Source organism: Rhodococcus sp. WB1 (assembly GCF_001700945.1).
Classification (GTDB): domain Bacteria; phylum Actinomycetota; class Actinomycetes; order Mycobacteriales; family Mycobacteriaceae; genus Rhodococcus; species Rhodococcus aetherivorans.
This window is the reverse complement of the sequence record NZ_CP015529.1, coordinates 3097306-3154239: the sequence shown is the minus strand read 5'-3', so window position 1 is coordinate 3154239 and position 56934 is coordinate 3097306. Positions and strand designations below refer to the sequence as shown.

The window sequence follows — 56934 nt, the reverse complement described above, 5'->3', positions numbered from 1 at the left end:
GGTGCGGGTCAGGCCGAGGAAGATCCGGACCAGCACGGCCAGCAGCGCGGCGATGACCGCGACGCTGACCGCGAGCAGTTCGAGCTGCACGACGAGGATCCACGCGGCGTTGAGCAGCATCGACGCGGCGATCCACCGGCCGAGCGTCCGCTGGCGAGGGTCGGCGTGGTGCGCGGGCAGGGCCTGCCACACCGCGAGCGCCAGCAGGCCCAGGTAGATCACCGACCAGATCGAGAACGCCGGACCGCCCGGCGCCACCGCCGTCGCGTCGGCGGACAGCGCCCCACCCGCCACCTCGGAGATCGGTGTGCCCACCACGGCCCCGGATCCCAGGAAGGAGACGGCGACCGCGGTGATCGCCGACACGGCGACGCCTGCGACGCGGAGCCGGTCGGCGGAGGTGGCCTGGGGTCGCGTCGAGCTCGCCGGGGAAGTCGTCATCCCCGGAAGATGCCCGGCGTCGCCGTGTCCGAAACGTCCCGTCCGTTCGGGCTCGGCTGTTAACTTGAGCGCCTGGCACCGACGACGGAAGGAGCGCGATGAGGGGTACGGGGTGGCGGCTGCGGGCGCTCGCGTGCATCGGCGCCGTGGCGGCCGGGCTGGTCGTGCCCGCGACGGCCGGCGCGCAGCCCGCGCCCGGCGAGGTGGTCGCGGTCGAGTCACTGCCCGGTGCGCTGTCGGTGCCGGGTGCGGCCACGGCCGAGCGGCTGACCTTCCGCACCCAGTGGCGGTCCGGTGCGGAGACCACCGCGTCGGGTGTCCTGTACCTGCCGCCCGGCCAGGCCCCCGCGGGCGGCTGGCCGGTCGTGTCGTGGGCGCACGGCACCGTCGGCATCGGCGACGACTGCGCCCCGTCGCGCAACCCGCGCAGCGACCGCGACCGGGCGTACCTCGGGCACTGGTTGTCCCAGGGCTACGCCGTGGTCGCCTCCGACTATCCCGGCCTGGGCGGCGACGGCCTGCACACGTATCTCGACGGGCCGAGCGCCGCGAACAGCGTCGTCGACGTCGTCCGGGCCGCCCGCGCCGCCGAGCCCTCGCTGTCGAACCGGTGGATCGTGATCGGCCAGTCGCAGGGCGGTCACGCCGCCCTGCACACCGCGCGCCTGGCCACGACGCGGGCGCCGGAACTCGACTTCCGCGGCATGATCGCCACCGGCGCGCCGTCGAACCTCGAGACGGTGTTCCCGTTCGGCGGTCCCGGCTTTCCGGATCTGGGCCTGGACGGCACCACCGTGTTCCTGTCCTACGTCCTGGCCGGCCTGCGGGTCGCGCGGCCCGACCTGGACGTGAACAGCTACCTCACCCCGGTCGGGCGGGACGTCGTCGACGACGCCGAACGGCTCTGCTACGCCGACCTCGGCGACCGCGTCCGCGGCATCGGCGTGGGGGAGATCCTCGCCCGCCCGCTCGGCGACGACCGCATGCGTGCCGCGCTCGCCGACTACATGGGGGTGCCCACCCGCGGCTACGATCGGCCGCTGTTCCTCGGTCAGGGGCTGCGGGATCAGGTCGTGCCGGCGCCGCTGTCGTTCAAGCTCGTCGCCGACCTGTGGTCCGGGGGCACGAACGTCGACTACCGCACCTACCCCAACGGGCATTCCGAGACCATGTTCGACGCCCTGCCGGCCACCACGCCGTTCGCGGCGACATTGGTCGGCAGGTAGAGCAGAGGGGTTGCGCCGTGAGCAGGTGGGGAGTGCGCCGGTCGCTGTGGGCGGCCTGCGCGTCGGTGGCCGTGATGTGCCCGGCCGTCGCGGTCGCCGAACCCGTGCCCGGCGCGGTGATGTCGGTGGAACCGTTGCCGGCCGAACTCTCCGTGCCCGGTGCCGTGGTCGCCGAGCGGCTCACCTACCGGACCCAGTGGCGGTCCGGCGTCGCCGCCGTCGGCACGGGGGTGCTGTTCCTGCCGCCGGGTGAGGCACCCGACGGAGGCTGGCCGGTCGTGTCGTGGGCGCACGGCACCGTCGGCATCGGCGACGACTGTGCGCCGTCGCGCAACCGGCGCATCGAACGGGAGCGGCGGTATCTCGCGCACTGGCTGTCGCAGGGCTACGCGGTGGTGGCCGCCGACTATCCCGGCCTCGGTACCGAGGGCCTGCACACGTATCTCGACGGGCCCACCGCCGCGAACAGCATCGTCGACGTCGTCCGCGCCGCCCGGGCCGCCGAGCCGTCGCTGTCGCAGCGGTGGGTGGTCGTCGGCCAGTCGCAGGGCGGGCACGCGGCGCTGCACACCGCGCGCCGGGCCACGGCGCGCGCGCCGGAGCTCGACTTCCGCGGCGCGGTCGCCACCGGTGCGCCGTCCAACCTCGAGCTGCTGTTCCCGTTCGGGGTGCCCGGCTTCCCCGACCTCGACCTCGACGGGCTCGTCTCGTTCAGCGCCTACATCATGGCCGGGCTGCGGGCGGCACGCCCCGACCTCGACGTGAACAGCTACCTCACGCCCGTCGGACGCGATCTCGTCGACGCCGCCGAGTACCTCTGCTATGGGGATCTCGAGGACCGCGCCGCCGACGTGGATGTGGGGCAGTTGCTGTCCCGGCCGCTGGGCGACGACCGGATGCGGGCCGCGCTCGCCGACTACCTCGGTGTCCCGACCCGCGGTTACGACCGGCCGCTGTTCGTCGGCCAGGGATTGCGGGACCGGATGGTTCCCGCGCCGCTGTCGTTCAAGCTCGTCGCCGACCTGTGGGCCGGTGGCGCCGACGTCGACTACCGCACCTATCCGGACGACCACTTCGCCACCCTCTTCGCCGCGCTCCCGGACACGACACCGTTCGTGGCCGCCCGATTCGTCCGGTAACGCGGGACGGCCGGCGACCGACGTGCGAGGTGGCGCATGCCGACGATCGGCACGCCCCTCGGACGAGCGGAGGACTTCATGGGCCGGAACAGACGGTGGCGACGGGCGCTGGGCGCGATCGGCGCGGTGCTGGCGGGCGTGCTCGCCCCGTCCGTCGCGGCCGCCGACCCCGCGCCGGGCGCGATCGTGTCGGTCGAGCCGCTGCCGGCCGAGATGTCGGTGCCGGGTGCCGCGGTCGCCGAGCGGCTCACCTACCGCACCGAGTGGCGCTCCGGCGCTCCGGCCGTCGGCACCGGCGTGCTGTTCCTCCCGCCGGGGCCGGCCCCGGCGGGCGGCTGGCCGGTGGTGTCCTACGCGCACGGCACCGTCGGCATCGCCGACGGCTGCGCCCCGTCGCGGCACCCGTGGTCCGATCTCGAGCGTCCGTACCTCGAGCATTGGCTCGCCCAGGGCTACGCCGTCGTCGCGGCCGACTATCCGGGCCTGGGCACCGAGGGCGTCCACCCGTATCTCGACGGGCAGAGCGCCGCCAACAGCGTCGTCGACATCGTGCGCGCGGGCCGTGCCGCCGAGCCGTCGCTGTCGCAGCGCTGGGTCGTCGTCGGCCAGTCCCAGGGCGGGCACGCGGCGCTGCACACCGCGCACCGGGCCTCGTCGCGGGCCCCGGAGCTCGACTTCCGCGGCACCGTCACCACCGGGGCGCCGTCCAACCTCGAGCAGCTGTTTCCCATGGGCGGACCCGGATTCCCGGATCCGGGCTTCGAGGGTCTGGTGGCCTTCAGTTCCTACATCTTCGCCGGGCTCCGCGCCGCCCAGCCCGACCTGGACGTGAACAGCTACCTGACCCCGACCGGGCGGAAGTTCGTCGACGCGGCCGAACAGCTCTGCTACAACGAGCTGAACGCGCTCGCCGACGGGGTGCGGGTGGGTGAGCTGGCGGCGCTGCCGCTGTCCGCGGGCCGGTTCCCCGCCGTGTTCGCCGACTACCTCGGCGTCCCGACGAGCGGGTACGACCGGCCGGTGTTCCTCGCCCAGGGCATCCACGACACGATGGTTCCGGCGCCGCTGTCGGCCAAACTCGCAGCCGACCTGCGGGCGGGGGGCGCCGACGCCGACTACCGGGTGTACGTGGCCGGGCACAACACGACCATGACCCGGTCCCTGCCCGACACCACCCCGTTCGTGGCGCGGCTGTTCGGGTCGTAGCCGGCCCGCTCCCGGGTCCCGCCGGGCGGGCCCGGTCGTCCGGGATGTGGGTTCTGCGGGTCCGCCCGATACGCTGGACCTATGGCGGAGTTCATTTACACGATGAAGAAGGTGCGCAAGGCGCACGGTGACAAGGTCATTCTCGACGACGTCACCATGAGCTTCTACCCGGGTGCCAAGATCGGTGTGGTCGGACCGAACGGCGCGGGCAAGTCGTCCATCCTCAAGATCATGGCCGGGTTGGACCAGCCCAGCAACGGCGAGGCCTTCCTCGACCCGGAAGCCTCCGTCGGCATCCTGCTGCAGGAACCGCCGCTCAACGAGGAGAAGACCGTCCGCGGCAACGTGGAGGAGGGTCTCGGCGAGATCAAGGTCAAGCTCGACCGGTTCAACGAGATCGCCGAGCTGATGGCGACCGACTACTCCGACGAGCTGATGGAGGAGATGGGCAAGCTCCAGGAGGAACTCGACCACGCCAACGCCTGGGACATCGACTCGCAGCTCGAGCAGGCCATGGATGCCCTGCGCTGCCCGCCGCCGGACGAGCCGGTCACCCACCTCTCCGGCGGTGAGCGCCGCCGCGTCGCCCTGTGCAAGCTGCTGCTGAGCAAGCCCGACCTGTTGCTGCTCGACGAGCCCACCAACCACCTCGACGCCGAGTCGGTGCTGTGGCTCGAGCAGTTCCTCGCGAGCTACCCGGGCGCCGTCCTCGCCGTCACCCACGACCGGTACTTCCTCGATCACGTCGCGCAGTGGATCTGCGAGGTCGACCGCGGCAAGCTGCACCCGTACGAGGGCAACTACTCCACCTACCTGGAGAAGAAGGCCGAGCGCCTCGAGGTGCAGGGCAAGAAGGACCAGAAGCTGCAGAAGCGCCTCCGGGAGGAGCTCGAGTGGGTCCGGTCCGGCGCCAAGGCGCGCCAGACCAAGAGCAAGGCCCGTCTGGCCCGCTACGAGGAGATGGCCGCCGAGGCCGAGAAGTTCCGCAAGCTGGACTTCGAGGAGATCCAGATCCCGACACCGCCGCGCCTGGGCGACGTCGTGGTCGAGGTCGACCACCTCGACAAGGGATTCGAAGGCCGCGTGCTGATCAAGGACCTGTCGTTCACGCTGCCGCGCAACGGCATCGTCGGCGTGATCGGTCCCAACGGTGTCGGCAAGACCACCCTGTTCAAGACCATCGTCGGCCTCGAGAAGCCCGACTCGGGCACCGTGAAGGTCGGCGACACCGTCAGGCTGAGCTACGTCGACCAGTCCCGCGCGAACATCGACCCCAACAAGACGGTGTGGGAAGTGGTTTCGGACGGACTCGACTACATCGAGGTCGGCCAGAACGAGATGCCCTCGCGCGCGTATGTCAGCGCCTTCGGGTTCAAGGGCCCGGACCAGCAGAAGAAGGCCGAGGTGCTCTCCGGTGGTGAGCGCAACCGTCTGAACCTGGCACTGACCCTCAAGGAGGGCGGCAACCTGATCCTGCTCGACGAGCCGACCAACGACCTCGACGTCGAAACCCTGAGCTCGCTCGAGAACGCGCTGCAGAAGTTCCCCGGCTGCGCCGTCGTGATCTCCCACGACCGCTGGTTCCTCGACCGCACCTGCACCCACATCCTCGCGTGGGAAGGCAACGTCGAGGAGGGCAAGTGGTTCTGGTTCGAGGGCAACTTCGAATCGTACGAGGCCAACAAGGTCGAGCGGCTCGGGGCGGAGGCGGCGCGTCCGCACCGCGTCACCCACCGGAAGCTCACCCGTGACTGAGCCGGGGCAGAAGACCTTCACCTGCACGCTGGAGGTCCGCTGGGCCGACTCCGACCGTCTCGGGCACGTGAACAACACGAAGTTCGTGGAGTACATGCAGGAAGCCCGGATCAAGTTCCTGCAGAGCGGCCCGTTCGCGCGCGGCGCCGTGGTGGTGCGGAAGATGGACGTGGAGTTCCTGCGTCCGCTCAAGGACGACTCCGGCCCGATCACCGTCGCCATCTCGGTCCTGCACGTGGGCAACAGCTCGTACACCCTGCGGCACATGATCACCGACGTGCAGGGCAATCCGTGCGGCTCCGGGGACGCGGTGCTCGTCGGGTTCGACCCGCGCACGGAGACCTCCCGGCCGCTGTCCGCCGAGGAGCGGGCGGTTCTCGAGGAGTACGTCGCCGCGCCGGTCGCCTGACCACCCGGCGCGGGATTCCCCCCTCACACCCGGCGCCGCGGATAGGCTCGAACCAGAGCCTGTCCGCGGCGCTGCCGGTTTCCGGCGGCGAATGAGGGAGTGAGCACCATGGCCGAGTCCGCCACACCCCAGGGGGTTTCGTCGAACCGGCGCGGTGAGCTTTCGGCGGCCGCGCTCGAGGACGTCTATCGCCGCTACGCGGACACCCTCGACGCCCCCGATCCGGCCCTGTTCGCCCACCTGGACCTCGGCCGCGAGCGGAGTGCCGACGCCGTCCTGACCCGCGTCTACCGGCCCGGCGATCGGTGGGGCGTCGGCGCCGCCCTGCAGATCGTCACCGACGACATGCCGCTGCTCGTCGAATCCGTCATCGCGCTGCTGACCCGGCTCGGCGTCGCCATCCGCGAACTCGTCCATCCCGTCGTGTCCGTCCGGCGCGACGAGGACGGACGCCTGCTCGAGATGGTGGCCGACACCACGCCCCCGCACGGCTTCGTCGCGGAGTCGTGGATTCACGTCCAGCTGCACCCGGCCACCTCCGAGGCCACCCTCGACACCGTCGGCACCGAGATCGGCGGTGTGCTCGCCGACGTGCGGCAGGTCGGGGCCGACACCGCCGCGATGCTCGCCCGCGAACGCGATCTCGCCGTCGAACTCGACGCGCTCGCCGAGAACCCGCCGCCGCGGCACGCCGCGGAGGAGTTGCGGGAGACGGCGGCGCTGCTGCGCTGGCTCGCGCGTGGCAACTACACCGTCCTCGGTTACCGGCGCTACGACATCGTCGCCGACGCCTCCGGGACGCGGCACGCCCGCGCCGTGCCCGGCAGTGGTCTCGGGGTGCTGCGTTCCGACCTCGCCGCCGACGACGTGATCGACATGTCGGCGACCGTCGAGGCCACCGACCGGCCGCTGCTGGTGCTCACCCAGGCGTCCCTGCCTGCCACGGTGCACCGCTCGGTGTACCCGTACTTCGTGGGCGTTGCCGTCCTCGGCCCGGACGGTCGCGTCGTCGGCGAGCACCGGTTCCTCGGTGTGCTGGCCGTGACCGCGCTGCACGAGAACGTGCTCGACATTCCCGTGCTGGCGCGCCGGGTCCGGGAGGTGGTGGCCCGCGCCGGCGTGGAACTGTCGTCCTTCACCGGACAGGCGATGCTCGAGGTGCTGCAGGCGCTGCCCCGGGTGGAACTGTTCTCCGCCGACACCGACACCCTCTACGAGACCGTCACCGCGGTGGTCGCGATGCGCCGGCAACTGCGGTTGTTCCTGCGGGTCGACCCCTACGGCCGCTTCGTCTCGTGCCTGATCTACCTGCCCCGCGACCGCTACAACACACGGGTCCGGGTCGCGATGCAGCAGATCCTGATGCGCGAGTACGGCGGGGGTTCCATCCACTACACCGCCCGGGTCACGGAGGGCGACCTGGCGCTGCTGCACGTGACCATCCGGACCCCGCCGGGACAGGCCCTGCCGCGGATCGACACCTCCGAGGAGAATCGCCTGCGCATCCAGGCCCTGCTCACCGAGGCCAGCCGCAGCTGGGACGACCACCTCGCCGACCTGGCCGCCACCGACCACACCGTCGATCCCGTGCTGGTGCAGCGCTACGCGGAGGCGCTCCCCGACGGTTACAAGGAGGACTTCGACGCCGTCCGGGCGCTGGCCGACATCGCCCGCCTCGAGGCACTGCGCGACGGCAGCATCGACCTGCTGCTGTACCGGCCCCCCGGCGCCGACCCGCGCCGGTGGCGCTTCACGCTCTACATCGGCAGCGAGGGCATCACCCTCAGCCAGGTGCTGCCGGTGCTGCAGAGCCTCGGCGTCGAGGTGCTCGACGAGCGCCCGTACCAGATCATCCGCGCCGACCGGATGAGCTGCTGGATCTACGATTTCGGCCTGGTCCTGCCCGTCGACCTCGAACCCGACCCGAGGGTGACCACCCGTGTCACCGCGGCGTTCGCCGCCGTGTGGCACGGGCTCTCGGAGCCGGACCGATTCAACGAACTGGTCCTGCGGGCCGGGCTGGGCTGGCGGCAGGCCATGATGCTGCGCGCCTACGCGAAGTACCTGCGGCAGGCCGGCTTCCCCTACAGTCAGTACCACATCGAAGGTGTGCTGCTCGCCGACCCGGACACCACCGCGCTGCTCGCCGAACTGTTCGAGGCGATGTTCGACCCCGACGAGGCGTCCGCCGACCGCGAGCAGGACGCCGCCGCCGAACTGGTCGGCCGGATCGACGCCGTCGTCAGCCTCGACGCCGATCGGATCCTGCGCGGTCTCTTCGGCCTCATCCGGGCGACGTTGCGCACCAACTACTTCGTGTCCGGCGACGACGGGGCCGTCGCGCTCTCGCGCGCCGACGCCGCGCCCTCCCGGGTCCTGTCGTTCAAGCTCGACCCGACCCGCATCAACGAACTGCCCCAGCCGCGACCGAAGTTCGAGGTGTTCGTCTACGCACCCGACGTCGAGGGTGTGCACATGCGCTTCGGCTCCGTTGCCCGCGGCGGCCTGCGCTGGTCGGACCGGCGCGAGGACTTCCGCACCGAGATCCTCGGGCTCGCCAAGGCCCAGGCCGTGAAGAACGCCGTCATCGTCCCCGTCGGTGCCAAGGGGGGCTTCGTGGTCAAGCGCCCCGTCGCGCCGACCGGGGACGCGGCCGCCGACCGGCAGGCGGTGCGCGCGCAGGGGGAGGCCTGCTACCGGCGGTTCATCGCGGGCCTGCTCGACGTCACCGACAACCTCGACCGCGCCCGCGGCGTGGCCGTGCCGCCACCGCGGGTGGTCCGCCGCGACGGGGACGACACGTACCTCGTGGTCGCCGCGGACAAGGGCACCGCCACCTTCTCCGACCTCGCCAACGAGGTCGCCCGCGAGTACGGGTTCTGGCTCGGCGACGCCTTCGCCTCCGGCGGATCGGCCGGCTACGACCACAAGGCGATGGGCATCACCGCGCGCGGCGCGTGGGAGAGCGTCAAGCGACACTTCCGCGAACTGGGCGTCGACACGCAGAGCGAGGACTTCACGGTCGCCGGCGTCGGCGACATGAGCGGCGACGTGTTCGGCAACGGCATGCTGCTGAGCACCCACATCCGGTTGGTGGCCGCGTTCGACCACCGGCACATCTTCCTCGACCCCCACCCGGAGCCCGCCGCCTCGTACGCCGAGCGGCGCCGCCTGTACGACCTGCCCCGCTCGTCGTGGGCCGACTACGACGCGGACCTGATCAGCACCGGCGGCGGGGTGTGGGAGCGCTCGCTCAAGTCCGTCCCGCTCAGCCCCCAGGCCCGTAGCGTGCTCGGACTCGACGATGACGTCACCGAGCTCTCGCCCCCCGAACTGATCCGCGCCATCCTCCGGGCGCCGGTGGACCTGCTGTGGAACGGGGGGATCGGCACCTACATCAAGGCCGCCACCGAAACCGACGCAGACGTCGGCGACAAGGGCAACGACGCGGTCCGCGTCGACGGCGCCACCGTCCGCGCCCGGGTGGTCGGGGAGGGCGGCAACCTCGGCGTCACCCAGCGCGGCCGCATCGAGTACGCCCGGGCCGGCGGCAAGATCAACACCGACGCGATCGACAACTCCGCCGGTGTCGACTGTTCCGACCACGAGGTCAACATCAAGATCCTGCTCGACTCGATGGTCACCGCCGGCGCCCTCACGTCCACCGACCGCAACCCGCTGCTCGAATCCATGACCGAGGAGGTCGGGCGAATCGTTCTGAAGGACAACATGTCCCAGAACAATCTGCTCGGCTACTCCCGCACCGGCGCGCCCACGATGCTCGGGGTGCACCAGCGGCTGATCGCCGACCTCGTCGCCGAACGCGGTCTCGACCGTTCCCTCGAGGCACTGCCCGGCGACGCCGAGATCGAGCGGCGCCGCCTCGAAGGGGAGGGACTCACCTCCCCGGAGCTGTCCACCCTGCTCGCCCACGTCAAGCTCGCACTCGCCGACGACCTGCTCGACACCGACCTGCCCGACAGCGACACCTTCGCCGGCCGGCTGCCCGGGTACTTCCCGCGGCAACTGCGCGAACCCTTCCGCACCGGCATCAAGTCCCACCCGCTGCGCCGGCAGATCGTCGCGACGATCCTCGCCAACGAGACCGTCGACAACGGCGGGATCACCTACGTCTACCGGCTCTCGGAGGAGGCCGGCGCGTCGAGCACCGACGCCATCCGCGCCTACGCTGCCGTCACCGAGATCTTCGGCCTGCCCGGCCTGTGGGCGCGCATCCGCGCGGCCGACACGACCGCGGCCGTCGCCGACGACCTGCTGCTCGAATCGCACCGCGTCCTCGACCGGGCGTCGCGGTGGCTGCTGTCGAACCGGCCGCAACCCCTGGCCGTCGGTGCCGAGATCAGCCGGTACCGCGCGATGTTCGCGCGGCTCGCGCCGCGCGTGGAGGAGTGGATGCAGGGCCACCACGTACAGGACCTGAAGGAACGCGCCGAGCCGCTGCTCGCGCGTGGCGCCCCGGAGGAGCTGACGTGGGACGTGTTCCGCCTCCTCGACCAGTTCCCGCTGCTGGACGTCATCGACATCGCCGACATCGCCGAACGCGACGAGGCCGAGGTCGCCGAGCTGTACTACGCGATGGACGCGCACATGGGGATCGACTGGCTGCTGTCCGCGGTCACGGCCCTCGAGCGCGGCGACCGGTGGCACTCGCTGGCCCGGCTCGCCCTACGCGACGAACTGTACGGTTCGCTGCGCACGCTCACCCTCGACGTGCTCGGCACCGCCGAACCCGGCGAGAGCACCCGCGAGATGATCGAGGACTGGGAGCTGACCAACGGCTCGCGGCTCGGGCGGGCGAGGTCGGCGCTCGAGGAGATCTTCCTGTCTGGAAATCTGGACCTCGCGACGCTGTCCGTGGCGGCGCGTCAGGTCAGGAGCATGGTGCGCGCCGGCGCACCCGACAGGAGGTAGGCAGTTGAAGCACGCCGGGGTGGAGCACCGTGGAGCCGCGGGGCCCGCGCAGTGAGGGACGCGACCGAGCAGTTCGGCTTCCACACCGCGGTGGAGGTGCGCTGGTCCGACATGGACGCGTTCCAGCACATCAACCACGCGCGCATGGTCACCCTCCTCGAGGAGGCCCGCATCCCGTGGCTGTTCGCCGACGGCCGGCCCACCGTGAACCTGCGGGAGGGTGCCGTCATCGCAGACCTGCACGTGCGGTACCGCGGCCAGTTGCGGCACGAGGACAGCCCGCTGGACGTGCTGATGTGGGTCGAGCAGGTGCGGGCGGTCGACTTCACCATCGGCTACGAGGTCCGGCCCGGCGGCGCGCCCGCCGACGCCACGCCCTCGGTGGTCGCCTCCACCCAGATCGCGGCGTTCGACATCGGCACCCAGCGGCTGCGCCGGCTCACCGGCCCCGAACGCGAGTACCTGCAGCGGTGGCGTCGTGGCTGATTCCCTCAGTGCGGCCGGGACGTCACCCGAACGGTGGCTGCAGGTCCCGGACCCCGCCGACCGCTCCGACCTCGTCGCGTTCCTGACCCGCGCGGTCCGGCTCGACGAGGCCGCTGTCGTGCGGCTGCGGCAACGCCCCGACGGGCTGCTCTCGGCGTGGGTGAACACCGGGTTCGACGCCCTCGCCGCCCGGGTGCTGCGCGGCACGATCGCCCCGGCGGACACGACCGTCGCCGCGGACGGGCTGCGCGCGGCCCTCGTCGCCGCCGGCGGCGACGGGATGGACCCGGGGTGGGCGATGGACTCGGCGTGGCGCGGGGCCCTGCCTCCGGATGCCGGGTACGTCCACCTCGACGACGTCCCCGCCCGCGTCCTCGTGGACCTCGCGCAGCGCGGCGTCACGCTCAGTCGCGAGCAGGGGCAGGGACCGCCGTCGTCGCTGCTGGCGCAGGAGGTGCTCGAGGTCGCCGGTGGGGGAGAGCGGGCCGGGGTGCCGATGCGGCTGGTGTTCGCACTCAACGCCATGGGCTTCGTGCCCACGGGCGGTGCCCCCGCGACAGCGGAGATCGACCTCGACCGGATCGACCCGGCCGAAGTGGTGCGCGTGCGGGCGTCGGCGACATGGCTGCGGCTCGACGCCCGCTACGGATCCGTGTACCTCCGCCGCGGCGGAGGTCTCGGCCTCAGCGTGCGCTGACACCGCCGCCGAGATTCCGGCCCAGCAGCGTCAGCGCCGCGACCACGACCACCGTCCCCGCGAGGGCCACCGGGCCGAGCCGCTCGCCGAGCACCAGCACACCGAGCACGGCCGCCACCACCGGTTCCGCGAGCGTGAGGGTGGTCACCGCCGCGGGCGACAGCGTGCGCAGGCCGAGCGCGAACAGCAGGTAGGCGAGCACCGTGGGGACGAGGGCGAGATAGACGACGGTCGTCGCGCCGGCCGCGCTGTCGAGACCGCCCGGCCACTGTGCCAGCAGGATCGCCGCCATGGGCACCGCCGCCAGCCCGAACATCGCGCCCATCGACGCGGCCGGGGTGGCGCCGCGGCCGAGCAGCGCGGCACCCGCGACGGTGTACGTCGCGTAGCCCAGGCCGGCCGCAAGCGCGGGCAGGGCCCCGGCCGCGACGGAACCGGCGCCCGCGGAGGTGCCGCCGCCCGATCCGGCGACGATGAGGACGAGCCCGACGACCGCGATCGCCGTCGACACCGCCCACACGCGGCCGGGGCGGCGCCGGGACACCAGCCACTGCAGCAGCCCGGTGAACGCCGGTCCGGATCCGAGCGCGATCATCGTGCCCGCCGCGACGCCCGCGGTCTGCACCGCGGTGAAGAACCCCAGTTGATACATCACCACGCCGCCGGCGCCGAGCAGCGTCGGCAGCCGGCGGCCCGCCGGGAACAGCGGGCCACGGGCCCGCGCGAACAGCGCGAGCACCGTCCCGGCCAGCACGATGCGGCCCGCCCCGACCGCGACGGCGTCCAACGGGACACCGAGCGCACGCGAACCGAGGGCCTGCGCGGTGCCCGTCGTCCCGAACAGGGCGGACGCCGCCAGCACCAGGGCGACCGCGCTCGCCGGCGAGCGGTGTGCGGTCAGATCAGCCACGCCGCGCCGTTGCCGGGCAGCTGCCCGTCCACCAGCGGCGCGCTGGACAGGATCACCGTGCCCGGCGGCATCTCCACCGGGTGCTCGGTGGTGTTGAGGGCGCAGATCAGCCCACCGGAGCGGCGGAACGCCAGGCACCCGGGCGGACTGCCGTACCAGTCCACGTCGGCGCCGTCGAACTCCGGCCGCCGACGTCGCGCCTCGAGCGCCGCCCGGTACAACGACAGGGTGGACGAGACGTCCTCGAGCTGCGCCTCGACGGTCAGCCCGGCCCACGTGTCCGGCTGCGGCAGCCACGTCTGCGATGCGCTGGTGAAGCCGAACGGCGGCTGCGTGCCCTCCCACGGCATCGGGACCCGGCACCCGTCCCGGCCGCGGTCGGTGTGCCCGGACCGCTCCCACACCGGATCCTGCAGCGCGTCCTCGGGCAGGTCGTCGACGTTGGGCAGGCCGAGTTCGGCACCGTTGTAGAGGAAGGCCGCACCGGGCAGCGCCAGCTCGACGAGGATCATCGCCCGCGCGCGGTCGCGCCCGAGCGGACCGCCGCCGTAGCGCGTCACCTCACGCTCGATGTCGTGATTGGACAGTGTCCACGTCGCGACCCCGCCGCTCGGCGCGACCGCGGCGAGCGACACGTCGATCGCCTCCCGGATCTCGGCGGCATCCCACCGCGCGAGCGCAAGATGGAAGTTGAACGCCAGGTGCAGTTCGTCGGGGCGCAGGTACTCCGAGAACAGCACGTGGTCGTGCACCCAGATCTCACCGACGGCCACCGTGTCCGGATACTCGTCGAGCACCGAGCGGATCCGGCGGTGGATGTCGTGGACCTCGGCGTTGTTGAACCGCGGGTCGTCGTCGAAGTGCCGCAGCAGCCGGTTCTGCTCCCAGTGGTCGAAGTCGGGTAGCCCGCCGGGCTTGGCCATGCCGTGGGCGACGTCGATGCGGAAGCCGTCGACGCCGCGGTCCAGCCAGAACCGCAGGGTCTTCTCCAGGTCCTCGAACACCTCGTCGTTGCGCCAGTTCAGGTCCGGCTGCTCCGGTGCGAACAGGTGCAGGTACCACTGTCCGGGGGTGCCGTCGGGTTCGGTCACGCGGGTCCACGCGGGGCCGCCGAACACGCTCGGCCAGTTGTTGGGCGGCAGGTCGCCGTTCGGCCCGCGGCCGTCGCGGAAGTGGTACCGGGCCCGCTCGGGGCTGTCGGGTGCGGCGACCAGCGCCTCCCGGAACCAGAGATGTTCGGAACTCGTGTGGTTGGGGACCAGGTCCATCATGACGCGGATCCGGCGGGCGTGGGCGGCCTCGACGAGGGCGTCCAGAGCGGCGAGGTCGCCGAACAGGGGATCGACGTCGCGGGGGTCGGACACGTCGTAGCCGTGGTCGGCCATCGGTGAGCGCATCACCGGGTTCAGCCAGATCGCGTCGACCCCCAGCAGCTCCAGGTATCCGAGCTTGTCGCGGATCCCGTCGAGGTCGCCGACGCCGTCTGCGTTCGAGTCGGCGAACGAGCGGGGGTACACCTGGTAGAAGACGGCGTCCGCCCACCAGCGTTGTGCAGGGGTGCCGGGGGGAGTGCTCACAGCCACCCATAGTGCCAAACCGACAGGTGGGCCACGACTCGAACGTGGCCGGCCCTCAGATCGGCGAGTTCATCATCGAGTCCGCCGCCATCTCCATGTACGCGATCAGCTGGCTGCGGTGCTCGTCGTCGAGCGTCTGCGAGTCGATCGACGCGATCGCCGTGTGCATGCAGCGCAGCCAGGCGTCGCGTTCGAGCGGGCCGATCCGGAACGGGTGGTGACGCATCCGCAGCCGCGGGTGCCCGCGCTCGTCCGAGTAGGTGCGCGGTCCGCCCCAGTACTGCTCGAGGAACATCCGCATGCGCCGTTCCGCCGGGCCGAGGTCCTCCTCCGGGTACAGCGGGCGGACGATCTCGTCCTCGGCCACTTCCTCGTAGAAGCGCGCCGTGAGCTTGCGGAATGTCTCGGCGCCGCCGACCGCGTCGTAGAAGGTCTGCTCGTCACTCATCAGTTCTGCTCACCGTCCCTCTCGCTCGTCCATTGTGCCGGTTCCGGGAGTGCGCGCCCCAATCGGACGTCTCCGGCACGGGATGTTCACCTCCGGGACCCGGAAAGTCGTCAGAATCGGCGTGCGACGTGCGTAGATCCGTGGTCCACTTGTGAGCAGTCTTCCGGAGGTCGTATGAAGCACCGACGCATCGCACATCGACAACTCCCGCCCGCCGACGCCCACAACGGGGCGCCGGGGGCCAACTCCCTGTGTGTCGTACGCGACGACGCTGTCCCGGACTGGGTCAAACGCCGCGTACTTCTGCTCAACGCCACCTACGAACCGCTCACCGCGCTGCCCGCCCGTCGCGCGGTCGTGCTCATGGCCGGCGGCAAGGCCGACACCGTGCACGAGGATCCGCTCGGCCCGCTGGTGCGATCCGCGGAATGGGCGGTGCAGATTCCGTGGGTGATCCGGCTCCGGAGCTTCGTGCACGTGCCGTACCACGCGCGGGTGCCGATGACCCGCGCCGCGCTCATGCACCGCGACCGGAACCGGTGCGCCTACTGTGGCGCCAAGGCCGAGACCATCGACCACGTGGTCCCGCGCAGCCGCGGCGGTGAACACTCGTGGGAGAACTGCGTGGCGTGCTGCGCGTCGTGCAATCACCGCAAGGCCGACAAGTTGCTCAGCGAACTCGGCTGGACGCTGCGCGCCGCGCTCGTGCCCCCGAAGGGCCGGCACTGGCGGCTGCTGGCGACGCTGCCGGAGCTGCATCCGACCTGGTTGCCGTACCTGGGCGAGGGCGCGGCCTGATCCCCGTCGCCGCAAGTCGGGGCAAGCGCGCCGGGATCGCACATGCTGGGCTACCGTTTGCGATGTGAGCATTCTCGAGACAACCCTCATATTCGTTGCCATCCCGGTGGCGATCATCGTGATACTCGGGGTCTTCTCCGTCTTCACGAAGCCGGTTCCGGGCACGCGGCCCGCCGAGTACAAGCTCGGGGACAAGTGGGACCACGATCCGATGCTGTGGAGCGCGGTCGACGAGGTCACCACGCACGGCCACCACGGTGGGCATCATGAACTCGTCGCCGGCGCGCCGGTCGACCCGATCGGAGGTAGGGCAAGTGGCAAGTGGTGACGTGATGCACAGCCGGACGGCTGTGGCTCCCGCGGAACTGCCGTACGGTGCGGCGCTGACGGCGAGTGGCCGGATCTCCCGGACCCGCCCCCTCGATGGCCTGTTCGAGGGCCCGCCGTTCCGCGACCGCGACATGATCGCTCTCGACGATGCGCTCACCGAGGCCACCCGGGCGACGAAGGTGCGCTTCAACGTCTACGTCGCGGACGCCACCGACCCGGCGGCAACCACCGACGCGGTGTTCCCGACCACGCCGGAGGCGCCGAACTCGGTGCTCATCGCCGTGTACCCGAACCAGCGCTCCATCGAGATCCGCAGCGGACGCGGCGTCGCGGACCGCGTCGACAACCGGGTCACGCAGCTCGGCGTGACCGCCGCGATCTCGTCGTTCGGGCAGGGCGACCTGATCGACGGCATCGTCAGCGCGATCCGCGTCATGGCAAACGCGATCACCGCGCCGTAGTTCCCCTCGCCTCTGTGGCCGAATGTCACATCACGTCGATCGGATCGACACGATGTGACATTCGGCCACACGCGTGTTGCGGCTAGGACGCGTCGAACGCCCGCGCCTTCAGCGACCGGACGATCCCCGCGCGTCCCTCGCTGATCAGCCGGCGCAGCGCGGGCGGATGCTCACCGGCGAGGAACTCGTCGGCCGCGGCGACGGACGCCTCGCTGATCGACCACGACGGGTACAGGCCCACGACGACGGTCTGCGCGACCTCGCTGGAGCGGCGCTCCCACACGCCCGGAGCGTCGGCGAAGTACCGCGCGACGAAGGGCTCGAGCAGCTCCGACTGGCCGACCGGAGCGAAGCCGCCGATGATCGCGCGGGCGGTGATGTTCGGGATAGAGTCGTCGCCCACCACCGTGTCCCACACCTGTTCCTTGACGGCCTCCTGCGGGCGCGCCGCCCGCGCGGTGGCCGCCTGTCGTGCACCGGCGGCCGTCGGATCCCGCTCGGCCTCGGCGTCGATGAACGGCGACTCCACGCCCTCCGCGTCGATCTCCCCGGCCGCGGCCAGCGCCTGCACGATCCGCCACCGCAGATCCGTGTCGACGACCAGTCCGGCCAGCCCCACGCTGGAAGGCTCGGCGCCGAGCAGTTCCCCGAGCACCTCGGTGTGCCACGGCGCGAGCCGGGCCGTGGTCAACGCGTTGACGAACGCGAGCTGATGGTCCGAGCCCGGCTGCGCCTCGCGGGCCAGTTCCAGCAGCCGGTTCGCGTAGTCGTTCCAGCCTCGCTCGGCCGCCCAGCCGGGATCGGCGTAGCTGCCGAGGGCGGTGTGCGCCTGCATCAGCAGCCGCTGTACCACGCCGACCTCCGTCTCGGTCGCGACGCCGCGCTGGACCAGCGCCACGAAGTCGCGGGCCTTCAGCTCGGCCTGCCGGGTCATCTCCCATGCGGCAGACCATGCCAGGGTGCGCGGCAGCGGCTCGGCGATGTCGCCGATCCGGTCCATCAGCACCTCGAGCGACTGGGGATCGAGCCGCACGGAGCAGTACGTGAGGTCGTCGTCGTTGACGAGCACCAGCTTGCCGCGGCCGACGCCGACGAGCTCCGGCACCTCGGTGCGCTCGGTGGCGTCGAGGTCGATCTCGACGCGATGTGTGCGGAGCAGCTTGCCCGAACCGTCGTCGTCGTACACCCCGATCGCGAGCCGGTGCACCCGGCGTTCCCCGGCGCCGGGGTCGGCGCCCTCCTGGATCACCGCGAAGCGGGTGAACCGCTCGTCGTCGTCGACGTCGAAATCGGGGCGCAGGATGTTCAGCCCGGTGGTCTTGAGCCACTGCGCGCCCCACCCCGACAGGTCCCGGCCCGACGACTTCTCGAGGGCCGCCAGCAGGTCGTCGAACGTGGCATTGGCGAACGCGTGCTCACGGAAGTAGTCCCGCAGCCCCGCGAGGAACGGTTCCTCGCCGACGTAGGCGACGAGCTGCTTGAGCACGGACGCGCCCTTGGCGTAGGTGATGCCGTCGAAGTTGACCTCCACCGCCGCGAGGTCGGGGATGTCCGCGGCGATCGGGTGGGTCGAGGGGAGCTGATCCTGGCGGTAGGCCCACGACTTCTCGACGTTCGCGAACGTGGTCCACGCGTTCGTGTACTCGGTGGCACGCGACTGGCACAGCACCGAGGCGAAGGTCGCGAACGACTCGTTGAGCCACAGGTCGTCCCACCAGCGCATGGTCACCAGGTCGCCGAACCACATGTGTGCCATCTCGTGCAGCACCGTCTCGGCGCGACGCTCGTACGAGTAGCGGGTGACCTTGGAGCGGAACACGTAGTCCTCGAGGAAGGTCACCGCGCCGGCGTTCTCCATCGCGCCGGCGTTGAACTCGGGAACGAACAGCTGGTCGTACTTCCCGAACGCGTAGGGCATGCCGAAGTTCTCGTGGTAGAACCCGAAGCCCTGCTTGGTCTCGGTGAACAACCGCTCGGCGTCCATGAACTCGGCCAGGGAGGCACGGCAGTAGATGCCGAGCGGGATGGTGCCGTGCGCGTCGCTGTAGGTGTCGGTCCACTCGGTATACGGTCCGGCGATCAGCGCCACGAGGTAGGTGCTCATCCGGGGCGTGGTGCGGAAGACGTGCCGTCCGGGGTCGGCGGCGACGGTGTTCACCGTCGCGGCATTGGAGATCACCTTCCAGTCGGCGGGCGCGCTCACCGAGATGTCGAACGTGGCTTTCAGGTCCGGCTGGTCGAAGCACGCGAACATCCGCTTGGCGTCGGCCGTCTCGAACTGCGAGTACAGGTAGACCGCGCCGTCGGTGGGATCGACGAAGCGGTGCAGGCCCTCGCCGGTGTTGGTGTAGAGGCAGTCCGCCTCGACGGTCAGTTCGTTGCGCGCGGCCAATCCGCTCAGCGCGATCCCGCTCTCCTCGGTGTATCCGGAGACGTCGACGGGCTTGCCGTTGAGGGTGGCCGAGTGCACGGTCTGCGCGATCAGGTCGACGAAGGTCGACGCGCCCTCCGTGGCGTCGAACGTGACGGTGGTGGTCGAACGGAACGTGGTGGTTCCCGGAGCGCCCGCGCCGTCGGTCAGGTCGAGTTCGATGCGGTAGTTGTCGACGGTCAGGACCGCGGACCGCTCGGCCGCCTGCTCGCGGGTCAGATTCGGTGGTGCCACGGAAAACTCCTTCTCACGACGGGATGCGACTCGCCTGCCATCCCATCATGTGAGGGACCGGTTCACCCGGCGACCTCCGCGAGTGGCACCTCCGGATCGGAGAGCCGGTGGGGGTCGACGGATTCGCCGGAGGAGATCAGCGCGCGGATGTCGTCACCCGCGTCCCAGATGTTGACGTTCATCCCGGCGCAGACCCGCCCGGCCGCGTCGAGCCAGAACGCGAGGAACTGCCGGGAGTCGACGTCGCCGCGCGTGATCACCCGCGCGTCGCCGGGTGCGTGCCCGACGTACTCCATGCCGAGGTCGTACTGGTCGGTGAAGAAGTACGGCAGACGGTCGTAGGAGGCGGGCCGGCCCAGCATGGTGGCGGCCGCGACGTCGGGCTGGTGGAGCGCGTTGGCCCAGTGCTCGACCCGGATCCGGGTCCGGAGCAGCGGATGCTCGGCGGCGGCGATGTCACCGACCGCGACGATGTCCGGATCGCTGGTGGCCAGGGACGCATCGACCAGCACTCCGCCGTCCTCCGTCGCCAGTCCGGCGTCGCGGGCCAGTTCGACGTTGGGCGCTGCGCCCACCGCGAGGAGGACCGCGTCGGCCCGGATCTCGGTGCCGTCGCCGAGACGAAGCCCGCTCGCGCGGTTCTCGGCGGTGAGGATCTCCGACACCGTCGTCGAGGTGCGCAGGTCCACGCCGTGATTGCGGTGCAGCTTCGCGAAGACGGCTCCCATCTGCTCACCGAGCGTGGCGGACAGGGGCTGGGGGGCTGCCTCGACGACGGTGACGTCCGCGCCGTGCCCGCGCGCGCCGGCGGCGATCTCGAGACCGATCCAGCCGGCACCGACGATCGCCAGGTGCGCCGCCGGCCCCGCCTCGCGGCGGACGGCGGCAAGCAGCGCGTCGGACTGCTCGACGGTGCGCAACATGTGCACGCCCGCGGCGTCGACGCCCGGCAGCGGGATGCGCCGCGAGCGCGAACCGGTCGCGAGGGCGAGCTTGTCGTAGCGCACGGTGGAACCGTCGGGCAGCGTGACCGTGTGGGCGGCCGGATCGAGCGCGGTGACGGTGACGCCGAGTTCGACCTCGACCCGGTGGTCGCGGTACCAGTCACCGTGCTGCACGGTGAACTCCGCAAGCTGCTTCTTGCCGGCGAAGTAGTCCTTCGACAGCGGTGGTCGCTCGTAGGGAAGGTGTTCCTCCTCGCACAGGAGGAGGATCCGGCCGGGGAAGTCGCGGGCGCGCAACTGCTCGGCCGTCTTGGCCCCGGCGAGCCCGCCGCCGACGATGACGAAGAGTTTCTCGTTGGACATCGCGCATCCCCGTTCCGTGCGGCACCGGTTCCTCGACGGTACGTCGGCGACGGCGCGGGAACCGGCGGTTCGGGAAGAATTGGGCGACGGCCGACGTTGAATCGGACCGTAGTCCGATTTTCTGCAGCGAGGAGACCCCGTGAGCGACCCGACTTCGAAGGACACCGCCGACTTCTGGTTCGACCCGTTGTGCCCGTGGTGCTGGATCACCTCGCGCTGGATTCTGGAGGTGGCGCAGGTCCGCGACATCGAGGCGAAGTTCCACGTCATGAGCCTGGCCGTGCTCAACGAGGGCAAGGACGACCTGCCCGAGGTGTACCGCGAACTGATGACGCGGGCGTGGGGTCCGGTGCGGGTGGCGATCGCCGCGGCGCAGAAGTACGGCGACGAGATTCTCGAGCCGCTGTACACGGCGATGGGCACCCAGATCCACAACGAGGGCAACAAGGACTTCCCGGCGGTGATCGCCAAGTCCCTCGCGGACCTGGGCCTCGATCCGCACCTGGCGCAGGCCGCCGACACCGACGCCTACGACGAGGCGCTGCGCGCCAGCCACGCCGCCGGCATGGATGCGGTCGGCCCGGACGTCGGCACGCCGACCATCCACGTCAACGGCGTGGCGTTCTTCGGTCCGGTGCTTTCACGGATCCCGCGCGGCGAGGACGCCGGCCGGATCTGGGACGGGGTGGTGGCCATGGCGTCCTATCCCCACTTCTTCGAACTCAAGCGCACGCGCACCGAGGACCCGAGCTTCGAGTAGGCGCCTGCGGCGCCGGTGCGTCCTTTGGGCGGTTGCTGCCGCCCAAAGGACGCACCGGCAGCAGCGCTGCCTACTATCTGACGCATGCGCGTTTACCTGGGTGCCGACCACGCCGGCTTCGAACGTAAGAACCAGATCATCGAACATCTCACTGCCAACGGCCACGAGGCCGTCGACTGCGGCGCGTACGAGTACGACGCCCTCGACGACTACCCGGCATTCTGCATCGAGGCCGCTCGCCGCGTCGTCGCGGACGAGGGCAGTCTCGGCATCGTCCTCGGCGGCAGCGGCAACGGTGAGCAGATCGCCGCGAACAAGGTGCCGGGCGCCCGCTGTGCCCTCGCCTGGAGCGTGGAGACCGCCAAGCTGGCCCGTGAGCACAACAACGCGCAGCTCATCGGCATCGGTGGTCGCATGCACAGCCTGGAGGAGGCCCTCGCCATCGTCGATGCGTTCGTCGCCACCCCGTGGTCGGGGGAGGAACGGCATCAGCGGCGCATCGACATCCTGAGCGAGTACGAGAAGACCGGCGTGGCCCCGGAAGTTCCCGGCGCGCCGGCCTGACGAACGGAGCCTGATCCACCGTGCCGGAGGGACCAGCCCTGCACCGGCTCGCCCGGCTGCACCAGCGACGTTTCGCGGGTGCCTCGGTGCGGGTGTCGAGCCCGCAGGGCCGCTTCGCCGACGACGCGGCGCTCGTCGACGGCCGGGTGCTGCTCCGCGCCGAGGCGCTGGGCAAGCACCTGTGGCACCACTACGACAACGGCCTGACGGTGCACGTGCACCTGGGTCTGTACGGCTCGTTCACCGAGGCGCCGGTTCCGCTGACGGATCCGGTCGGTCAGGTACGGATGCGCATGGTCGGCGCCGAGTTCGGCACCGACCTGCGCGGTCCGACCGCGTGCGAGGTCCTCACCCCGGGCGAGGTGCAGGCGATCGCCGCGCGGATCGGTCCCGACCCGCTGCGGCGGGACGCCGAACCCGAACGGGCGTGGACGCGAATCACCAAGTCCCGCAGCGCCATCGGCTCGTTGCTCATGGACCAGTCCGTGATCTCGGGGGTGGGCAACATCTACCGCGCGGAGGTCCTGTTCCGGCACGGCATCCATCCGCAGCGCCCCGGCCGTGATCTCACCAGAGCCGAGTTCGACGCCGTCTGGGACGATCTCGTCGTTCTGATGCGGACGGGGGTGCGACGCGGCGCGATCCACGTCGTGCGGCGCGAACATGACCACGGCGCACCGGCTTACGCCAAGGGCCGTCCCCGGACCTACGTCTACCGGCGTGCGGGTGAGCCGTGCCGGTTGTGCACCACGCCGGTGCTGCACTCGGTCATGCAGGGCCGCAACCTGTTCTGGTGCCCCGCCTGCCAGGTGGGCTAGAAGTCGAACCCGCCGAAGTCCCCGCCGGCCCCGAAATCGCTCCCGCCGTAGTCACCACCGCCGTAGTCACCACCGCCGTAATCGCCGCCGGCGTCGCCGTAGTCCCCGCCGTCCTGGCCGGCCTCGAGACCCTGGTCGTATCCGGAGTCGAAGCCCTGCTCGAAGGCCTGCGCGTCGTACGGCACCCCGGCCATGCCGGAGAACATAGCCGAGAACAGCAGCATCGATCCGACGCCCCACGCCCCGGCGACGAGGGCGGGCTTCCACCACGGCTCCGAGTACCAGCCCGCCGGCACGGGCCGGCCCGCGACGCGCCCGCCCGGGAAGTAGTTCGGGGTGCGCGACGAGGGGGCCGGTGAGGCTGCCACCGTGCGTCCCTCGAAGTCGATCTCGCGGTTCTCGGTCACGCGGCCGGCCGTCTGCTGGCCCTCGAGCGTGGGGATATCGGGACCGGGGTCCATGCCCATCGCGAGGCGGGCCGCCCGGATGTAGTACAGCCCCTCGAGAGCGGTCTGCTTGGCCAGCCGTGCCTGCACCGGTGTGCGGGCCTGCTCGATCTGTGACCCGGCGGCGTTGTAGCGCTCGGACGCATCGGCGAGGGCCTGCTTGGAGGCGGTGTCGGTGCCGGTGAGGTTGTAGATCTGGCCGCCGAGCCGCTCGATGGCCTGCCGGGCGTCGGCCTTCGCGTCGTCGAGTTCGTGGGCGCCACGCCCCGACTTCTTCCGCTGCGCCGCGGACACCAGGAACACGACGGCGACGAGGACGGCGACGATCAGCAGGAGTTCCACGGCGGTCCCTTCCGGCGGACTGGACGGTCACCGTCCAGCCTACCGGCGGGTCAGGCTTCGAGGACGGCGTGGAATCCGTCGCGCATGCAGTCGTCGAACACCTCGAGGTCGGGGATCGCCCCCGTGTCGAGGGTGAACCCGACGCAGCACGTGTGCAGATACGACATCAGGGTGACGTTGAACGCCGAGCCGAGGGTGGGGCCGAAGGCGTAGTACCGTTCCACCTTCGCGCCGGCGACGTACAGCGCCACCGGGGAACCCGGCACGTTGGAGGCGAGGAAGTCGACGTGCTTGAGCATCTCGCCGACGACGGCCGGGGGGAGCAGATTGAGGGGGGTGGCGAGGGTCTGCGCCATCGGCACCGCCGGCTCGTGGCGCCAGCCTTCGACGATCCTGTTCACCTCCTGCATGAGCGTGAGGGGGTCGTCGGAGCGCACGGGAAGCGGGAAACGCGCGAGGTTGATCCGGTTGCCGCCGAGGGTGTCCTGATCGGTGCGGATGCTCAGCGGCATCGTGACCCGCAGCTCGTCGACGTCGGATCCGTGGCGGTGGTGGTATTCGGCCAGGCCGACGAGGACGGCGGTCAGGAAGGCGCTGTTGAGGGTGGCGCCGCCGCGGTGGGCGGCGTCGCGCAGCCGGTCGAGCGGGACGTCGATCACGTGGAGCCGGCGGCTGAGGGTGCGTTCCGTCATGACCGGGGATTCGAGCCGCAGGATCGGGCGCAGGTAGCGGGCGACGGACGCCGCAACCCCCGCGGCGTTGCGGGCGGAACCGATCGGGTTGGTGACCACCGCCCGGGTGGTCGGCCAGATCGAGGCCAGCCCGCGGCCCGCGAGTCCGCGGAGCTGGGACCAGTCCCAGCCGATCGCCTCGGCGGCCAGGTCGAGGCTGTCCGGTGATTCCGGGGCGGGCGGTTCCGGGGCCGGATCGCGGGGCGTGCCGTCGCGGTCGAAGTCGACCAGCCGCGCGGTGATCTGCATACCGCCGATTCCGTCGGTGAGGGCGTGGTGCACTTTGATCAGCAGCGCGGCCTGGCCGCCGGCGAGTCCGTCGACCACCGTCATCTCCCACAGCGGCCGGTCCTTGTCGAACGCGGCCATGGCCGTGGTCCGGGCGAACTCGAGGACGTCGTCGAAGTTCGCCGGCCCGGGAAGGGAGACCCGGCGCATGTGCCAGGACAGGTCGAAGTTCGCATCCGCGACCCATCGCGGCGGCGCGAGACCGAACGGCACCTCGACCACGCGATGCCGGAAGCTGGGCACCTCCCGGGTGCCGCGGTCCATCATCTCGCACAGACGGTCCCAGTCGGGTGAGGCGTCGAGCAGGACGACGGCCACGATCGTCGACCGGAGCGCGGGATCCTTCTCCATGCTCCAGGTGAGGTAGTCCGTCTGCTGCATGTGGCGGTCGGATGCGTTGCTCATCTCGGTAACTTCTCACACGGGCCGCCGCGACAGTCGGGTTTCGCTCCGGCCGCACCTCGAACCGGGACGGCATCACGGCCCGGTGCGGGAATCCGGAGCGGATACTCCGAACTCTAGGCGCCGGGCCGTGATGCCGATAGTGACTTTCGTCCGGGTTGTGAGTCCGTCAGGCGGCCGAGGTGGCGGCTTCCGTCCGTCGTCCGAGCCGCTGCAGGGGGCAGCGGTCGCTGCGGCTGCAGGTGTAGGTGGTGCCGGCGGCGAGGAGGGTGAGTGCCGCCGCGGTGATGCCGACGAGGGGGTGGATCTCCTGGGCGAGGATGACCGAGGACATGATCAGGACGAACCAGCCGAAGCCCTTGCGCAGCGCGTCCGGGTCGACCATGGCGGTCAGGCGGCCCCCGATGAGGCTGCCGACGACGGCGGCGCCGGTGACCATTGCCGCCAGGCGCCAGTCGATCTGCACCGTGGACAGGTAGCCGCCGAGGCCGGCGAACGACTTCATGGCGATCACGATCAGCGAGGTGCCGACGGCGATGGGCATGGGCAGGCCGCCGAGCAGGGCCAGGGCCGGCACGACCAGGAAGCCGCCCCCGGCGCCGACGAGGCCGGTGACCAGGCCGACGACCACGCCGTCGAGCAGGATCTTGCCGACCGGCATGGAGTGGGTGCCGTCCGGGCCCGTGGTCTTGTTCTTGCGGCCGCGGAGCATGGCGATGGCGGTGGCGATCATCATCGCGGCGAAGGCGAGCAGCAGGATGCTGCCGGGGATGAAACGCGAGAGCAGGCCGCCGGCGTAGGCACCGGCCATGCCGGCCAGGCCGAACAGGATGCCGGTGCGCCACTGGACGCGGCCTGCCCGCGCGTGGGAGATCGCGCCGACCGCGCTGGTGACGCCGACGACGAGCAGCGAGGTGGCGATGGCTTCCTTGGCATCCATGCCCGCGACGTACGCCAGCAGCGGGACGGTGAGGATCGAACCTCCGCCGCCGAGCAATCCGAGGGTGACGCCGACGAGGACCGCCAGCGCAACGGTCAGCGCGATCATGATCAGTTCCTTTCGGCCGTAGCGGTCTTCGAGTCGACCAGCTGGGCGACGATGGTCTGCGGATCACACGAGGCGCCGCGGTTGTAGGGCAGCTTGGAGAGCACCATGCCCATCGCGCAGGTGTTGGAGAGCGCGGCGAAGCTCAGGCCGCCGCCGACGCCGGCGGCGAGCCACTTGAGCTTGGGTACCGCGATGCTGCCGAGGACGGAGGTCAGCACGATGGAGCCGGCGACGAGGCGGACCTGGCGTTCGAGGTCCCAGCGCTCGGTGCCGCGGTTGACGGTGAAGCCCTTGGCTTCCCAGCCCATCATGCCGCCCTCGAGGATGTGCACGTTGAACAGCCCGGCGGTGCGGAGAGTCTCCTCGGCCTGGGTGGCGCGCTGGCCCGACCGGCACACGAGGACGACGTTCTCGTCGAGGTGGGCGAGGAACTCGTCGCGGTGCTCGCGCAGCAGGTCCAGGGGGACGTTGTAGGCGCCGGGAATGTGCACGGACTCGAACTCGCCGGGCGTGCGGACGTCCACGACGCGGACGTTCTTGCCGGAGTCGAGGAGCTCGCGCAGGGCGGTGGGATCGAGGGTGGCGGGACTCGGCTCGGTCATGGGGGCCTTTCGGATCGGTGGTCGTGATCGCGGGGTGTGCGATCGGGCTTCGTGCATAAACCCCGGGGGGTATGTCCGCAGCAATGATAAGCATACGGGAGGGGGTATGTGCAAGGCGTGCCGGCGGGGTCGTGGCGGCGGTGCGACGTGCTTCGCCGGTATACCCCAGGGGGTACTTGACATACCCAGGGGGGTATATGTCAGGATGGGTCAACGCAGAACGCCACCGGTCTTGGTGACCGAGGAGAGGGAGATCCGAATGATTCTCGAGCAGTACTACATCGAGTGCCTGTCGCACGCGTCGTACCTGATCGGTGACGAGGGCACCGGCCGGGCGGTGGTGGTCGATCCGCGCCGCGATGTCACCGAGTACCTCGACGACGCCGCGCGGCACGGGCTGCGCATCGAGGGTGTGATCAACACGCATTTCCACGCGGATTTCGTCTCCGGGCATCTGGAGCTGCTCGAGGCGACCGGGGCGTGGATCGGGTTCGGGGAGGCCGCCGAGGCGGACTACCCGATCCGGCGGCTGCGCGACGGCGAGCACCTGTCCCTCGGGGAGGTGGACCTCGAGATCCTGGCCACCCCGGGGCACACCTGGGAGTCGATCTCGGTGCTGGTGCGCGAGCATCCGGGGGCGACCCCGGCCGCGGTGCTGACCGGGGACTCGTTGTTCATCGGTGATGTGGGCCGCCCGGACCTGGTGAATCTGGGGGATTCGTCGACCGAGGATCTGGCGCGGGCGATGTACCACACGGTGCACGAGAAGCTGCTGACCCTGCCCGATGCGGTCACGGTGCTGCCCGCGCACGGTGCCGGCTCGTCGTGCGGGAAGAACCTGTCGACGGAGCTGACCTCGACGATCGGGGAGCAGCGGGTGAGCAATCCGTCGGTGCAGCCGATGAGCGAGGAGGCGTTCGTGGCGTTGGTCACCGAGGGGCAGCCGGCCGCGCCGGCCTACTTCTCGGTCGATGCCGGGTTGAACAAGAGCGTGCATCCGCTGCTCGATCGGGGGCGCACCATCCCGGAGCTGAGCCCGGCGCGGGTGCGGGCGGAGCTGGCCGCCGGGACCCGGGTGCTCGATGCGCGCGGTGTGGACGACTTCGCGGCGGGGCATCTGCGCGGGTCGGTCAACGTCGGGTTCGACGGCCGGTTCGCCGAGACCGGCGGGATGGTCGCCGAGGTGGGGGAGAAGATCGTGTTGATCACCTATCCGGGGGAGGAGCAGGACGCGGCGGTGCGGCTGGCCCGGATCGGGTCGGACAACGCGGCCGGTTACCTCACCGTCGATCACGACGGGGTGTTCCCGGCGGAGCTGGCGGATCTGGTGCAGACCGCGCCGCGGACCACCGTCGCGCAGCTCGACGAGTTGCTCGCCGCCGATGCGGTGACGCTGGTCGACATCCGCAATCCCGGTGAACGCGAGTTCGGGGTGATTCCGGGGGCGGTGCCGATCCCGTTGGCGCAGCTGCGGACCCGGCTCGGGCAGGTGCCGACCGGCAAGCCGATCGTGGTGCACTGCGCCGGTGGGTGGCGTTCGAGTGTGGCCGCGTCGCTGCTGCGGGCGCAGGGCTTCGACAACGTCTCGGACCTGCTCGGCGGTTACAACGCCTGGGCCGAGGCCCACGTCCCCGCCTGATCCCGCACCCGAGGAAAACGAAAGGAACCCCCGATGGCAACGACGAATCTCACCCTCGCGGACTTCGAGTCCACGATCACCGACAACGACATCGTCCTGGTCGACTTCTGGGCCTCGTGGTGCGGTCCGTGCCGGGCGTTCGCCCCCGTGTTCGACAAGTCCTCGGCCGCGCACCCGGACGTCGTGCACGCCAAGGTCGACACCGAGGCCGAGCAGCAGCTCGCCGCCATGGCCGACATCCGCTCGATCCCCACGATCATGGCGTTCCGCGAGGGCGTGCTGGTCTACGCCCAGCCCGGCGCCCTGCCGGCGGCCGCCCTCGAAGACCTCATCGGGCAGATCAAGGCCCTGAACATGGCCGAGGTCCACGCCCAGGTCGCCGAACACAAGGCCGCCGCCGGCGCCTGACCCGCCACCCCCGTTACCCGTCCCGAGGAGGACCCCTATGTGTTACCCCGTCACCTGCCCGAACTGCGGAAAGACCGGCTGGGGCGGCTGCGGCCAGCACGTCGACGCCGTCATGCGCTCCGTGCCCGCACCCGACCGCTGCGCGTGCGGCCAGGACACCGCCGCGGGGGCGCAGGCACGCACCCTCGGCGCGCTCTTCCGCCGCTGACCGCACCTCGAGGAGACTGCGCCTCCACCGCACTCTCCGCCGCGGCAACACCCCGCCCTGCTCGAGCAGGGCGGGGTGTTCGCGTAGCAGGCCGAGGGCCAATTACCCTTCCGCGGTCGGCCGACCGGTGAAAAACTCGTAAACGCCCACTCGAGAAGGGACGGCCACGGTGAACAGAGCGATGGGGCCGGTGGACACCATCTGGCTCAACATGGACCGACCCGAGAACCTCATGATCATCGACTCGCTGATGTTCTTCGAGGGCCCCGTCGACTGGTCGCGCGTGGTGTCCCTCGTGCAGCGACGATTCGTCGACACCTACCCGTCGTTCCGGCAGCGGCCGGTGCAACCGCGCACGCATGTCGGGTCGCCGCATTGGGAGGACGACCCGGAGTTCGACCTCGACGACCACCTGATCCGGACGACCCTGCCCCGCAGCGACGACGCGACGCTGCAGCGGTACATCGAACGGCGGATGCCGGTGCCGTTCGATCGTCGCCGCCCGCTGTGGGAGATGCACCTCATCGACGGATACCGGCACGGAGCCGTGATCTACACCCGGCTCCACCACTGCATCGGTGACGGCATCGCCCTCAACCAGGTGATGCTCTCGATGACGGGGGAGACCCCGGACAGCGACCTCGACGACGCCCCGACCGCCGTGCCCGAGCACCATGCCGGTCTCCTCGAGGGGGCCGCCAAGTTCGCGGGGGCCGCGGTGTCGAACACCGCCAGTGCGGCGTCCGGCGCTGCGCACATGCTGCTCGACCTGCCCAAGCTGCTCGATCCGCATGTCCTCGGCGACGCCTTCACCCAGGCCGAACGCACCGGCGAGATCGCGAACAAGCTCGTGCTCGGCCCCAAACCGCACACTCCGCTCAGTGGCGAACCAGGAACGGCCAAACGGGCGGTGTGGTGTGAGCCCTTTCCGCTCGACGACATCAAGCACATCGGTCACCGGACCGGCACCACCGTCAACGACGTGCTCATGGGAGCCGTCGCCGGGGCGCTCGCGACGTACATCCGCGAGCACGGCGGCAAGCCGCAGGACGTGCCCACGATGGTGCCGGTCAACGTTCGCCCCCTCGACAAGCCCCTGCCGAAGGAACTCGGGAATCAGTTCGCTCTGGTGCTCTTCAAGTACCCGTCGGCACTGGAGACCCCGCTCGAACGCATCGTCGAGACCCACCGGCGGATGGAGGTCATCAAGCACTCTCCCGAGGTGACGCTCACGTTCGGCCTGATCAAGGCGATCGGACGGACCGGTCCGGAGCTGGAACGGTTCTTCGTGGACTTCTTCTCCGGCAAGGCGATCGGGGTGACCACCAATGTTCCCGGTCCCACGAGCGACCGGTACATGGCGGGGGCGAAGATCCGCGGTGTGCTCGCCTGGGTGCCGGGCGCCGGCGATCAGACCCTCGGCGTCTCGATCTTCAGCTACAGCGGCAAGGTCCGGGTGGGGTTCAAGGCGGACGCGGACCGGGTGCCCGATCCCGAGAATCTCGTCCGCGCCTTCACCGAGGAGATCGACGGGCTGCTCCGCCTCTCGCACGCCGTGTGACGGCGACGTGAATCCGCCGATTCGGTGTCCGTTCCGGGTGAGGATGTCTACGGTCGGCTCATGAGCGAGCACGGGCACTACCAGGAAGTCCTGAACGCACTGAATCCGCAGCACCGGGCGCTGCGCGCGGCGATTCCCGAGGTGTATCAGGGTTTCAATGCCCTCAGCAAGGCCGCCTTCGCCCCCGGGGCCCTGGATACCAGGACCAAGGAACTGATCGCGCTCGCGATCGGCGTCGTCGACGAATGCGACGGCTGCATCGCCTCCCATGCGCGCAGCGCCGTCCGGGCCGGGGCGAGCAGGCAGGAGGCGGCCGAGGCGATCGGGGTCGCATTTCTGATGCAGGGCGGCCCGGCGACGATCTACGGGTCGCGGGCCTACACCGCGTTCTGCGAATTCGCCGACGCCGAGGAACAGCGGGACCGGTGACGGTCCGGTGGAGGGGATGACGGGAATCGAACCCGCGTAGCCAGTTTGGAAGACTGGGGCTCTACCATTGAGCTACATCCCCATGCATGCGATCGACCCGGGATCGCCGGGCCTGCCGCGTGCAGGAACAGACTGTACCGAACCTCGCTTTGGATTTCATAATCGGGGGGCCGTAGGATTCTCCCTCGGGTCCCCGGAAGGTTCCGGGTGCCGGTGTTGACGGGATGTGGCGCAGCTTGGTAGCGCATCCGCTTTGGGAGCGGAGGGTCGCAGGTTCAAATCCTGTCATCCCGACCAGGAAGAACCGGGTGGACGACCGAGCACCCGGTGACAGCTTGATCGAACGACCAACGAGCACGACAGAAGGAGCATGTCCGTGAAGAGCACCGTCGAGCAGCTCAGCCCGACGCGAGTCCGTATCAACGTTGAGGTGCCCTTCGAGGAGCTCCAGCCTGATTTCGACCGCGCGTTCAAGGCCCTCGCCAGCCAGATTCGCCTTCCCGGCTTCCGGCCCGGCAAGGCCCCGCGCAAGCTGCTCGAGGCCCGCGTCGGACGTGGCGCCGTGCTCGAGCAGGTCGTCAACGACGCCATCCCGGCCCGCTACAGCGAGGCCGTGACCGCCAACGAGGTCAAGGTCATCGGCCAGCCCGAGGTCGACATCACCAAGCTCGAGGACAACGTCGAGCTCGTCTTCACCGCCGAGGTCGACGTCCGGCCGGAGATCACCCTCCCCGACTTCTCCGCCATCGCGGTCACCGTCGATCCCGTCGAGGTCACCGACGAGGCGGTCGAGGAGCAGCTGCTGTCGCTGCGTCAGCGCTTCGGCACCCTCACCGGTGTCGAGCGGCCGGTGCAGGACGGCGACTTCGTGTCCATCGACCTGTCCGCCACCGTCGGCGGCGAGGAGGTCCCCGAGGCCTCCACCACCGGTCTGTCCCACGAGGTCGGTTCGGGCCAGCTCATCGACGGCCTCGACGAGGCGCTCGTCGGCCTGTCCGCGGGCGAGTCGAAGGAGTTCACCACCACGCTCGTCGCCGGTGAGCATGCCGGCGAGGAGGCCGTGGTCACCGTCACGGTGAACAGCGTCAAGGAGCGCGAGCTGCCCGCCGAGGACGACGAATTCGCGCAGCTCGCGAGCGAGTTCGACACCCTCGAGGAGCTCAAGGCCGACCTGCGCGAGCGGGTCTCCCGCGTCAAGAAGGTCGAGCAGGCCGGTCAGATCCGCGACAAGGTTCTCGACGCCCTGCTCGAGGCCGTGGAGGTGCCGCTGCCCGAGGCCGTCGTCCAGGCCGAGATCGACGGCGCCCTGCACGATGCCATCCACGCGCTCGACCACGACGAGACCAAGCTCAACCAGCTCCTCGAGGAGCAGGGCTCGAGCCGCGAGGAATTCGACAACGACACCCGCGAGTCGGCCGAGCGCGCCGTGAAGGTGCAGCTGCTGCTCGACGCGATCGCCGAGGCCGAGGGCACCACCGTCGAGCAGGAGGAGCTCACCGAGCGCATCTTCTTCCAGGCGCAGCGCTACGGCATCCCGCCGGAGCAGTTCATCCAGCAGATCGGCCAGGCGAACCAGCTCGGCGCCGTCTACGCGGACGTCCGGCGCGGCAAGGCCCTCGGCAACGTCGTGGACCGGGCCACGGTCACCGACACCAGTGGCGCCACGATCGACACCTCCGAGCTGTTCGGCACGAAGAGCGACGCCGAGTCCGAGGACGCCGAGGCTCCGGCCGGCGAGGGCGACTCCGAGTAGTAGAGCGAGACCCGTTGCCGCGCCGCGCGATTGCATGTGCGACGTCGCAACGGTTCTGCGCAGGGAACGCAGAGCGGAAATTTCCGCTTTGAGCGAAGTGGGGCGGCACCGGGCATCCGGTGCCGCCCCACTTCGTTACTGTCAGTGTCAGCAATCCACGATTGACGAGAAGGCAGGTACCGTGACTCCTCAGAATCCGGCGACATCCATCGGTCCCACGATGACCTCGGCCACCGCTGGGCTCAACCTCAGCGACTCGGTCTACGAGCGGCTGCTGCGCGAGCGGATCATCTTCCTCGGTACCCAGGTCGACGACGACATCGCGAACAAGCTCTGCGCGCAGATCCTGCTGCTGTCCGCGGAGGACCCGACGCGCGACATCTCCCTCTACATCAACTCCCCGGGTGGATCCGTCACCGCCGGTATGGCGATCTACGACACCATGAAGTTCGTCGAGTGCGACGTGGCGACCTTCGCGATGGGCCTGGCCGCCTCCATGGGGCAGTTCCTGCTCTCGGCCGGCACGCGGGGCAAGCGGTACGCCCTGCCGCACGCGCGGATCATGATGCACCAGCCGTCCGCCGGTATCGGCGGCACGGCCAGCGACATCGCGATCATGGCGGAACAGTTCGCGCACACCAAGCGGGAGATGGCGGAACTGATCGCCGAGCACACCGGCCAGACCGTCGAGCAGATCACGAAGGACTCGGACCGCGACCGCTGGTTCACCGCCAAGGAAGCACTCGAGTACGGCTTCGTCGACCATGTCGTCTCGCGGGCGCAGCAGGCCGGCGGCACCGGCAACTAGTTCCGAGCCCTCCGATCCGCTCTACGCCCCACGAATTCCTGGAGAAGCGATGACCAACCTGTTCGATCCGCGCCAGCTCGGCGGCCAAGCTCCGGCTTCCCCCGCGAGCCGCTACATCCTGCCCTCGTTCATCGAGCACTCGAGCTACGGGGTCAAGGAGTCCAACCCGTACAACAAGCTGTTCGAGGAACGCATCATCTTCCTCGGCGTGCAAGTGGACGACGCCTCGGCCAACGACGTCATGGCGCAGCTGCTGGTGCTCGAGTCGCTGGACCCGGACCGCGACATCACGATGTACATCAACTCGCCCGGCGGCTCGTTCACGTCGCTGATGGCGATCTACGACACCATGCAGTACGTGCGTGCCGACATCACGACCGTGTGCCTCGGCCAGGCCGCCTCGGCCGCGGCGGTGCTGCTCGCCGCCGGTACCCCCGGCAAGCGGCTCGCCCTGCCCAATGCGCGCGTGCTCATCCACCAGCCCGCCACCGGCGGCATCCAGGGCCAGGTGTCCGACCTCGAGATCCAGGCCGCGGAGATCGAGCGCATGCGCCGCCTGATGGAGACGACCCTGGCCAAGCACACCGGCAAGGACCCCGAGCAGATCCGCAAGGACACCGACCGCGACAAGATCCTCACCGCCGCGGAGGCCGTCGACTACGGTCTGATCGACAACGTGCTCGAGTACCGCAAGCTCTCGGCTCAGAAGTAACCGCCTCGGCCCGGCCCGGAGCGCGCCTCGCGCGCCTTCGCGGCCGGGCCGGTGTGCTCGAGCGGCATTACCGCCGCCCCGCACAAAATATGGCCCGAATCGCCCGGAACCGGTCGACCGCCGTCGCAGTCTCCGGGTACGGTCGTTCCAAGGGCCCGCTCCCCGGACCGGCGCTGTCGGCGGTCGCGGGATCGGTTGCACGCTTACGAGGAAGTAGGGACCTGACAGATGGCACGTATCGGTGACGGGGGCGACCTGTTGAAATGCTCTTTCTGCGGAAAGAGCCAGAAGCAGGTCAAGAAGCTCATTGCGGGCCCAGGGGTCTACATCTGCGACGAGTGCATCGACCTGTGCAACGAGATCATCGAGGAAGAACTGGCCGAGTCCAACGAGGTCAAGCTCGACGAGTTGCCCAAGCCGGCCGAGATCCGCGAGTTCCTCGACAACTACGTCATCGGGCAGGACTCCGCGAAGCGGACCCTGGCGGTGGCGGTCTACAACCACTACAAGCGGATCCAGGCGGGGGAGAAGGCCCGCGACACCCGGGGTGAGTCGGTCGAGCTGGCCAAGTCGAACATCCTGCTGCTCGGGCCCACCGGCTGCGGGAAGACGTACCTGGCGCAGACGCTGGCGAAGATGCTGAACGTGCCGTTCGCGATCGCCGACGCCACCGCCCTGACCGAGGCCGGGTACGTCGGTGAGGACGTCGAGAACATCCTCCTCAAGCTCATCCAGGCGGCCGACTACGACGTCAAGCGCGCCGAGACCGGGATCATCTACATCGACGAGGTCGACAAGATCGCCCGCAAGAGCGAGAACCCGTCGATCACCCGCGACGTGTCCGGTGAGGGCGTCCAGCAGGCGCTGCTGAAGATCCTCGAGGGCACCCAGGCGTCGGTGCCGCCGCAGGGCGGACGCAAGCATCCGCACCAGGAATTCATCCAGATCGACACCACCAACGTGCTGTTCATCGTCGCCGGTGCGTTCGCCGGGCTCGAGAGGATCGTCTCGGACCGGGTCGGCAAGCGCGGAATCGGCTTCGGCGCCGAGGTGAAGTCCAAGGCCGAGATCGACACCACCGACCACTTCGCCGAGGTCATGCCCGAGGATCTGATCAAGTTCGGTCTCATTCCCGAGTTCATCGGCCGCCTGCCGGTCGTCGCCTCGGTGACGAACCTGGACAAGGATTCGCTGGTGCAGATCCTGTCGGAGCCGAAGAACGCGCTCGTCAAGCAGTACGTCCGGCTCTTCGAGATGGACGGGGTGGAGCTCGAGTTCACCCAGGACGGGCTGGAAGCTGTCGCCGATCAGGCGATCCTGCGTGGTACCGGTGCCCGCGGCCTGCGCGCCATCATGGAAGAGGTCCTGCTGCCGGTGATGTACGACATCCCGAGCCGCGACGACGTCGCCAAGGTGGTCGTCACCGCCGAAACCGTCAACGACAACGTGCTGCCGACTATCGTGCCGCGCAAACCCGAACGGGAGCGTCGCGACAAGACCGCCTGATCCGACCGCGTGAAAGGCCCCGGCATCCGTGCCGGGGCCTTCGCCGTAGGTGGGGTGCTTCCGCCGGAGCCTGCGACGCCGCGGTGGCCGCGACGCCACAGTGCCCGCGACGCCGCGGTGGCCGCGACGCCACAGTGCCCGCGACGCCACAGTGGCCGAATGTCACATCACGTCACTCGAAGCGACGTGATGTGACATTCGGCCACGTAAGCGGAGGTCAGATGCGGTTGCCGAGTTCGCGCAGCGGGGTGCGGAAGGTTTCCTTCGCCGACAGGGCGGACACGGCGCACACCAGGCAGGCGCCGGACGTCAGGAGGGCGACGGGCAGCCAGTTCGTCGGATCGCCGCCCATGAGCGCGGTGCCGATGGCGGGGGCGAAGCCGGCGATGGCGAAGCCGAGCTGGGTGCCGATCGCCATGCCGGAGTAGCGGACCTTGGTGTTGAACATCTCGGCGTAGAACGCCGGCCAGATCGCGTTGGGCGCGGCGTAGAGCAGGCCCATCAGGGCGATGCCGGCGGCGAAGATCAGCGCGACGTTGCCCGTGGAGATGGCCTGGAAGTACACGAAGATGAACACCGCCGAGCCGAGGACGCCGGTGACGAAGACGGGCTTACGGCCGACGCGATCCGACAAGGCGGCGAGGGCGGGCTGGCTGAACAAGGCGACGGCGTTGGCGGCGATCGCGACCCCCAGCATCGTCGACTTGGCGATGCCCACCTCGGCGCTGGTCGCGAACGCCAGGCCGAACACGGAGAAGATGGTGCTCACCACGGCGACGAAGGCGCAGAAGATCACCCGGGTCAGGTTGGCCGGATGGGTGCGCAGCAGGTCGGCGACCGGCAGCTTGGCGACCTCGTGGGACTTCTTGGTCTCCGCGAACTCCTCGGGCTCCTCGAGCTTGAGCCGCATGACGTACGCGGCGGCCAGCACGAACAGGCTGCCCCAGAACGGTACGCGCCAGCCCCAGCTGTAGAGGATGTCGTCGGGCATGGCCGCGACGGGCAGGAACACCAGGCTGGCGAGGATGAAGCCGGCCTGGGTGCCGTTGAGCGTCCAGCTCGCGAAGAATGCTCGCCGGTTCTGCGGGGCGTGCTCGAGAGTCAGCGAGCTGGCGCCGGACTGCTCGCCGGCGGCGGAGATGCCCTGGAAGATTCGCATCAACACGAGCAGCGCGGGGGCGAGTACGCCGATCGACTCGGCGCTGGGGATCAGGCCGATGCCGAAGGTGGCGACGCCCATGAGGATGAGCGTGAACAGCATGACGTTCTTGCGTCCGACCCGGTCACCGAAGTGGCCGAGCACCACGGCGCCGAGCGGCCGCGCGACGTAGGCGACACCGAAGGTCGACAGGGACAGCAGCGCCGCGTGGCCGCTGTCGGGGAAGAACACGGTCGGGAAGATCAGGGCGGCGGCGGATGCGTAGATGTAGAAGTCGTAGTACTCGAGCATGCTGCCGAGGAAGGCCGACGACGCTGCGCGCTTGACCTTGGTGGTGTCGTGCGGGCGGGTTTCGGTCGTCATACCGGAATTCTCCGGCGTGTCGAGGGTGTGCGCGGTCATCGCGTCTCCTGTGCGGAAAAGGGGAGGGGATGTTCGAGATACGAACCCGGGTTCGTACTGCGTTGTCTCGAATGTAGGCGCCATCACACGGTGAACGCAAGATGTATGAACTAGATAGTTCATAAAATTTCGGAACGCGTCCCCGTGCGCATTCCCCCGAGGTCCCTCAGTCGGGCAGGGTCGTCAGGAACGCGACGAGGAGGTCGCCCAGCATCCTCCGATGCCTGGTCCGCAGCTCGTCCGCGGCGAGGTTCTGGTCGAACAGGGCCTGCCAGGTGTACCGGTTGGCGGTGCGGAAGACGCAGAAACTGCTGATCACCAGGTGGACGTCGAGGGCGTCGACGTCGTCGCGGAAGAGGCCGTCGGCCCGGCCGCGTTCGAGGATGCCGGTGAGCACGTCGACGGCGGGGGCGCCCAGGCCGGCGAGATGGGGAGACTGCCGGATGTGCTCGCCCCGGAGCATGTTCTCGTTGGCGACGATGCGGATGAAGTCGGGATGCTGGTCGTGGTGGTCGAACGTGGCCTCGGCCAGCACGCGGATGGCGTCGACGGGGCCGAGGTCTTCGAGGTCCAGCTCGCGCTCCTGGGCGCGGATCGTCCCGTAGGAACTCTCGAGGACGGCCCGGTAGAGGCCCTCCTTGTCGCCGAAGTAGTAATAGATCATCCGCTTGGTGGTCTGCGTGCGCTCGGCGATCTCGTCGACCCGGGCTCCTGACAGTCCCTTGTCCGCGAACTCCGCGGTGGCCACCTCGAGGATGTTCTCCCTGGTGAGGTCGCTGTTGCGGCGTCGTCGGCCGGTCGTCTGCTCGGGTGCCATGGCGCCACCCTATCGACCGGGGTCTTGTCTCCGTGCCGCCCGTGGCCGTACGCTATGGCTTGTAACTCACTAGTTCGTACATTGTGACGTGAAAGGCCCGCCATGACCGACTCGATTCTCTGCGGCCTCATCGGAACCGGCATCGGTGCCTCGCTGACACCCCCGATGCACGAGGAGGAGGGCGCGCGGCAGGGTCTGCGCTACGTCTACAAGATCATCGACCTCGACGAGCTGGGCCTCTCGGTCGCCGACCTGCCGCGGCTGCTGCGCACCGCGCGCGAGCTGGGCTTCCGGGGCCTGAACATCACCCATCCCTGCAAGCAGGCCGTCCTCGACCATCTCGACGACCTGTCGCCCGAGGCGAGCCGCCTCGGCGCCGTCAACACCGTGCTGTTCGACGGCGGGCGCGCGATCGGTCACAACACCGACTGGTCGGGCTTCGGCCGCAACTTCGACCGCGGACTCCCCAGCGTCGCGCTCGACGCGGTCGTCCAGCTCGGGGCCGGTGGGGCCGGGGCGGCGGTCGCGTACGCCGCGCTCACCCGCGGGGTGCGCGCGTTCACCGTCGTCGATCCCGACCTCGCGCGCGCCACCGCGCTGCGCGACACGCTCACCGTGCTGTTCCCGGACGTTGCCGTCTCGTCCGCGACGCCGGCCGAGCTGCCGCGGCTGCTGGCCGCCGCGGACGGCCTGATCCACGCGACGCCCGTCGGCATGGCCGCACATCCCGGAACGGCCTTCGACCCGGCACTGCTGCGCCCCGACCTGTGGGTCGCCGAGGTCGTCTACCGGCCCATCGAGACCGAACTCGTCCTGCGTGCCCGCGCACTCGGCGCCCCGACCCTCACCGGCGCGGGCATGGCCGTCTTCCAGGCCGTCGACGCATTCCGCATCTTCACCGGGGTGGAGCCCGACGCCGACCGCATGCTTGCCCACATGACGGCCCTGATCGAGGCGGAGCGGGTGCCGGCCTGATCTGTCCGTGGGGACGACGGCGCCGCCTCACCGCGGTCGGGACGACGGCGCCGTGTCACCGCGGTCGGGACGACGGCGCCGTGTCACCGCGGTCGGGACGACGGCGCCGAATCACCGCCCGGCACGCGCAACATCGCGCAGGCGAGCTCGACGATCTCCGACTCGAAGGTGGACAGGTCGGTCGCGTCCCCGGCCTCGTGGGCGCGCTCCCACGAGGCGAACGAGCCGATGACGAAGCGCACCGTCAGCCCCACACGCCGACGGGCGTCGGCTTCGGGGAGGTCGAGACACTGCGCGATCGTCTCCAGGAGGGAGGCGAGGACGGTGAGCGACTCGTCGGACGGGTAGTAGTCGGCCTGGACGGCCCCCGGCTGGGGGACCGCCAGGAACACCAGGGGGGCGGTGGCGAGCCACTGCTCGTTGAAGCGAGCCCAGTAGCTGGGCCTTCCGCGGGCGATCTCGGTGACGAGCGGATGGACGTAGGCATAGACGAGCCGTTCGAGTGCCGGGGAGCCGTCGAGGTGGGCTGCGTCCGTCAGTGCCGCCCGCTGGGCGTTGACGTGCGGCGCGTGCCGGCTCCAGACCGCGTCGAGCAGTCCGTGCCACGAGCCGAAGTGATAGGCGATCGCCGAATTGTTGCGCTGACCGGCGGCTGTGACCACCTCGCGCGCCGAGACGCCGTGGATGCCGCGACGGGCGACGAGTTCCTCCGCGGCATCCAGCAGAGCGAGACGACCTGTTGACACTGCCATGCGTCCACTGTACTAAGAAGTTCGACTTTCCAATTAATAAGAACTTCTTAACGGAGGATTCCATGGGTCATCTCTCCTCCCGGAGCGTCCTCGTGGCGCTCGCGGTCACCTCGGTGCTGGCCGCCACGGCCTGCGCGGATTCCGAACCGGCCCCCGCTGCCGAGCGTTCCCCCGGCTCGCTGATCAGCACCCGGCCGCTGACGAGCGCGGCGGCGCTGCCCAGCGCGGCGCGCACGGAACTGATCACCTACCTCTCGGAGGACGCCACGGGACGCCCGATCCTCGTGTCGGGCACCGTTGCGATCCCGCGCGGCGACGCCCCCGGCGGAGGATGGCCGGTGATCAGCTGGGCGCACGGCACGACGGGTGTCGGAGATGCCTGCGCGCCCTCGGCCGACACGGTCGGCGGACCCGCCCACAGCTACCTCTCGCGGACCACCGCGATGCTCGATCGGTGGGTCGCCGACGGCTACGCCGTGGTCCAGACCGACTACGAGGGCCTCGGAACGCCGGGCGGACATCCCTACATGAACGGCGACAGCGCCGCGAACACGGTCGTCGACATCGTGCGTGCCGCACGCGAGGCCGAGCCCGGCATCGGAAACCGGTGGACGGTGATGGGGCACAGCCAGGGCGGGCATGCGGCCCTGTTCACCGCCGCCCAGGGCGCGGAGCGCGCCCCTGAACTGGAACTGCAGGGCGCGGTCGCGTTCGCGCCGGGAAGCCGGACGAGCGAGACCGCCGCCTACTTCGCAACCGGGGGCCCGGGGATCGCTCAGGCCCTGACCTTCCTGCCCGTCCTGTTGCTCGGCGCCGAGGCCGCCGACCCCGAGGTGTCCGCCGACGCGATGCTCACGGACGCGTCCCGTCCGCTGCTCGCGGCGGCGCGCACCGGGTGCATGGACGACGTGCGCAAGGTGGCCGCGACCGTTCCCGTGGACCAGGTGTTCGCGCCCGGTGCGGACGTCGGGCGCCTGACCGAGTACTTCGCCACGCAGGAACTCGAGCAGCTCGCCCTCTCGGTGCCGACCCTCGTCGTGCAGGGCACCGCGGACGTGCTCGTGGCCCGGCAGGTCACCGACGAGGTGACGAAGACCCTGTGCGGCAACGGTTCCCCCCTTGCCTACCGGGTCTACGACGGTGCCGACCACCGCGGCGTGCTCGAGGCCTCCCACGACGACGTGCGGGCCTTCGTCGACGGGGTCAGCTCGGGCGACGCGCCCGAACAGGACTGCAGCTGAGCCGTTCCCGGGCCCCGGGTCATACGACGGATCCGGTGTAGACGTTCATCGAGTCGCCGCGGAGGAAACCGACCAGGGTCAGGCCGGACTCCGCGGCGAGATCGACCGCCAGCGACGAGGGGGCCGACACCGCTCCGAGCGCCGGGACGCCGGCCATCACGGCCTTCTGCACCAGCTCGAAGGAGGCCCGCCCGCTGACGACGAGGACGGTGTCCGGCAACGGGACCCGGTTCTCGGTCAGTGCCCAGCCGAGCACCTTGTCGACCGCGTTGTGCCGGCCCACGTCCTCCCGCAACGCCAGCAGGGTGCCGTCGGGGGTGAACAGCGCGGCGGCGTGCAACCCACCCGTGCTCTGGAAAACCTTCTGCCGCTGCCGCATTCGTGGTGGCATCGAGGCCAGCGCGCGGGCGGAGACCACGAAGCCGTCGGTCAGCGGGAACCGGGTGCGCCCGCGGATCCGGTCGAGGGACTCCTTCCCGCACACCCCGCACGCGGAGCTGGTGAGGAAGTTGCGGGCGCCCGCACCGTCGGGAACGGAGATCCCCGGCGCGAGGTGGACGTCGAGCACGTTGTAGGTGTTGGCGCCGCTGTCGTCGACGCCGTCGCAGTAGCGCACCACGGAGACGTCCTCGCGGCCGCCGATGATCCCCTCGGCGAGCAGGAATCCGTGGGCGAGTTCCACGTCGTGGCCCGGCGTGCGCATCGTGACCGTCAGGGCGCGGCCGTTGAGGCGGATCTCCAGCGGTTCCTCCACCGCGAGGCTGTCCGGTCGGCGTGCTTGCCCGTCCGCGGTGATCCGCAGGACGGGCCGGCGCGCGGTGACCCGCCCCATCAGTCGGCCCCGGCCCGCTCGAGTCGGACGACGATCGCCTTGGAGACCGGGGTGTTCGACTTCGTCGCGACGTGGTCGAGGGGGACCAGCGGATTGGTCTCCGGGTAGTAGGCGGCCGCGTTGCCGCGCGGGGTGCTGTACGCGATGATGCGGAAGTCGCGGACGCGACGCTCCTGCACCGCGCCGTCGGCGGGCCACTCGGACACGATGTCGACGAGGTCGCCGTCGGCGAATCCGAGTTCGGCGATGTCGTCCGTGTGGACGAACACGACCTTGCGGCCGTTCTTCACGCCGCGGTAGCGGTCGTCGAGCCCGTAGATGGTGGTGTTGTACTGATCGTGGCTGCGCAGCGTCTGCAGCACGAGCCGGCCCGGGGGAGTGGGCACCCACACCAGGTCGTTGACGCTGAAATTGGCCTTGCCGGTGTGCGTGCGGAATTCGCGGTTGTCGCGGGGCGGGTGCGGCAACTGGAACCCGTCGCGCCGGCGGACCTTGGTGTTGTAGTCCTCGCAGCCGGGCACGACCCGCCCGATCGAGTCGCGGATCAGGTCGTAGTTGCCCTCGAACGCCGACCAGCGGACCGGATGGTCGGGGCCGAACAGCTCGCGGGCGAGCCGGCAGACGATCGCGACCTCGCTGTGCAGCTGGTCGCCGACCGGCTGCAACCGGCCCCGTGACAGGTGCACCATGGACATCGAATCCTCCACGGAAACAAGCTGTTTGCCGCTCTCCTGGATGTCGAGGTCGGTGCGTCCGAGGGTGGGCAGGATCAGCGCTGTGCGCCCGTGCACGAGATGGCTGCGGTTGAGCTTGGTCGAGATCTGCACGGTCAGCTCGCAGCGGCGCAACGCCTCCTCGGTGGCGTGGGTGTCCGGGGTCGCGGCGACGAAGTTGCCGCCCATCGCCATGAAGAAGCTCGCCCGGCCGTCGCGCATCGCGCGGATCGCCTCGACGGTGTCGTACCCGTGCCTGCGCGGGCTCGTGATCCCGAACTCGAGGTCCAGCGCGGCGAGGAAGGACTCGGGCATCTTCTCCCAGATGCCCATCGTCCGGTCACCCTGCACGTTCGAATGCCCCCGCACCGGGCAGACCCCGGCCCCGGGCTTGCCGATCATCCCGCGCAGCAGCAGCAGGTTGACCGCCTCGGCGATGGTGGCGACGGCATGGGTGTGCTGAGTCAGGCCCATCGCCCAGCACGCCACGGTGCGTTGGGAGGTGGCCAGGTCCCGGGCGGTGGACCGCAGCTGCGCCTCGCTCAGCCCGGTGGCCTCGAGGACGGTGCCGAGGTCGACCGCGCGGACGTGCCGCTCGTAGTCGTCGAAGCCGGCGCAGTGGGCCTCGACGAAGGCCCGGTCGATCACGGTGCCGGGCGCGGCGTCCTCCGCCTCGAACAGCAGCCTGCCGAGCCCCTGGAACAGCGCCATGTCGCCACCGAGGCGGATCTGCAGGAACTCGTCGGCGATGTCCGTGCCGTGGCCGAGCACGCCGTCGACGCGCTGCGGGTCCTTGAACCGGAGCAGCCCCGCCTCGGGGAGCGGGTTGATCGCGATGATCTTGGCCCCGTTCTCCTTGGCCTTCACCAGGGTGGAGAGCATGCGCGGATGGTTGGTGCCCGGGTTCTGACCGGCGACGAGGATGAGGTCCGCGTGCTCGAGGTCCGGCACCGACACCGAGCCCTTGCCGATTCCGATGGTCTCGACGAGTGCGCTGCCGGAGGACTCGTGGCACATGTTGGAGCAGTCCGGCATGTTGTTGGTGCCGTAGCTGCGGATCAGCAGCTGGTAGAGGAACGCGGCCTCGTTGCTGGTGCGGCCCGACGTGTAGAAGACGGCGTGGTCCGGGGTGGGGAGCGCACGCAGGTGGTCGGCGATCAGCCGGTACGCGTCGTCCCAGTCGACGGGGGTGTAGTGGGTCGCGCCGGGGCGGAGGACCATCGGATGGGTCAGGCGGCCCTGCTGCCCGAGCCAGTAGCCGGTCTTCTCCGACAGTTCCGCGACGGAGTGACGGGCGAAGAACTCGGGCGTGACCGTCCGCAGGGTGGCTTCCTCGGCGACGGCCTTGGCGCCGTTCTCGCAGAACTCCGCGGGCTTGCGGTGGCCGGGCGTCTCGGGCCAGGCGCACCCCGGGCAGTCGAAACCGTGCCGCTGGTTGAGCCGCGGCAGCGTGGCCGCCGTGCGGGCCACGCCCATCTGCTCGTAGGCGCGTTTCAGCGACACCAGGACCGCCGGGACACCGGCGGCGTGGTCCTTGGGTCCGGTGACCTCGAGGTCGGATTCCACGATGTCGTGCAGCGGACCGTGTCGAGTCATGTGTCCATCCTCACCCGCGAGCGATGCGCATACCAGTTCGAACGCTACCGGTCGCCCCCGAGCGAGCGCTCGGCGGTGGGCAGTGCCGGGGGCGAGCCGCCGTTACACGAAGTTCACCGGCGGCTCCCACGCAGATTACACACTGGGTTCACTCTCAGATGACGGTGATTAACAACATAAGACAGTCACCGCGACACGTACGAGGGGCGATCCCTCGGGACTGAACAAGGTGGACACCTATGGAAGAGGCAATCGCTGCCGCCGACACCGCCTGGATTCTCGCGGCCTTCACGGCGGTCTCGCTGATGGTTCCCGGGCTGGCGCTGTTCTACGGCGGCATGGTGAGCGTCCGCAGCACGCTCAACATGATCATGATGACGTTCGCGGGCTTCGCGCTCGTCGGAGTTCTGTGGGTTCTGTTCGGCTACTCGGCGGTGCTCGGAAACTCGCTCGGCGGTGCCGGACTGCTCGGCAACCCCCTCGAGTATCTCGGGCTCGGCCAGCTGCTCGAGGCGCCGGCCGAACCGGGACTCCCGCCGGCGCTGATAGCCGGATTCCAGCTCTTGTTCGCGGGCATCACGGTCGCCCTCGTGTGCGGCGCCCTTGCCGACCGCATGAAGTTCTCGGCCTGGATGGTGTTCGCCGGGCTGTGGGCTGTGCTGGTGTACTTCCCCGTCGCGCACTGGGTCTTCGCGTTCGATTCCGAGGACGGGTCCGTCGTCGGCGGCTGGATCGCCAACACCCTCGGTGCGGTCGACTTCGCCGGCGGCACCGCCGTGCACATCAACGCCGGCATCGCGGCCCTCGCGGTCATCATCGTCCTGGGCAAGCGGCGCTCGTTCCTGAATCCGCCCCGCCCGCACAGCCTTCCGCTGACCGTTCTCGGTGCCGGCATCCTGTTCTTCGGCTGGTTCGGGTTCAACGGCGGTTCCGCGCTCGCCGCGGACAACAACGCCTCGGTCGTCGTGCTCAACACCATCGCTGCGTCGTGCGCCGGCATCTGTGGCTGGCTGATCGTCGAGAAGCTGCGGGAGGGTCACGCCACGACCCTCGGCGCCGCGTCCGGCCTCATCGCCGCGCTCGTCGCGATCACCCCGGCCTGCGGTGCCGTCTCGCCGCTCGGCGCACTGGTCGTCGGTGCCCTGGCCGGTGCGCTGTGCTGCTTCGCGATCTCGCTGAAGTTCCGCCTGGGCTACGACGACGCTCTCGACGTCGTCGGCATCCACCTCGTCGGCGGTGTTCTCGGCACGCTGCTCATCGGTTTACTGGCGGTGCCGGAGGCTCCCAGCGGCGCGGCCGGGCTGTTCTACGGCGGCGGAATCGGCCTGCTCGGCACCCAGACCGTCGCGGTGCTCGCGGTGCTGGCCTACTCCTTCGTCGTCACCTGGATCATCGCCAAGGGTCTCGACCTGGTGATGGGCCTGCGCGTCGATCCGGAGGCCGAGTACGAGGGTCTCGACGTCGTCGTGCACGGCGAGACCGCCTACGTGCTCGACGCGGTGGGCTTCACCGGCACGTCCCGTACGGAGGCGGCGTCGGTCGCGGAGGCGGCGACGGCACTCACGTCCAAGGCGGCAGCCGAGAAGCTCTGACCGAGGACCGACAACGGGTGAGGCCCCCGCTACGGCGGGGGCCTCGTTCGTCGTCGAGCGGGAGATTCTCGCGACGAGGGGGCGGTTACCGCTGCCTGCACCCGCGATGCACCGCGGCGGTGTCCCTCTCGACGCGGAAACCCCCCCGCTCGTGGTGGAGAGCGGGATCAGTCCTGGTGTTTGTCCGGGTACGCGGTGACCGCGAGGAACCGGATGGGCAGGGTGACGAGCTCGTTCGGCCCGTGGATGCCCTCGCCGTCGAGCAGCAGGGCGTCGCCGGGTTGGAGCCGGTACTCGGATTCGCCGTGCCCGTAGACCATCTCGCCCTCGAGCATGTAGAGCAGCTCGGTCCCCGGATGCTGGAACAGCGGGAAGACCTCGCTCGCGTCGGTGAGCGTCACCAGCACGGGCTCGAGCCGCTTGTGCTGGCCCCGCAGCGTGCCGAGCAACTCGTAGTGGTGTCCGACGCGGGTGCCGCGGCCGACGATCTCCGCGCCCTGGCCGGCCTTGACGAACACCGCCTCGCGCTGCGCGTCGGCGCCGCGGAACAGCGACGTCACCGGTACGTCGAGACCTGCGGCCAGGCGGGCGAGGGTCGAGAGGCTGCACGACGTCTGGGCGTTCTCGATCTTCGACAGCATCGCCTTGGAGATGCCCACCTTCGCGGCCATGTCGCCCACGGAGAGCCCGCTGGCGATCCGCAACTTGCGGACCTCCTGTGCGATGGCGCGTTCCAGGTCCACCCCGGTCGGGGTGTCCCGCGGGACCTCCCGGCCCGGCGCGTCGTGCAGTACGGGGCGCTCGGGGCTGCTCATGTCCTCACTGTACGTGCTGTTTCCCGACAGTGGACGATCGTGCGAGGGGCAGGCACACGGAACGAGCGAATGTGCCTTACCGTCGGACAGGCCGACAGTAAGGCACATTCGCTCGGTGGAAGGCGGGCAGCGGCTCAGAAGCCCTGGCCGGGCACCCAGTTGGTGCCGGCCAGTGGCACCCGCGCCATGGCGGCCGACTCGATGGTCAGGGCCACGAGGTCCTGCGGCTCGAGGTTGCGCAGGTGCGACTTGCCGCAGGCGCGTGCGATGGTCTGGGCCTCCATGGTGAGCACGCGCAGGTAGTTCGCGAGGCGGCGGCCGCCCTCGACCGGATCGAACCGGGCCTGCAGGTCCGGATCCTGCGTGGTGATGCCGGCGGGGTCCTTGCCGTCCTGGAAGTCGTCGTAGAACCCGGCGGCCGAGCCGAGCTTCTCGTACTCCGCCTGGTACCGGGGGTTGTTGTCGCCCAACGCGATCAGCGCCGCGGTGCCGATGGCGACGGCGTCCGCGCCGAGGGCCATGGCCTTGGCGACGTCGGCGCCGGACCGGATGCCGCCGGAGACGACGAGCTGCACGCCACCGGGGGTGCGGTGCATTCCCATCTCCTGCAGCGCCTGCACGGCCTGGGGGATCGCGGCGAGGGTGGGAATGCCGACGTGCTCGATGAACACGTCCTGCGTGGCGGCCGTGCCACCCTGCATGCCGTCGACCACGACGACGTCGGCCCCGGCCTTCACGGCGAGCTTGACGTCGTAGTAGGTGCGGGTTGCGCCGACCTTGACGTAGATCGGCTTCTCCCACCCGGTGATCTCGCGCAGTTCGATGATCTTGACGGCGAGGTCGTCCGGGCCGGTCCAGTCGGGGTGCCGGCACGCGCTGCGCTGGTCGATACCGACGGGCAGGGTGCGCATTCCGGCGACGCGCTCGGTGATCTTCTGCCCGAGCAGCATGCCGCCGCCGCCGGGCTTGGCGCCCTGGCCGAGGACGACCTCGATCGCGTCGGCCTTGCGCAGGTCGTCGGGGTTCATCCCGTAGCGCGACGGCAGGTACTGGTAGACGAGGTGCTTGGACTGACCGCGTTCCTCCGGCGTCATGCCGCCGTCGCCGGTGGTGGTGGACGTGCCGACCTCGCTGGCGCCGCGCCCGAGAGCCTCCTTCGCCCGCCCGGACAGCGCCCCGAAGCTCATGCCGGCGATGGTGACCGGGATGTCGAGGTGCAGCGGGTACTTCGCGTGCCGGTCGCCGAGGACCACGTCGGTCTCGCACTTCTCGCGGTAACCCTCGAGCGGGTACCGCGACATCGACGCGCCGAGGAACAGCAGGTCGTCGAAGTGCGGAAGCTTGCGCTTGGCGCCCCATCCGCGGATGTCGTAGATGCCGGTCTCGGCGGCACGCTGGATCTCGTGGATGACGTTGCGGTCGAAGGTGGCCGACTCACGAAGTCCGGGCTGGAAGGTCATGGGAGTCTCCTGGGATGCGGTGCGGGCGGTGCGATCAGTACGCCGAGGCGTTGTCGACGTGGAAGTGGTAGAGCCCGCGGGCGGAGCCGTAGCGGGTGAACTCGGCGGGGTCGGCGTCGAAGCCGGCCGCCCGGAGGAGTTCGCGCAGTTCCTCGAGGTGCTCGGGCCGCATCTCCTTCTTGACGCAGTCCGCACCGAGGGAGGCGACGGTGCCGCGGATGTAGATGCGCGCCTCGTACAACGAATCTCCGAGGGCCTCGCCGGCGTCGCCGAGGACGACGAGCCGTCCGGCCTGTCCCATGAAGGCGCTCATGTGGCCGATGCTGCCGCCGACGACGATGTCGACGCCCTTCATGGAGATGCCGCAGCGGGCGGCGGCATTGCCCTCGATCACCAGCAGCCCGCCGTGGGCCGTGGCGCCGGCGGACTGGGAGGCGTCCCCGGTGACGCGCACGGTGCCCGACATCATGTTCTCGGCGACCCCGACCCCGGCGTTGCCCGCGACGGTGACGGTCGCATGCTTGTTCATCCCGGCGGCGTAGTAGCCGACGTGGCCTTCGATGCGCACGTCGATCGGCCGGTCGAGCCCGCACGCGAGGGCGTGCTTGCCCTGGGGATTGGTCACGGTCACCGCGGCCGGGGCCTCGGTGGCCTGCAGTGCGGCGTTCAGTTCGCGCGTGGTGGTGACGTCCAGGTCGTACGTCGCCGTGGTGGGGAGCGTGTCGGTGGGCAGTGTGTCGGTGCGCAGCGTCTCGGTGGTCATGGGCGTCTCCGGCGTCGAAGAGATGGGGGAAGCGTCGGTGCTGGTCAGCGGTGCCATACGTAGACCCGCTCCGGCTCGGGCTCGAAGATGTGAGCGTCCGCGATGCCGGGCAGGCCGGCGAGGGCCCGGAACTCGGAGGCCATCGCGACGTACGCGTCGGTCTCGGCGACGATCGCCGGCTTGCAGGCGATCGGGTCGCGTACGACGGCGAACGAGTCGGACGTCGACACGAGGAGGGTGTAGAACCCGTCGAAGCGCTCCCCGAGCAGGCGCAGGGCCTTCTCCAGGTCGGCGCCCTCGGCGAGGTGCTTGGCGACGAACCGTGCCCCGACCTCGGTGTCGTTCTCGCTGTCGAATGCCACACCCTCGGCCTCGAGTTCGCGCTTGACCGACAGGTGGTTGGAGAACGAGCCGTTGTGCACCAGGCACTGGTCCGGGCCGACGGCGAACGGGTGCGAGCCGGCGGCGGTGACGGCCGATTCGGTGGCCATGCGGGTGTGGCCGACGCCCTGCCAGCCGGAGGCGGCCGGGATCCCGAAGCGCTCGGCCAGCGCCACCGGATCGCCCATGCCCTTGAGGACGGTCACGTCGTCGCCGAAGCCGATGATCGTTGCACCGGGGTCGACGGCGCGGACGGTGTCGGCGAGCAACTGGGCCGGGACCGGCGCGTGGAGCACGGTGGTGGGGGCCAGGTCGATCGCGGTCACGGTCACGCCGAGTGCGGCACCGGCGGTGGCGGCGACGTCCGGGGCGGCGCCGAGCAGGGACACCGACGCGTGGCCGGCGGGGGAGAAGGTGGGGTCGCCGTAGAGGGCGACTCCGGCCGAATCCGGTCCCCGGTCGACCATCTGGCCGAGCATGCCGGTCAGCAGGCCACCCAGCCGGGGGGCGAGGGAGGCGTCACGCAGGTGAAGCCCGACGATTCCGCACATGGGTCGTCTCTCCTTTACAGGTCGTCGTTCGCGGTGGCCCGTTCGGACCGAACGGGTCAGAAGGCGGTCAGGTAGCTGTCGATCTCCCACGAGGTCACGGTGTTGTGCCAGTGGAAGAACTCCTCCCGCTTGAGGGAGGCGAAGTACTCGGCGACGCCCGGGCCGGCGGCGTCGAGGGCGCCGGTGACGACGGGGTCGGCGGTGAGCGCGTCCATCGCGTGCAGCAGGGTCATCGGCAGCGTCTCCGAGTTCGGGGTGCCGCCGGGTGCGCCGGGATCGAGCTTGCGGTCGATGCCGTCGAGGCCCGCCGCGACGGTCGCGGCGGCAGCGAGGTACGGGTTGGCGGAGCCGTCCCCGCCGCGCAGCTCGACGCGGTTGCCGTCCGGAACGCGGAGGTAGTGGGTGCGGTCGTTGCCGCCGTAGGTGGCGTGCCGCGGCGACCACGTCGCGCCGGAGCTGGTCGCGGTGGCGCCGGTCCGCTTGTAGGAGTTGACGGTCGGGGCGATCACGCCCTGCAGGGCGCAGGCATGGTCGAGGATGCCGGCGATGAACGCGTAGGCGGTCTCGGACAGGCCGAGACCGCGCGGGTCCTCGGCGTCGGGGAAGGCGGAGCCGTCCTCCCGCCACAGCGACAGGTGCATGTGCATGCCCGAGCCGGTGCGGTCGGCGAACGGCTTGGGCATGAAGGTCGCGGTCATGCCGCGCTGCTCGGCGAGCACCGAGATCAGGTAGCGCAGGGTGACGACGCGGTCGGCGGTGGTCATCGCGTCGGCGTACTGGAAGTTCTGCTCGAACTGCCCGTTGCCGTCCTCGTGGTCGTTGGCGTAGTTGCCCCAGCCGAGGGAGTTCATCGCCGCGGAGATCGAGGTCAGGTGCTCGTACATGCGGGTGACGTCACGGGCGTCGTAGCAGGGCTGCCGGGAGGTGTCGAGCACGTCGGCGGTGCGCAGCGTCCCGTCCTCGTCGCGCTGGACGAGGAAGTACTCGATCTCGGCGCCGACCTTGACGGACAGGCCCCGTTCGGCCGCCTTGCCGAGAACCTCCTTCAGGATCACCCGCGGGGCGTAGGGCCAGGGCTTGCCCTCGACGTGGGGATCGCAGTGCACCAGCGCAAGGCCCGGGCGCACGAACGGGATCGGCGTGAAGGAGGTGGGATCCGGGATGGCGACGAGGTCGGGATCCCTGGGGACCTGACCCATGGCTCCGGCGGCGTAGCCCGCGAAGCCGACCCCGTCGGACTGCAGCTCGTCGACCGCCTCGACCGGGACGAGCTTGGCGCAGGGCTTGCCGGCGAGGTTGGTGAACACCGCGAGGATGAAGCGGGTGTCGGTGGCGCGGGCGAGTGCGGCGAGATCGGCGGAGCCGGCGGCATCGGCGGGGGCGTCCGTGGAGGGCAGACGCATCACGGGGAGGTCGGTGGCTTCGAGCGTCATGGGGACTCCTGGGGTTCGGCTGCGAAGTTTCATAAGGTGAATCGCTGTCGAATGCAATGAAACATAGCATGCATGACGGGCGTGTTACGCCGCCGTGAGTTTGTGGTGACGGTCCGGCTCGGCCCGCGCCGCTCGGGGGAGAAACGAATGTTCCTGACGCTGAGAGGATTCGGTTACACGCGTTAACGCGTCGGCAACCGTCGGTGCGTTTCATCTCATTACTGTCTGTTTCACGTCAGCGATCGACGTTCCGTCCTCCCGCCCACGGCCGGTGCAGCCGGCCTCGTTCCTAGGAGCACTCATGGCAGAAACCACCACGGTTCCCGCATTCCGCGTCACCGCCGACTTCTGGAAGACCCTGCCCCAGATGTCCACCGAGGAATTCCCGGGCACCGAGGGCTTCATCGACGACGTCTATCCCAACCCCGAGGGGTCGGAGATGGCCGCGGGCTACTTCAAGCTCGCGCACACCGACGCCCCGCTGGACTACCTGTACGAGTACGACGAGATGAAGGTCGTCCTCGAAGGGGAGTTCCGCCTGGAGAACCTGGATACCGGCCAGGTGGAGATCGCCCGCGCCAAGGACGCGATCTTCTTCCCCAAGGGCTCGCGGATCCGCTTCACCACCCCCGACGGCGCCCTGGCGTTCTACGTCGGCCAGCGCACGTTCGCGCCGTAAGGATCCGGCCATGAGCGTCTGTATGGAGACCACCAGCGTGCCGCGCTGGGACGAGGAGCGGACCGTGGCCGACGGCGGCAGGACGGTCACCGTCCTGTCGTTCGGCGACGCCGCCACCGACCACGCTCGCCGCCTGGTGACCTCCTTCGAAGGCCGGCGAGTGAGCTGGCTACGGGCGCCCGCCACCTGGGGCGACGCGGCCGCGGAGGTGCTGCAGCGTCAGCTCTCCGCGGCCCGCGTCGGCTGGCGGCTCGTGCTGGTGGGCGACGAGGCCGCCGTCCTCGCCGCCCGGGCCGTGGCCGTCGCCGCGGGGGCGCTCGACGACGAGATTTTGCCCGAGGTGCTGACCACGGACACGCGCACGGTGTACTGCGCCCACTGCCGACACACCCACGACGCCACCGCCGCGATCGGGCAGGCCAGCACGTGCCCCGCGTGTTCGGCGGAACTCGTCGTGTACCACCACGTTTCGCGCCACCACGGCGCATATCTCGGCTACCAGCTCGACGCGGAGGAAAGCTGATGACCCTCGTATCCGATGCCGGAGCGGCCGTCCGGCGCAGCGACGCGACCCTCGCCCTCACCGTCGCCGAGGTGGCCACCGTCGCCACCGGAGTGCGGCACGTGCGGTTCGTCGACCCCACCGGTGCGCCGCTGCCGTCGTTCACCCCGGGCAGCCACGTCGTGCTCTCCTGCGGCGCCCACGACGACGGCCGGCCCCGCCGCAACTCCTACTCCCTGACCGGTCCGGAGCTCGAACCGCAGAGCTACTCGATCTCCGTGCGGCTCGACGAGACCGGCCGGGGCGGCTCCCGCTGGATCCACGCCCTCGAGGTCGGGGACGTCGTGGAGGTCAGCAGGCCCCGAAGTGCCTTCGCGCCGATCCTCACCGCGCGTCACCACATGCTCGTGGCCGGCGGTATCGGCGTCACACCCATCCTCTCGCACGCCCGCGCCGCCGCTCAGTGGGGCCGCTCCTTCGAGGTCCACTACACCTTCCGCGAGGGCGACGGCCCGCACCTCGGCGAGTTGCGCGAACTGTGCGGCGACCGCCTGCACACCTACCACACCCCCGAGGAGTTCTGGGCCGCACTCGGCCCGGCCCTGCTCGATCAACCGCTCGGCACCCACCTGTACGTGTGCGGGCCCTCCGGTCTCATCGACGAACTCACCCGTCGCGCCCGCGGCGCGGGCTGGCCGGATGCCCGCATCCACTACGAGCACTTCGGTGTCGGCGACCTCGAGCCCGGAACCCCGTTCACCGCGCATCTGCGCCGCACAGGGGTCGACATCGCCGTGAACTCCGGCGTGAGCCTGCTCGAAGCGCTCGAGGCGCGCGGGGTACCGGTGCCCAACCTGTGCCGGCAGGGGGTGTGCGGCGAGTGCCGGATCCCGGTGGCGGACGGCGCGATCGAGCACCGCGACCTGTACCTGACCGACGCGGAGAAGCACGCCGGCGACTGCATGATGCCGTGCGTCTCCCGCGCCGGCGGCGAGCGATTGGAGCTGGACCTGTGACTGCCGCAACCGAATTCGAGGTGCTCCCGGAACGCGTCGCGCGGTTCCCGTTCCCCTTCCCGCGGGACACCTACCGGTACAGCACCAACGTCGAGCCGGCCGGGACCCGCGCGGACACGGCGGCCGGCGGCTGGGGCGAGCACCCGGTCGACATGGACGGCTTCCTTCTCGACGAACTCGCCGAACGACGGCGCGTGCTCGACGCCGACCCGAGCCGCTTCCAGGCGCTCGGGCACATGGAGGTCGCGCAGTGGGACGCGATGCTCACCCTCATGAAGATGCTGGCCGAGGCATACCCGCAGACGTTCGCGCTCGACCGTGACGGCACCGTCCGGCGGTGGAGCAACCGCGCCCTCGACCTCGAGCAGACGTTCGTCTACGGGCAGTCCGCCACCCTGCCCGAGCCGCCGCTGCTGTACATCGGCCGGCAGATCCAGGAGGACGTCGTGCTGCTCGATCAGCGCGACGGCGCCCTGTGGGGTGACGCGGGCCTGGTGACGTTCGCCGCGGACTGGTCGCTGCGCTTCGACGTCGGGATGAGCTTCCTGCAGATCCACGGTCCCGTGCCCCGCATCCACACCGAAGGGGTGATCACCCGCGCCCAGTCCTTCCTCATGGGACTGCACGCCGGGCAACGGTATCGGCGCACCAACTGGACCCTCACCGTGGACCGCCGGCTCGACACGGCCACCGAGACGTATCCCGAATGGGGACGCGATCGGCGCCTGCTCGCCGAGGGCCCACTCGACGACGTCGGCCGTCGCCTGCACCTGCGGGTCGAGGTGCAGCACCTGATCCGGCTCGGCGCGTCCGGCGCGATCATGTTCCTCATCCGCACCTACCTGCTGCCCTTCGAGGAGATCGCGCTGGTGCCGGAATGGGCCGACCGGCTCTACCGGGTGCTCGAGGAACTGCCCGAGGACATGGCCGACTACAAGGGCATCACGCGCACCCGCGAACCCGGTCTGAAGTGGTTGCGCGAGTTCGGAGGTGTGCGGCCGTGAAGAACTCGGGATTCGTCACCGGTGCGGTGCCCCCGATCGATCCGGGCGGGCGCATCCACCTGCTGTTCAGCCTCGGCGACTGCGCCGACGCGCGGGCCGCGGTGACGGCCTGGGCGGCGCAGGCACTCGCCCTCGGCCGCGTCGCGACCACGGTGCCGAACGCGAGCGCGGACGAGGTGTCGCGGCTCGTGCGTGAGGCCCGCGCCGGTGCCCGCGTGCTGATCGCCGGCCCGCGGCGTGAGGCGATGGCCGCGACGGCTGCGGCGCGTACCGCCGGCGTGCTGCCGTGCGAGATGACCACCTACGTCACCGCCGCCGACGGAGTGTCGCTGTTCTGCCCGCACTGCGCCACCACCCAGTCCGTCGACGCCGCTCCCGGGGCGGTCGTCGCCTGCGGTTCGTGCGGCCTGGACCTCGAGATCCGTCCTCATCTGTCGGGACATCACGGCACCTACCTCGGCGCCGTGGCCTGACCCGCCATCCGGAAAGGAACCTTCGTGACCACCTCCGTCGCCAGCGACCTGTCCTGCCTGCCGTGGCCTTTCCCCGAGGGCGACAGGACGTTCCGTTACGCCGTGAACGTCGAACCGGCGCCGCGCCGCACCGAGACCGCCGCCGGGGCCTGGGGCGAGCACATCGTCGACCTGGGCAAGAGCCACGACGAGTACGTCGAGATGATGCGGTTGCGTCGCTCGATCGTCGAGGCCGACCCCGGGCGCGTGCAGATGCTGCCGCACATGACGCCGGCGTGCTGGGACCTGATGCTCTACTACATGCGCGACATGGCGGCCTCGTTTCCCGACGTCATGCATCTCGACGTCGAGAACGGCGGATACCGCTGGCGCAACGACCTTCTCGGAATCGATCAATGGTTCGTGCCGGGGGATTCGGGCACCCTGCCGGAGCATCCGCTGGTGTTCATCGGGTGTCAGCTGCCCGACGACGTGCTGCTGGTGACCGAGCGCGACGGGCACCTGTGGTTCGACGCGGCGCTGGTCACGTCGTCCGCCGACTGGTCCGTCAAGTTCGACATCGGCATGAGCCTGCACGAGATCCACCGGCCCGTTCCCGGCCTGACCCCGAACGGGGTGACCGACCGCGCCGAGCAGTTCATGCGGCGCCTCACCACCGAGCGGCCGTACCGGCGGGTGAACTGGACCTTCTCCGCGGTCGGTTCGCGGCGCCGGGACACCAGCCTCGAGACGATGCCCGAGTGGATGGACGACATGCCGCGGCTGATCGCCGAACGCGACTGGGGCCGCATCCAGTTGCGCATCGAACTCGAGCACCTGATCCGCCTGCCGATGACGGGGGCGCTGGTGTTCAACATCCGCACCTACATGGCACCGCTCGAGGAGATCGCGCAGGTCCCGGCGTGGGCCGAGCAACTCGCCGACATCGTCGAGGAACTGCCCGCCGAGATCGCCGCGTACAAGGGCATCGACTCCTACCGCATGCCGGCGATGGCCTGGCTGCGCGAGCGGACGCGCGCCCGGGCCGCGTAGTGGCGCACCGGATTCACCGGCGGCCGGTACGGTGACGGAGGGAGGGTCTCCGGCGAGGGGAGAAGCGAGCGTGCGAGCGTGGAGCGGACCGGTCGACGGCGGCATCGCCGTCCTGGGTGCGGGCCTGAGCGGACTGTCGCTGGCGGCCCATCTCGCCGCCGTCTCGGCGCGACCCGGCCCGGTGGTGCTCGTCGACGACGGCGCCCGCGACATCCGTGACGCCGGCTGGGCGTTCTGGTCCCGCCGGTCCGGGCTGCTCGACGCGGCCGTCTCCGCGCGGTTCGCCCGGATCCGGGTCCATGCGGGCGGACGGGCCCGCACGCTCGGCCTCGGCCGGTACCGGTACGGCGTCGTCCGCGGAGCCGACCTGGCGTCGGTGGTCGGCGAGGTTACGGACCGAGTCGACGACATCGGGCTCCGCACCGGCCGGGTGACGCAGGTGCACGACGGGGCCCGCCCGCGTGTCGCCCTGTCCGACGGCACGGAGCTGCACCCCGAGTGGGTCTTCGACGGCCGGGGCCCCGACGCCGACGACCGGGGGACGAGCCCCGATGCGTGGCTGGACTTCCGCGGGTGGCGGATCCGCACCGAAGCTCCCCTGTTCGATCCCGACGTCCCCACCCTGTTCGACTTCCGCACCGATCAGCGCCGGGCGGCGTCCTTCGTGTACGTGCTGCCCACCGATACCCGGCACGCCCTCGTCGAGCACACGAGTTTCGCGCACCCCGACGGCGGGCCCGTCGGCACCGCCGCTCACGACGAGGCGCTCCGGGAGTACCTGGCGGCCGTGCTCGGCGCGGACGAGGACACCTACATCGTGGAGGCGGACGAGTCCGCACGGCTTCCGTTGGCGTCGCGGCCGCCCGCGCGGCGCAGCGGCAACATCGTGCGCATCGGCGCCGCGGGCGGAATGCTCAAGGGCAGCAGCGGATAT

The 56934-nt window shown here is 70.3% G+C and carries 53 protein-coding genes and 2 tRNA genes (2 of these 55 cut by a window edge); 34 read left to right on the top strand and 21 right to left on the bottom strand.

Annotated elements, in window-relative coordinates; all coding sequences use genetic code 11:
* Window positions 1-441, bottom strand: partial view of a tryptophan-rich sensory protein gene (locus A4U64_RS13945; RefSeq protein ID WP_065922677.1) — the 5' portion only. It extends 393 nt beyond the left edge of the window; only the first 441 of its 834 coding nucleotides appear in the window; the start codon lies at window positions 439-441; its stop codon lies beyond the left edge, outside the window.
* 98 nt (window positions 442-539) lie between these two features.
* Between A4U64_RS13945 and A4U64_RS13940 the strand changes: the two genes are divergently transcribed.
* The 8 genes from A4U64_RS13940 (at window position 540) to A4U64_RS13905 (ending at window position 12291) form a co-directional block, all read left to right on the top strand.
* A complete protein-coding gene (locus tag A4U64_RS13940; RefSeq protein WP_065922676.1) occupies window positions 540-1667 on the top strand; it encodes an alpha/beta hydrolase family protein in 1128 nt (375 codons plus the stop codon).
* Window positions 1668-1741: 74 nt separating this feature from the next.
* A complete protein-coding gene (locus A4U64_RS13935; protein ID WP_044475560.1) occupies window positions 1742-2806 on the top strand; it encodes a lipase family protein in 1065 nt (354 codons plus the stop codon).
* A gap of 78 nt (window positions 2807-2884) precedes the next feature.
* On the top strand, window positions 2885-4012 hold the full coding sequence (locus A4U64_RS13930; RefSeq protein ID WP_029543063.1) for a lipase family protein: 1128 nt from the start codon (window positions 2885-2887) through the stop codon (window positions 4010-4012).
* An 81-nt stretch (window positions 4013-4093) separates the two neighbouring features.
* Window positions 4094-5767, top strand: a complete 1674-nt coding sequence (gene ettA, locus A4U64_RS13925; RefSeq protein WP_006930524.1) for an energy-dependent translational throttle protein EttA — start codon at window positions 4094-4096, stop codon at window positions 5765-5767.
* Entirely contained in the window at window positions 5760-6176 is a 417-nt protein-coding gene (locus tag A4U64_RS13920) for an acyl-CoA thioesterase (RefSeq protein ID WP_065922675.1), read from the top strand. Before ettA ends, A4U64_RS13920 begins: the two co-directional genes overlap by 8 nt.
* A 108-nt stretch (window positions 6177-6284) precedes the next feature.
* Entirely contained in the window at window positions 6285-11108 is a 4824-nt protein-coding gene (locus A4U64_RS13915) for an NAD-glutamate dehydrogenase (RefSeq protein ID WP_232334080.1), read from the top strand.
* Window positions 11109-11159: 51 nt separating this feature from the next.
* Window positions 11160-11594, top strand: coding sequence for an acyl-CoA thioesterase (locus tag A4U64_RS13910; RefSeq protein WP_006930531.1), 435 nt, complete (start codon window positions 11160-11162; stop codon window positions 11592-11594).
* Window positions 11587-12291 (top strand): hypothetical protein, encoded by a 705-nt coding sequence (locus A4U64_RS13905; protein ID WP_006930539.1) that lies wholly within the window; start codon window positions 11587-11589, stop codon window positions 12289-12291. Before A4U64_RS13910 ends, A4U64_RS13905 begins: the two co-directional genes overlap by 8 nt.
* Here the strand turns inward: A4U64_RS13905 and A4U64_RS13900 are convergent.
* Genes A4U64_RS13900 through A4U64_RS13890 form a run of 3 tightly spaced genes read right to left on the bottom strand, consistent with a single transcriptional unit; the run spans window position 12278 to window position 15226 of the window.
* A complete protein-coding gene (locus A4U64_RS13900; protein WP_006930541.1) occupies window positions 12278-13201 on the bottom strand; it encodes a DMT family transporter in 924 nt (307 codons plus the stop codon). The two genes, A4U64_RS13905 and A4U64_RS13900, sit on opposite strands and share 14 nt — an antisense overlap.
* Window positions 13189-14778: a glycoside hydrolase family 13 protein gene (locus A4U64_RS13895; RefSeq protein ID WP_065922673.1), complete on the bottom strand. Its 1590-nt coding sequence runs from the start codon at window positions 14776-14778 to the stop codon at window positions 13189-13191. Before A4U64_RS13895 ends, A4U64_RS13900 begins: the two co-directional genes overlap by 13 nt.
* Window positions 14779-14833: 55 nt before the next feature.
* Window positions 14834-15226, bottom strand: coding sequence for a globin (locus A4U64_RS13890; RefSeq protein ID WP_006930544.1), 393 nt, complete (start codon window positions 15224-15226; stop codon window positions 14834-14836).
* 174 nt (window positions 15227-15400) lie between these two features.
* On the opposite strand from A4U64_RS13890, the gene A4U64_RS13885 reads away from it, so the two are divergent.
* The 3 genes from A4U64_RS13885 (at window position 15401) to A4U64_RS13875 (ending at window position 16815) form a co-directional block, all read left to right on the top strand.
* Window positions 15401-16024 (top strand): HNH endonuclease, encoded by a 624-nt coding sequence (locus tag A4U64_RS13885; protein ID WP_006930548.1) that lies wholly within the window; start codon window positions 15401-15403, stop codon window positions 16022-16024.
* Between the two features lie 64 nt (window positions 16025-16088).
* A complete protein-coding gene (gene ctaJ / locus A4U64_RS13880; protein WP_006930550.1) occupies window positions 16089-16352 on the top strand; it encodes an aa3-type cytochrome oxidase subunit CtaJ in 264 nt (87 codons plus the stop codon).
* Window positions 16339-16815: a DUF5130 family protein gene (locus tag A4U64_RS13875; protein ID WP_006930552.1), complete on the top strand. Its 477-nt coding sequence runs from the start codon at window positions 16339-16341 to the stop codon at window positions 16813-16815. The genes ctaJ and A4U64_RS13875 overlap by 14 nt, the downstream gene beginning before the upstream one ends.
* 82 nt (window positions 16816-16897) lie before the next feature.
* On the opposite strand, the gene pepN is transcribed toward A4U64_RS13875, so the two are convergent.
* Together pepN and A4U64_RS13865 are read right to left on the bottom strand one after the other, a co-directional pair.
* Complete coding sequence (gene pepN, locus A4U64_RS13870; RefSeq protein ID WP_050035062.1) at window positions 16898-19480, bottom strand: aminopeptidase N; 2583 nt, start codon at window positions 19478-19480, stop codon at window positions 16898-16900.
* A 62-nt stretch (window positions 19481-19542) separates the two neighbouring features.
* Window positions 19543-20787 (bottom strand): NAD(P)/FAD-dependent oxidoreductase, encoded by a 1245-nt coding sequence (locus A4U64_RS13865; RefSeq protein WP_050036341.1) that lies wholly within the window; start codon window positions 20785-20787, stop codon window positions 19543-19545.
* Window positions 20788-20926: 139 nt separating this feature from the next.
* Between A4U64_RS13865 and A4U64_RS13860 the strand changes: the two genes are divergently transcribed.
* From A4U64_RS13860 to A4U64_RS13850, 3 genes are all read left to right on the top strand, one after another.
* Window positions 20927-21547 carry a mycothiol-dependent nitroreductase Rv2466c family protein gene (locus A4U64_RS13860; protein WP_029543074.1) on the top strand — a complete coding sequence of 207 codons (621 nt, stop codon included), beginning with the start codon at window positions 20927-20929 and terminating at the stop codon, window positions 21545-21547.
* Window positions 21548-21631: 84 nt separating this feature from the next.
* Window positions 21632-22111, top strand: coding sequence for a ribose-5-phosphate isomerase (locus A4U64_RS13855; RefSeq protein WP_029543077.1), 480 nt, complete (start codon window positions 21632-21634; stop codon window positions 22109-22111).
* Window positions 22112-22131: 20 nt separating this feature from the next.
* A complete protein-coding gene (locus A4U64_RS13850) occupies window positions 22132-22929 on the top strand; it encodes an Fpg/Nei family DNA glycosylase (RefSeq protein ID WP_006930558.1) in 798 nt (265 codons plus the stop codon).
* Here the strand turns inward: A4U64_RS13850 and A4U64_RS13845 are convergent.
* The 4 genes from A4U64_RS13845 to A4U64_RS13830 all read right to left on the bottom strand — a co-directional run bounded on the left by A4U64_RS13845 (window position 22926) and on the right by A4U64_RS13830 (window position 26788).
* Window positions 22926-23717: a GA module-containing protein gene (locus A4U64_RS13845; protein ID WP_065922672.1), complete on the bottom strand. Its 792-nt coding sequence runs from the start codon at window positions 23715-23717 to the stop codon at window positions 22926-22928. The two genes, A4U64_RS13850 and A4U64_RS13845, sit on opposite strands and share 4 nt — an antisense overlap.
* Window positions 23718-23767: 50 nt before the next feature.
* A complete protein-coding gene (locus A4U64_RS13840) occupies window positions 23768-25141 on the bottom strand; it encodes a wax ester/triacylglycerol synthase domain-containing protein (protein ID WP_029543084.1) in 1374 nt (457 codons plus the stop codon).
* Window positions 25142-25307: 166 nt separating this feature from the next.
* Window positions 25308-26186, bottom strand: a complete 879-nt coding sequence (locus tag A4U64_RS13835) for a sulfite exporter TauE/SafE family protein (RefSeq protein ID WP_065922671.1) — start codon at window positions 26184-26186, stop codon at window positions 25308-25310.
* A gap of 2 nt (window positions 26187-26188) precedes the next feature.
* Window positions 26189-26788 carry a rhodanese-like domain-containing protein gene (locus A4U64_RS13830; RefSeq protein WP_006930562.1) on the bottom strand — a complete coding sequence of 200 codons (600 nt, stop codon included), beginning with the start codon at window positions 26786-26788 and terminating at the stop codon, window positions 26189-26191.
* A gap of 259 nt (window positions 26789-27047) precedes the next feature.
* Between A4U64_RS13830 and A4U64_RS13825 the strand changes: the two genes are divergently transcribed.
* The 5 genes from A4U64_RS13825 to A4U64_RS13810 all read left to right on the top strand — a co-directional run bounded on the left by A4U64_RS13825 (window position 27048) and on the right by A4U64_RS13810 (window position 31033).
* On the top strand, window positions 27048-28427 hold the full coding sequence (locus A4U64_RS13825; RefSeq protein ID WP_006942079.1) for an MBL fold metallo-hydrolase: 1380 nt from the start codon (window positions 27048-27050) through the stop codon (window positions 28425-28427).
* 33 nt (window positions 28428-28460) lie between these two features.
* Window positions 28461-28835 (top strand): thioredoxin, encoded by a 375-nt coding sequence (gene trxA / locus A4U64_RS13820; RefSeq protein ID WP_043796566.1) that lies wholly within the window; start codon window positions 28461-28463, stop codon window positions 28833-28835.
* 37 nt (window positions 28836-28872) lie between these two features.
* Entirely contained in the window at window positions 28873-29043 is a 171-nt protein-coding gene (locus tag A4U64_RS28515; protein WP_164528111.1) for a hypothetical protein, read from the top strand.
* A gap of 169 nt (window positions 29044-29212) precedes the next feature.
* On the top strand, window positions 29213-30604 hold the full coding sequence (locus A4U64_RS13815) for a wax ester/triacylglycerol synthase family O-acyltransferase (RefSeq protein WP_232334079.1): 1392 nt from the start codon (window positions 29213-29215) through the stop codon (window positions 30602-30604).
* A 60-nt stretch (window positions 30605-30664) separates the two neighbouring features.
* Window positions 30665-31033, top strand: a complete 369-nt coding sequence (locus A4U64_RS13810; RefSeq protein ID WP_029543093.1) for a carboxymuconolactone decarboxylase family protein — start codon at window positions 30665-30667, stop codon at window positions 31031-31033.
* Window positions 31034-31041: 8 nt separating this feature from the next.
* Here the strand turns inward: A4U64_RS13810 and A4U64_RS13805 are convergent.
* Window positions 31042-31115, bottom strand: a tRNA-Gly gene (locus tag A4U64_RS13805).
* A gap of 138 nt (window positions 31116-31253) precedes the next feature.
* Between A4U64_RS13805 and A4U64_RS13800 the strand changes: the two genes are divergently transcribed.
* From A4U64_RS13800 to clpX, 5 genes are all read left to right on the top strand, one after another.
* Window positions 31254-31330: transfer RNA gene (locus A4U64_RS13800), tRNA-Pro, on the top strand.
* 79 nt (window positions 31331-31409) lie between these two features.
* The gene (tig, locus tag A4U64_RS13795; RefSeq protein ID WP_065923492.1) at window positions 31410-32786 is read left to right on the top strand and encodes a trigger factor; all 1377 of its coding nucleotides are present in this window, start codon (window positions 31410-31412) and stop codon (window positions 32784-32786) included.
* 220 nt (window positions 32787-33006) lie between these two features.
* Window positions 33007-33594: an ATP-dependent Clp protease proteolytic subunit gene (locus A4U64_RS13790; protein WP_017680497.1), complete on the top strand. Its 588-nt coding sequence runs from the start codon at window positions 33007-33009 to the stop codon at window positions 33592-33594.
* A gap of 49 nt (window positions 33595-33643) precedes the next feature.
* Entirely contained in the window at window positions 33644-34306 is a 663-nt protein-coding gene (locus A4U64_RS13785) for an ATP-dependent Clp protease proteolytic subunit (protein WP_006937299.1), read from the top strand.
* A gap of 228 nt (window positions 34307-34534) precedes the next feature.
* Complete coding sequence (gene clpX, locus A4U64_RS13780; protein WP_003938129.1) at window positions 34535-35812, top strand: ATP-dependent Clp protease ATP-binding subunit ClpX; 1278 nt, start codon at window positions 34535-34537, stop codon at window positions 35810-35812.
* Between the two features lie 217 nt (window positions 35813-36029).
* Here clpX and A4U64_RS13775 read toward each other — a convergent pair whose 3' ends face one another.
* Both A4U64_RS13775 and A4U64_RS13770 read right to left on the bottom strand, forming a co-directional pair.
* A complete protein-coding gene (locus tag A4U64_RS13775; RefSeq protein WP_029543097.1) occupies window positions 36030-37373 on the bottom strand; it encodes an MFS transporter in 1344 nt (447 codons plus the stop codon).
* 166 nt (window positions 37374-37539) lie between these two features.
* Complete coding sequence (locus A4U64_RS13770) at window positions 37540-38190, bottom strand: TetR family transcriptional regulator (RefSeq protein WP_029543099.1); 651 nt, start codon at window positions 38188-38190, stop codon at window positions 37540-37542.
* 102 nt (window positions 38191-38292) lie between these two features.
* Between A4U64_RS13770 and A4U64_RS13765 the strand changes: the two genes are divergently transcribed.
* A complete protein-coding gene (locus A4U64_RS13765; RefSeq protein WP_050035064.1) occupies window positions 38293-39165 on the top strand; it encodes a shikimate dehydrogenase in 873 nt (290 codons plus the stop codon).
* Between the two features lie 83 nt (window positions 39166-39248).
* Here A4U64_RS13765 and A4U64_RS13760 read toward each other — a convergent pair whose 3' ends face one another.
* Window positions 39249-39917: a TetR/AcrR family transcriptional regulator gene (locus A4U64_RS13760; RefSeq protein ID WP_029543103.1), complete on the bottom strand. Its 669-nt coding sequence runs from the start codon at window positions 39915-39917 to the stop codon at window positions 39249-39251.
* A gap of 62 nt (window positions 39918-39979) precedes the next feature.
* On the opposite strand from A4U64_RS13760, the gene A4U64_RS13755 reads away from it, so the two are divergent.
* Entirely contained in the window at window positions 39980-41158 is a 1179-nt protein-coding gene (locus A4U64_RS13755; protein WP_029543105.1) for an alpha/beta hydrolase family protein, read from the top strand.
* Window positions 41159-41177: 19 nt separating this feature from the next.
* Here A4U64_RS13755 and fdhD read toward each other — a convergent pair whose 3' ends face one another.
* The gene (gene fdhD / locus A4U64_RS13750; protein WP_006937291.1) at window positions 41178-41990 is read right to left on the bottom strand and encodes a formate dehydrogenase accessory sulfurtransferase FdhD; all 813 of its coding nucleotides are present in this window, start codon (window positions 41988-41990) and stop codon (window positions 41178-41180) included.
* Window positions 41990-44299, bottom strand: coding sequence for an FdhF/YdeP family oxidoreductase (locus tag A4U64_RS13745; protein ID WP_065922669.1), 2310 nt, complete (start codon window positions 44297-44299; stop codon window positions 41990-41992). The genes fdhD and A4U64_RS13745 overlap by 1 nt, the downstream gene beginning before the upstream one ends.
* Window positions 44300-44538: 239 nt before the next feature.
* On the opposite strand from A4U64_RS13745, the gene A4U64_RS13740 reads away from it, so the two are divergent.
* On the top strand, window positions 44539-45891 hold the full coding sequence (locus A4U64_RS13740; protein WP_043796576.1) for an ammonium transporter: 1353 nt from the start codon (window positions 44539-44541) through the stop codon (window positions 45889-45891).
* 167 nt (window positions 45892-46058) lie between these two features.
* Here A4U64_RS13740 and A4U64_RS13735 read toward each other — a convergent pair whose 3' ends face one another.
* The 5 genes from A4U64_RS13735 to glnT all read right to left on the bottom strand — a co-directional run bounded on the left by A4U64_RS13735 (window position 46059) and on the right by glnT (window position 51294).
* On the bottom strand, window positions 46059-46706 hold the full coding sequence (locus A4U64_RS13735) for a helix-turn-helix domain-containing protein (RefSeq protein ID WP_029543111.1): 648 nt from the start codon (window positions 46704-46706) through the stop codon (window positions 46059-46061).
* A 134-nt stretch (window positions 46707-46840) separates the two neighbouring features.
* On the bottom strand, window positions 46841-48166 hold the full coding sequence (locus A4U64_RS13730) for an FMN-binding glutamate synthase family protein (protein ID WP_006937284.1): 1326 nt from the start codon (window positions 48164-48166) through the stop codon (window positions 46841-46843).
* Between the two features lie 34 nt (window positions 48167-48200).
* Window positions 48201-48929: a protein glxC gene (locus tag A4U64_RS13725; protein ID WP_231771673.1), complete on the bottom strand. Its 729-nt coding sequence runs from the start codon at window positions 48927-48929 to the stop codon at window positions 48201-48203.
* A gap of 44 nt (window positions 48930-48973) precedes the next feature.
* A complete protein-coding gene (locus A4U64_RS13720) occupies window positions 48974-49861 on the bottom strand; it encodes a glutamine amidotransferase (protein ID WP_006937281.1) in 888 nt (295 codons plus the stop codon).
* 56 nt (window positions 49862-49917) lie between these two features.
* Window positions 49918-51294: a type III glutamate--ammonia ligase gene (glnT, locus tag A4U64_RS13715; protein WP_010592825.1), complete on the bottom strand. Its 1377-nt coding sequence runs from the start codon at window positions 51292-51294 to the stop codon at window positions 49918-49920.
* Window positions 51295-51595: 301 nt separating this feature from the next.
* Between glnT and A4U64_RS13710 the strand changes: the two genes are divergently transcribed.
* The 7 genes from A4U64_RS13710 to A4U64_RS13680 all read left to right on the top strand — a co-directional run.
* Window positions 51596-51973, top strand: a complete 378-nt coding sequence (locus A4U64_RS13710; protein ID WP_029543116.1) for a cupin domain-containing protein — start codon at window positions 51596-51598, stop codon at window positions 51971-51973.
* Window positions 51974-51983: 10 nt separating this feature from the next.
* A complete protein-coding gene (locus tag A4U64_RS13705) occupies window positions 51984-52496 on the top strand; it encodes a 50S ribosomal protein L32 (RefSeq protein WP_231771672.1) in 513 nt (170 codons plus the stop codon).
* A complete protein-coding gene (locus A4U64_RS13700) occupies window positions 52496-53491 on the top strand; it encodes a PDR/VanB family oxidoreductase (protein ID WP_029543120.1) in 996 nt (331 codons plus the stop codon). Before A4U64_RS13705 ends, A4U64_RS13700 begins: the two co-directional genes overlap by 1 nt.
* Window positions 53488-54495: a heme-dependent oxidative N-demethylase family protein gene (locus A4U64_RS13695; RefSeq protein ID WP_065922668.1), complete on the top strand. Its 1008-nt coding sequence runs from the start codon at window positions 53488-53490 to the stop codon at window positions 54493-54495. The genes A4U64_RS13700 and A4U64_RS13695 overlap by 4 nt, the downstream gene beginning before the upstream one ends.
* Window positions 54492-54968 carry a dimethylamine monooxygenase subunit DmmA family protein gene (locus A4U64_RS13690; RefSeq protein ID WP_006937269.1) on the top strand — a complete coding sequence of 159 codons (477 nt, stop codon included), beginning with the start codon at window positions 54492-54494 and terminating at the stop codon, window positions 54966-54968. Before A4U64_RS13695 ends, A4U64_RS13690 begins: the two co-directional genes overlap by 4 nt.
* A 24-nt stretch (window positions 54969-54992) precedes the next feature.
* The gene (locus A4U64_RS13685) at window positions 54993-56000 is read left to right on the top strand and encodes a heme-dependent oxidative N-demethylase family protein (protein ID WP_050035069.1); all 1008 of its coding nucleotides are present in this window, start codon (window positions 54993-54995) and stop codon (window positions 55998-56000) included.
* Window positions 56001-56070: 70 nt separating this feature from the next.
* Window positions 56071-56934: the 5' portion of a lycopene cyclase family protein gene (locus A4U64_RS13680; protein ID WP_050035070.1), read on the top strand. 297 nt of this gene lie beyond the right edge of the window; the window shows 864 of its 1161 coding nt (coding positions 1-864); it begins with the start codon at window positions 56071-56073; its stop codon lies off the right edge, out of view.

Coding starts and splice junctions, on each gene's coding strand:
- A4U64_RS13940 (WP_065922676.1), top strand. CDS start 540: ATGAGGGGTACGGGGTGGCGGCTGCGGGCGCTCGCGTGCATCGGCGCC.
- A4U64_RS13935 (WP_044475560.1), top strand. CDS start 1,742: ATGTGCCCGGCCGTCGCGGTCGCCGAACCCGTGCCCGGCGCGGTGATG.
- A4U64_RS13930 (WP_029543063.1), top strand. CDS start 2,885: ATGGGCCGGAACAGACGGTGGCGACGGGCGCTGGGCGCGATCGGCGCG.
- ettA (WP_006930524.1), top strand. CDS start 4,094: ATGGCGGAGTTCATTTACACGATGAAGAAGGTGCGCAAGGCGCACGGT.
- A4U64_RS13915 (WP_232334080.1), top strand. CDS start 6,285: ATGGCCGAGTCCGCCACACCCCAGGGGGTTTCGTCGAACCGGCGCGGT.
- A4U64_RS13890 (WP_006930544.1), bottom strand. CDS start 15,226: ATGAGTGACGAGCAGACCTTCTACGACGCGGTCGGCGGCGCCGAGACA.
- A4U64_RS13885 (WP_006930548.1), top strand. CDS start 15,401: ATGAAGCACCGACGCATCGCACATCGACAACTCCCGCCCGCCGACGCC.
- A4U64_RS13865 (WP_050036341.1), bottom strand. CDS start 20,787: ATGTCCAACGAGAAACTCTTCGTCATCGTCGGCGGCGGGCTCGCCGGG.
- A4U64_RS13855 (WP_029543077.1), top strand. CDS start 21,632: ATGCGCGTTTACCTGGGTGCCGACCACGCCGGCTTCGAACGTAAGAAC.
- A4U64_RS13840 (WP_029543084.1), bottom strand. CDS start 25,141: ATGAGCAACGCATCCGACCGCCACATGCAGCAGACGGACTACCTCACC.
- A4U64_RS13835 (WP_065922671.1), bottom strand. CDS start 26,186: ATGATCGCGCTGACCGTTGCGCTGGCGGTCCTCGTCGGCGTCACCCTC.
- A4U64_RS13830 (WP_006930562.1), bottom strand. CDS start 26,788: ATGACCGAGCCGAGTCCCGCCACCCTCGATCCCACCGCCCTGCGCGAG.
- A4U64_RS13825 (WP_006942079.1), top strand. CDS start 27,048: ATGATTCTCGAGCAGTACTACATCGAGTGCCTGTCGCACGCGTCGTAC.
- trxA (WP_043796566.1), top strand. CDS start 28,461: ATGGCAACGACGAATCTCACCCTCGCGGACTTCGAGTCCACGATCACC.
- A4U64_RS28515 (WP_164528111.1), top strand. CDS start 28,873: ATGTGTTACCCCGTCACCTGCCCGAACTGCGGAAAGACCGGCTGGGGC.
- A4U64_RS13810 (WP_029543093.1), top strand. CDS start 30,665: ATGAGCGAGCACGGGCACTACCAGGAAGTCCTGAACGCACTGAATCCG.
- A4U64_RS13790 (WP_017680497.1), top strand. CDS start 33,007: ATGACCTCGGCCACCGCTGGGCTCAACCTCAGCGACTCGGTCTACGAG.
- A4U64_RS13785 (WP_006937299.1), top strand. CDS start 33,644: ATGACCAACCTGTTCGATCCGCGCCAGCTCGGCGGCCAAGCTCCGGCT.
- clpX (WP_003938129.1), top strand. CDS start 34,535: ATGGCACGTATCGGTGACGGGGGCGACCTGTTGAAATGCTCTTTCTGC.
- A4U64_RS13775 (WP_029543097.1), bottom strand. CDS start 37,373: ATGACCGCGCACACCCTCGACACGCCGGAGAATTCCGGTATGACGACC.
- A4U64_RS13770 (WP_029543099.1), bottom strand. CDS start 38,190: ATGGCACCCGAGCAGACGACCGGCCGACGACGCCGCAACAGCGACCTC.
- A4U64_RS13765 (WP_050035064.1), top strand. CDS start 38,293: ATGACCGACTCGATTCTCTGCGGCCTCATCGGAACCGGCATCGGTGCC.
- A4U64_RS13760 (WP_029543103.1), bottom strand. CDS start 39,917: ATGGCAGTGTCAACAGGTCGTCTCGCTCTGCTGGATGCCGCGGAGGAA.
- A4U64_RS13755 (WP_029543105.1), top strand. CDS start 39,980: ATGGGTCATCTCTCCTCCCGGAGCGTCCTCGTGGCGCTCGCGGTCACC.
- fdhD (WP_006937291.1), bottom strand. CDS start 41,990: ATGGGGCGGGTCACCGCGCGCCGGCCCGTCCTGCGGATCACCGCGGAC.
- A4U64_RS13745 (WP_065922669.1), bottom strand. CDS start 44,299: ATGACTCGACACGGTCCGCTGCACGACATCGTGGAATCCGACCTCGAG.
- A4U64_RS13740 (WP_043796576.1), top strand. CDS start 44,539: ATGGAAGAGGCAATCGCTGCCGCCGACACCGCCTGGATTCTCGCGGCC.
- A4U64_RS13735 (WP_029543111.1), bottom strand. CDS start 46,706: ATGAGCAGCCCCGAGCGCCCCGTACTGCACGACGCGCCGGGCCGGGAG.
- A4U64_RS13730 (WP_006937284.1), bottom strand. CDS start 48,166: ATGACCTTCCAGCCCGGACTTCGTGAGTCGGCCACCTTCGACCGCAAC.
- A4U64_RS13725 (WP_231771673.1), bottom strand. CDS start 48,929: ATGACCACCGAGACGCTGCGCACCGACACACTGCCCACCGACACGCTC.
- A4U64_RS13720 (WP_006937281.1), bottom strand. CDS start 49,861: ATGTGCGGAATCGTCGGGCTTCACCTGCGTGACGCCTCCCTCGCCCCC.
- glnT (WP_010592825.1), bottom strand. CDS start 51,294: ATGACGCTCGAAGCCACCGACCTCCCCGTGATGCGTCTGCCCTCCACG.
- A4U64_RS13710 (WP_029543116.1), top strand. CDS start 51,596: ATGGCAGAAACCACCACGGTTCCCGCATTCCGCGTCACCGCCGACTTC.
- A4U64_RS13705 (WP_231771672.1), top strand. CDS start 51,984: ATGAGCGTCTGTATGGAGACCACCAGCGTGCCGCGCTGGGACGAGGAG.
- A4U64_RS13700 (WP_029543120.1), top strand. CDS start 52,496: ATGACCCTCGTATCCGATGCCGGAGCGGCCGTCCGGCGCAGCGACGCG.